The sequence below is a fragment of the Streptomyces sp. NBC_00057 genome, from assembly GCF_045041165.1.
Classification (GTDB): Bacteria; Actinomycetota; Actinomycetes; order Streptomycetales; family Streptomycetaceae; genus Streptomyces.
In genome coordinates this window covers 7960010-8017680 of record NZ_CP108256.1, presented here as the reverse complement: position 1 = coordinate 8017680, position 57671 = coordinate 7960010, and the positions used below count along the sequence as shown (strand labels likewise).

Here is a 57671-nt window from a genome sequence, read left to right as displayed (position 1 = left end):
GCGCCAGCCTGCCGTTGAGCGAGAACGTGACCGCGTGGATCCGGTCCCGCAGCGGCAGTTCGAATCCGGGCGGCAGCGAATCACGCGAAAACCCGATGATGCCGCCGCCACACGTCTTGTAGCGGGGCAGTTCCGCCTTCTCGAGGAGCAGTACCCGTCGGCCGGCGACCGCCGCCGCGTATGCCGCGGAGGCTCCGGCCGGTCCGCCACCGACTACGACGACGTCCCACACGGTCGACTCTTCGTGCTCATGTACGGCGTCTGCGTTCTCGCTGCTCACGATGTGCTTCTGCTCCCGATCCCACCAGTGGCCCATGCTGCTCACGGCATCCTACGGCGCGCCCGACCCGGCACCCGCTGTGGGAGGATCGACCGTGAGTTCGTCCTACATGCAACGCCGCACACTCGGTGCACATGTACCCGGATTCGTATACATAACGTCGCACCCACGAGGAGCGTGCCCATGACCGCCCGTCCGATCTCCGAGACCATTGCCTCGCTGATGCCCCGTGCCAAGGCGGAGCTGACCGAGCTCGTGGCCTTCCAGTCGGTGGCGGATCCCGCGCAGTTCCCGAAGAGTGAGTGCGAGGCGGCTGCCAACTGGGTCGCCGACGCGCTGCGCGCCGAGGACTTCCAGGATGTCGCCCTGCTCGACACCCCCGACGGCACCCAGTCGGTGTACGGCTTCCTGCCCGGCCCGGCCGACGCCCCGACCGTACTGCTCTACGCGCACTACGACGTACAGCCGCCGCTCGACGAGTCCGCCTGGCTCTCCCCGCCGTTCGAGCTGACGGAGCGCGACGGCCGCTGGTTCGGCCGCGGCGCGGCCGACTGCAAGGGCGGCTTCATCATGCATCTCCTCGCCCTGCGCGCCCTCAAGGCGAACGGCGGCGTCCCGGTCTCCGTCAAGGTGATCGCCGAGGGTTCCGAGGAGCAGGGCACCGGCGGCCTGGAGCGGTACGCCGAGGCGCACCCCGAACTGCTGACCGCCGACACGATCGTCATCGGCGACACCGGCAACTTCCGGGTCGGTCTGCCGACGGTGACCGCGACGCTGCGCGGTATGACGATGCTGCGGGTCACGCTCGACACCCTCGAAGGAAACCTGCATTCGGGACAGTTCGGCGGCGCCGCCCCGGATGCGCTGGCAGCGATGATCCAGCTGCTCTCGTCGCTGCGCGCCGAGGACGGCACCACGACCGTCGACGGGCTCGCCACGGACGCCGAATGGGACGGACTGCAGTATGCGGAGGCCGAGTTCCGCAAGGACGCGAAGGTCCTCGGCGGCGTCGGACTGATCGGCACGGGTACGGTCGCCGACCGGATCTGGGCGCGGCCCGCCGTCACTGTCATCGGTATCGACTGCCCGCCGGTGGTCGGCGCGACACCGTCGCTGCAGGCGAGCGCGCGGGCGCAGGTCAGCCTGCGGGTGCCGCCGGGCCAGGACGCCGCGAAGGCGACCGAGTTGCTGACCGCTCACCTCAAGGCGCACGCCCCGTGGGGGGCCAGGGTGTCGGTGGAACAGGTCGGCCAGGGCCAGCCGTTCCGTGCGGACACCTCCAGCCCGGCGTACACGTCCATGGCGCAGGCGATGGAGGCCGCGTACCCCGGCGAGAAGATGCAGACGTCCGGGATGGGCGGCTCGATCCCGCTCTGCAACACCCTCGCCGCCCTCTACCCACAGGCCGAGATCCTCTTGATCGGCCTGAGCGAGCCGGAGGCACAGATCCACGCGGTGAACGAGAGCGTGTCACCCGAGGAGCTGGAGCGGCTTTCGCTCGCCGAGGCCCTGTTCCTGCGGAACTACGCGGAGTCCAAGCGGGCCTGACTTCGCGTCACTGATCCCGCCGTGTTCCTGCGGATCTCCTGTTCGCAGGGCTCGACCGGTCCGCCGATCCGTCCGCAGCGGGCCGGGGCCGGACGTGCTCCTCAAGACGGCCCGGACCACCCGCCATGGGTCGGTCCGGGCCCGGTTTCATAGGATCGGCCCGTGACAACGGGGACAGGGATCGGCTGGGCGCCGCCGACGGTCGCGTACGGCTTGGCCATCGGCGCCCATCTCGCCGTGCACAACGGCCTCGTCTGGAACCAGCTCGGCGCCGCCTACGCGGATTACGAGACGGACATCGCATGGCTGCGCAGTCCATGGGGGATCGAAAACCGCGCCGACCACCAAAGGACGCTCGACGCACTGATGGCCACGCGCCTCATCGGCCGCACCCATGAGTCGGTGCTACGGATCCGGCGTACTCTGGCCGATCGCCTGGAGCGGACGCCCTCCCGCCAGGAGTGGTCCGAAAGCGTCACCGAAACGTTGGGCCGGCGCCGCACGGCCGCCGCCGACCTGGCGGAGGCGGACGAGTCGCTTCGGTGCATCGCGCGGTACGAGGCGCGGTTCCGCGCCGACGGCGTCCTCGCTCCCGAAGGCCGGATCGACACGCTGTCCGCCTTCGACCACGGCCGTGCCGTCAATGTCGTACGGATGGCACTGGGTGCGCGCTACTGCGACCCGCAGCAGGCCGAGCAGGCCGTACTGCGGATCGGCGAACTGGCACGGCGGACGTACAGCTCCTGGGAGGAATTCCCCCTCGGCTACGCCCTGACCCGGTTGATCCTTTTCGACGGCGAGGTCCGTGCCGAGGAGAAGTACGCGGAGTCGCTCGCCCAGCACCGCATCCTCACCCAGGATCCGACGAGCCCTTACCGGAACATCCCGTGGTCATGAACCCACACCCGCTCCCCCGCTTCCCCGGCAACCCTGCGTACGGGGCTCCTTGGGCCTCTCCCACCATGACCGAGCATCTGCTGTACGAGGCCGGGATGCGCGGCGACGTGGAGGCGCAGCTGCGGGTACTGGCCGGTGCGGACCTCTACATCTGGGCGCTGAAGGCGGAGGTCGACGCGGATCCCGACATGATTGTCTGGCGCTCGCACCGGGACGAGGCGGGGCGTTACGGGCGCCAGGTGCTCACTCAGGGCATGCTGCCACCCTGGCATCCGGAGTGGGTGTTCCACCGGGTCTCCCTCAAGTGGATCGCCGAGTTCGGCTGGCGCGACCCGCAGCAGTTACTGTCGGTCAACACCGGCAGCCCGGCCCAGATCCTTCTCCCCACCACTCCGCAGCACCGGGCGATGTGGCTCCGGTACTACGCGGAGAACGACCGTTCGCACGGGGACCGGCTGATCGCGCTGCGGCACGGCGCGTTGCACGGGCCGCTCGCCTACGGTCTGGCCTGCGGCGCGCATCTGGCTATCGGGAACGGTGTGCCGTGGAACGGGGTCGGCACGGCGTACCACGGATACGTCGAGGAGCTCGAACTCCTTCGCGACATGTGGGGGATCACCGAACGCAACGGTTGGCAAAGGCAGTTGACCGTCCTGCTGGACGGTCGGAACAGTCCGCCGGAACCCGATTTCGCCCTCCGGGTTCGGGAGCGGTTGCGGGCCGCTCTCGGCGGGCCACCGCCCGCCGACCTGTGGCGCGAGACCGCTGCCGGACATGCCCAGGACATCGGGCTGGGCCATGACACGGTCACGCACATCGAGGAGCTGGTGCGGCGCATCGTCCGGTACGAGGCCCGGTTCCGCGCCGACGGGCTGCTGCCGCCGGACGGAGTGGTCACCACCACGGTCGCCTACGACTACGGGCGTGCCGTGAACCTGGCCCGCTGGGGGCTGTCGGCCCGGTTCTGCCATCCGCACGAGGCCGAGCAGGCGATCGTGCACGCGGGGGCGCTGAGCAAGTCGGCCTATGACTCGTGGGAGAGCTTCTCCGCGGCGTACGCGCTGGGCAGGGTGCTTCGTTTCGACGACGAGCAGTACGGCACGTTCTACGAGCAGAACGTCGCCGCTCACCGTCTCCTGACGGAGAACGAGGGCAGCCCGTGGCGGAACATCCCTTGGCGCTGACTCCGGTTCATGCCCGGCCCCGCAGGTTCCGGGCCGTCCGTGCAGCCGCACTACGCGCTGAGTGAAGCTCGCCCAGAGCGTAGATCCGGGCGGCGGGCGGGTACGTCCGCATACGTTCGCCGTATGGATCCCGTCGAGGTACTTCCCCAGCTGCACATGTTCCGCTTCCCCATCGGCCAGGCGTATCTGTGGCGCGACGGAGCGGACCTGACTCTGATCGACGCGGGCGACATCGATGTGGCGCCCGCGATCGAGGCCGCGGTGCGCGGCCTCGGCCTGGACCCCGACGGCATCAGCCGGATCGTCCTCACTCATGGGCATCGCGACCACTACGGTTCCGCCCAGGTGCTCGCCGATCGACACAGCGCCGAGATCCTGGCCCATCGGCTGGACGCCCCGGCGATCCGTGGCGAGGAGGCGATTGCCGACCCCGCCCTGCTGGACTGGGAACGCCCGTTGTACGAGCATGCGCTGACCGTGCCCCCGGCCCCGCCGACCCGTGTCGACCGCGAGCTGGCCGACGGCGACGAGATCCGCTTCGGATCCGGGGCCCGTGTGGTCCACGCGCCGGGCCACACCCCCGGCTCCATCGGTATCCATCTGCCGCACCACGGAGTGCTGTTCACCGGCGACTGCGTGGCCGGGGTCGGTCAGGTGATGCTGGGCGTCTTCAACATCGACCGGGCGCAGGCCGTGGCCTCGTTCCGACGGCTGGCCGCGCTGGAACCGGCCACGGTCTGCTTCGGGCACGGCGATCCCCTCACCGTCGACGCCGCCGCGGTGCTGCGTGCCTCAGCCGACCGGGACTCCGGCCTCCAGGTTGAGCACGGTTGACCGCTCCCGGGCGCGCAGTGCCCAGCGCAGCCGTTCGTACCGGGTCGGAGGAAGCATGGTGGCCGCCTCCTCCTCGGTGACGAACCGCCAGCCGCGCAGTTCGGAGTCGGGCAGCAGCAGCCGTTCGGCGTCCGCACCGGGCAGCAGGCCGCCGTCGAAGAGCATCCGCAGCCCTCCGTAGCCGGGTGGTTCGGGCGCCTCCCAGTCGATGACGAGCAGTTTCGGCACCCGCTCGAGATGGATGCCTATCTCCTCGGCCACTTCACGGATCCCGGCCTGTGCCGGTGCCTCGCCGGCCTCGACCACTCCGCCCGGGAACTCCCAGCCGGGCTTGTACGTCGGGTCGACGAGCAGCACCCGGTCATGTTCGTCAAAGAGCAGCACGCCGGCCGCGACGGTCTCCGCAGTCGGCTCGGGCGTCTGCACGATCTCGCATGCGGTGGCCGTCCCGGTGCGGACCGCCTCGGCTATCCGCTCGGCCGTCTCGTACGGAGTGAGCGCGCTGGTGTCGATGGTGTGGGCGTCCCGGGTGAGCCAGCAGAGCGCCGCCCGGTAGGGCTCGATGTGCTCGTAGGCCCACTGCCGGATGCGCTCGCCGTGCTCCGGGTCGTCGGCGAACTCCACCCGGTCGGCGATCCGTTTGCGCAGGATCGTTTCCTCAGGTGAGAGCAGAACATGGTGCACCGGTATGCGCCGGGAGGCGAGCCCTCCGAAGATCTCGTCGCGGTACTCCTGTCGCAGCAGTGTCATCGGCACCACCAGCACCCCGGACACCTCGGCGAGCAGGGCCGCGGCGGTGTCCACCACCAGACGCCGCCAGATCGGCAGGTCCTGGAAGTCCGTCACCTCGGCAAGTCTCTTCTGGGGCAGCAGGTACCGCAGCCCTGTGCCGATCAGCTCAGGGTCGTAGAACGTGCTGTTCGGGATCAGATCGACCAGCTCGCGCGCGGCGCTCGTCTTGCCCGCGCTGAACGCACCGTTGATCCAGACGATCATTCGTACTCCAGGACTGGTAGGCCGCTGAACAGGGGCGGAGCAGCATCGTGCAGGCCATCTGGGAGCGGCATGGGAAAAAGAGGCGTCCACAACCCCGCACCCACTACTTCTTTCTCCCACACACGCTGAAGGTACTCCCCAATCCTCTCCTCCATCCCGACCGTCACCTCGCTGTACACACCCTCCACACCCGGAAGCTCATGCCCCATTCGGGCTTCCACCGCCACGCGCGGAATGTCCCCCGGCTCATCCAGCTTCGCCTTGTGCCAGTGGCGCAGTCGGTAGATGTCCTGCCCGGCCATCTCCGGGACCGCCGGCATCGCGGGCCGCGCCCACCGCGCATACCGCGGCCCGGAGTCCCGTTTCTCGGCGCCGTCCCGCATCGGGTACCAGTAGTCCCGATCGAAATCCGTCCCCAGAAGCGGCTTCCCCGTGACAGACAGAAACGTCCACGGCTTCTCATGAGACGCCAGCAGAGCCTCATGCATCTCATGGAGGAAGGGCGGCATCACCAGTGTTCTCCAGGAGTCGTACTTCGGAGCTGCCAGCACGTGCTGCTTGTCCGCGACGTACGTCTGATACTGCACCCGCATCGCGTGCAGTGCCTCGTACCGCTGCTCGGCCTCCTCGCGCACTTCGTCATCAGGCTCGGAGGCGGGCCAGTAGGGCGACGAGTAGCCCCGAGCATGGAGCCCTGGTTGTTGGTGTTCGCGGTCCGCCCGTCGGTGCTGCCGTCTCCCTGAGGATCCGAGGTGAGATAGAGCTGGATAGTCCTGTCCTGGGCGTTTCCAAAGACACGTGGCGGCGCGTCGAGGAAGGGCGCGGGCGACCCGCCGGACGGCGACACCGTACCGCCGAGGACGGCGACGGAGCGTGCCCTGTGGGAGATCTGGGCGGATGCCCTGCGCGTGCGGTCCTTCGGGGTGCACGACAGCTTCTTCCTCATCGGCGGTCACTCGCTGCTGGCCTCGGTGGTGCGCACCTCGGTCCGCGAACGACTCGGGGTTGCCCTGCCGTTGCGCACTCTGTTCGACGTGCCGACCCTGGCCGGCCTCGCCGTCGAGGTCGAGCGGGCCGCCGACGAGGCGGCGGCCGTACCAGTGTCCGCGCGACCGGACGACGGCTCGGAACAACTCGACGGCCTGGTGGCCGAACTGGAGCGGCTCGCCGAGTCCCGGCGCGCCGAGGGACGAGCGGGGGGATCCGCATGACACACACCACGAAGACGGCCGACGCGATCGACGCGGATCTGCGGGGCAGGATCGAACGCCTCCCCGCCGGGCAGCGGGCCCTGCTGCGCCAGCGTCTGTGGGAGCAGGGCGCCCCGACCGGGCTGCCCGCCCTGGACGACGACGGGGAGGCTCCCGCGTCCTTCACCCAGCGCCGGATGGCGTTCCTGTCCGGGCTGGATCCGGACAGCCCGGCCTACCACAGCCCCGTCGTGCACCGCCTCACCGGACCGCTGGACGACACCGCCCTCGAAGCCGCCCTCAACGACCTGCTGCGCCACCATGCCGTCCTGCGCACGGTCCTTCCGGTCCGGGACGGCCGTACCGTGCAGCGGGTCCTGCCGCACCGGCATCGCGCGCTGCCCGTCGTCGACCTGTCCGCGCTGCCCGGGCACGACCGGCAGGCGGAGGCCGAGCGACTCGCGCGGGCGGACGCCGAGGAGCGGTTCGACCTGGCCGAGGGACCGCTGATGCGGTTCCGGCTGCTCCGCCTCGCCGCCGACGACGCGGTCCTGGTGCTCACCTTCCACCACGCGGTCGTCGACGGCTGGTCGCTGGGCGTCCTCCTGAGCGATCTGGGCACCGCGTACGGGGCGCGCCTGGGCGGGCAGGCGCCCGAACCGCCCGCCCACACGGTGCAGTACGCCGAGTACGCCCGCTGGCAGCACGAGTGGGCCGAAGGTGCCGAGGCCGCCGGCCAGTTGGACTACTGGGAACGCCGGCTGGCCGGTGCCCCGGACCCGATGCCGCTGCCCGCCGACCGACCCCGGCCCGAGCGCCCCGAGGGGCGCGCCGAGTCCACGGTGTTCACCGTTCCCGCGCCTGTGACCGACGTGTTGCGGAAGGTCTCCGCGCGCACCGGCAGCACCCTGTTCATGGTGCTGCTCGCGGCGTTCCAGATCGTGCTCGCCCGGTACGGCGGCCACGACGACGTGGTGGTCGGCACCCCCGTCGCCAACCGGCGCTACCGCGGCTTCCACGATCTGGTCGGCCTGGTCCCGGTGCCGGGCTGGCGTCTTGCGCCGCGCTTCAGGAACGCGGGGGCTGGGACGCCCGGACGTTCCAGCGCCCAGGGTGAGCAAGGTCAAGACGATCTCCGCGCTCGGGGCAAAAGAGCGCTGGGGCGGAGCGGGATGGTGGGACCGCGGGGGCCGGCCGCGGGGGCCGGCCCCGTGGAAGCGGCCGGGCGTTCCATCCGGATGCGGGACATGGCCCGGCGCCTGCCACAGTTGGTGCGTCGCTCGCTGGCTCTGGCCTGGCAGGTCGACCGACGGGCGACCATCGGTCTCCTGCTGTGCCAGGCCGTCGCCGGAGTGATGCAGGCCCTGGGTCTGGTCGCCATCGCCGGCACTTTAACGGCGCTGCTGAGCAGCGGGGACGTCTACCACCGGCTTCTTCAGGCGTGGCCGTCGGTGGCCCTGCTGGCGGGTGCGTCCGGTGTGCGTGCGCTTCTGGGGATCACTGTCAGCTGGCTGTCCTCCCGGCTGGGCCCGTTGATGTCGCGGGAGGCCGAGCAGATGCTGCTCACCGGCTGTGCCGGTGTGGAGCTGTGCGCCTACGACGAGCCCGACTTCAATCGCGACCGCGAGGCCGCCGACCGCGGGGCTCAGGTCACCGGGGATCTGATCGATGAGGGCCAGGACCTGATCGCGTCGAGTGCCAGTTTCCTCGCCGGGGCCGTCGTGCTGGCCGGTGTGCACTGGGTCCTCCTCCCGCTCTTGGTGGCGGCCAGTCTTCCGCAGGCCCTGGCCCAGGTCAGTGCCGCCCGGGTGCGGTACCTGGCGAATCTGCGCAGCAATGGTGACAACCGGATGCTGTCGGTGCTGCGTTGGCACATTTTCACGAGGGAGGCTGCGGATCAGATCCGTGCCGGCACCATGGCTGAGTTCTTGTCCGGCCGGTACCGGCAGACGGTTGCCCGGATCAACTGTGAGGACCGGGCCGCGGCCGACACGGGTGCCCGTATGTCTTTGGTCGTTGCGTTGTACGGTGGCGTGGGGTCCGCGGTGGTGTGGTCGGCGGTCGTGTGGTTGCTGGCCAACGGCCGTATCAGTGTCGGGCACGCGGGGACGGCTGTCTTCGCTCTTCAGACGGTCGGGCAGTCGGTCCGGGGGCTTGTAGCCGTCGGGGCGCGCGCCGTGCGTACGGGCCTGTACATGGATGACTGGAGCGGTTTTCTGGACAAGGCCGGCGGGTTCCGCCTGCGTCGGGGTTCGCACCGTCCGGAGGCGCCGCAGGAGATCGTGATCAAATCGGCAACCCACCGCTACTCGGGCAAGGACGACAACGCGCTGTCCGACGTGTCGCTGACCTTGCGCCGCGGTGAGGTCACCGCCCTGGTCGGTTTCAACGGCTCGGGAAAGTCGACGTTGTCGAAGCTGGTCAGCGGCCTGTACCTGCCCACCGACGGGCAGGTGCTGTGGGACGGCACACCTACCGGCGAAGCCGACCCCCAGGCGCTGTGGGAGCAGGTGGCCCTGGTCCCGCAGGACTACGCCCACTGGCCGCTGACCGTGCGCGAGAACGTGACCCTGGGACAGCCCACGGCTCGCGGTGACGTGGCAGTGCGTGAGGCGTGCGAGGCTGCCGGCGCCGATGAGGTCGTCGACAGGCTCGGCGCCGGGCTGGACACGCTCCTCGCCCGTGAATGGCTCAACGGGGAGGAGCTAAGCGGCGGTCAGTGGCAGCGCATCGCCCTGGCAAGGGCGTTCTTCCGGGAGGCCGGGCTGCTGGTTCTTGACGAGCCGACCGCGAATCTCGATCCCCGCGCGGAGTACCGGATCTTCCAGCGGCTGCGGGACCTGGCCCGGGACCGGGTGGTGTTGTTGGTGACCCACCGCATCACCAACGTTGCCGTGGCCGACCGGATCGTCGTCCTCGACGAAGGCAGGGTTGTTCAGGAGGGCACCTACCAGCCGCTCGCCCAACAGCCCGGACTGTTCCAGCAGTTGCTGTCCTATCAGGTCACTTCCGAGCCGGACGGCGAGAGGGACGGGACGCGCACATGAGCGGCCCCGGTGCCCTTGCAGATGCCCGAGCCGGCAGGAACTCGTCCACCACCCCGCGCTTCTTCGACCACCCCACCCTCTTTCGAGGTGATGACGTGCCGCCCACCCGTTCCCACATTCGTACGACCGCCGAGGCGTATCTGGACCGGCATCCGGATGAGCGGGAGGCACTGGCCGGGTTGCTGTCCGTCCTGGACAGTATCGACAACCCGTGCAGTCGTGCCACGCTGCCCGGCCACGTCACCTGCAGCACGGTCATCATCGACCGTGATCGACGCGTGCTGCACATCGGCCACAGGGGCACGGGGCTGCTCCTCGTCCCCGGCGGCCATATCGAGGACGACCGGACGCTTCTGGCGGCAGCTCTGCGGGAAGGGTGCGAGGAGACCGGGATCCGCCCCGTGGATCTGTGCCTGACCCCGCAGTTCCTCGGAGCGCCGGTCGATATCGACGTCCACGACATCGCCGCCAACCCGGACAAGGGCGAACCCGCCCACCAGCACTTCGACTTCCGGTTCGTCTTCTACCTCGCGGCCGGGCAGCCGCCTCCGCTCGTGCTCCAGGATGAGGAAGTCTCCGGCGCCCAGTGGCTTGCGTTCGCCGACGTCAAGTCCCCGACGCTGCGCGCCAAGCTCCTGGACGCCGGGGCCGCCCATGGGCTCGACGGGCAGCCGGAACCCGTCAACGCATCCGTTCTGGTCCATGACGGGCACGGTCGCTATCTGCTGCATCTGCGGGATCAGCGTGACGGCATTTGGCAGCCAGGGGTATTCGCGCTCATGGGCGGCGGCCGCGAGATGGGTGACCACTGCCTGGAGGCGACGATTCGGCGGGAGCTCGGCGAGGAAGCACCCGGCCTGAAAGTCGCGGACCTGGCGCCGTATGCCGTGGAGGAGGCGACGAGCGTCGACGGCCTCTCCGTCCCCATCCGGGTCTACACGGGCCTCTGGGGCGGTGATCCCGACGTCGTTGGCCTGCAGGAAGGCGTGTTGCTGCGGTGGTTCACCCCCGCATGCTGGACCGGCTGCGTCTGAGCCCCGGCCTCGGCGACCTGATCCGCCGGCACGCGGCCGAACACCCTCCAGCGGGCGACCCGCCGGGCGGGGTGCGTCTGCTGCGAGACGAGGCACCGGAGGGAACCGAACTCCACATCGTGGGTGTCCACCTCCACCTCCAGGACGAGCAGGGCCGGATCCTCCTCGGCCGGCGCCACCCCAACTCGAAGTACGCACCGAACCAATGGCACTTCTTGGCCGGGCACTGCGAGCGGAAAGAAGCGGTCAGCTGTCTGGCACGGGAAGCCGAGGAGGAAGCCGGGCTGATCATCAAGCCCGGGGACGTCGAGCTCGTTCACCTGGTCCACGTGGTCGACTCACCGTCCGCGCGGCCTCGGATCGGGCTCGTTTTCCGGGCCCGCACCTGGTCCGGCACCCAGCAGGTCCTGAAGCCCGACCGGTGCGTGGAGTGGCGGTGGTGGAGCCCGGAGGATCTCCCCACCGAGGTCGTTCCCTACACCCAAGCCGCCATCGACGGCATCGGCCATGGCCGCCTCTACACCGCGACGGGATGGTGAGCACCGATGACAGCTCCGCAGCCGAAGCCCACGTCTTGGCCCGAACAGTGCCCTGCCCCTCCGCCGTCGGCACGGCATGCATCTTGGACGGCGGACTGTGCCGCCGCGCGGCAGGAGATGGTGGCACGCCTTGAGGCATCGGGTGATCTCCGGCCCGGTCTCGTGCGCGAGGCGCTGCTGGCTCTGCGCCGTGAGGTGCTGATGCCGCAGGCCTATGTGCGACGTTCCGCGGACGGCGAGAAGCCGCGGCGCTGGGACTTGCTGGACTGGGCGGCGCCGCAGGACCGTGAAGAACTCCAGAAGGTGCTGTACGGCGGGGCCAGTGTGCTCGTCCAGCGCGACGGGGAGCCGCTTCTCGGCCGGGCGCGCGGACCGCGGTCGGGGGCGTCGATCACGTCCATGTCCACGGTGATGGGCGTGACCGCCTCGCTGCTGGACGAGCTGGATCTCCGGCCCCGTCAGCGGGTGCTGGATGTCGGCACGGGCGCGGGAGTGACGGCCGCGGCGGCCTGCCAGGTCTGCGGCGACCAGGGGGTGGTCACCCTTGACCGGGACCGGCACCTCACGCAGGCGGCCGCGGCACGGCTGGCCGACCTCGGATTCCGGCCGGAAGCGGTGTGCGGGGCGGGGGATGAAGGCTGTCCGGCCCGTGCACCGTTCGACCGGATCTTCGTGTCGTACGCGGTGGCAAGTGTGCCGCCCGCCCTCGTCGAGCAGCTGGCGCCCGGGGGCCGGATGCTGGCGCATGTCACCTCCGTCTCGCCCTCGTGGCCGGCCCTTGCCGTCGTCGAGCGCACCTTTGATGGTCATGTCCGGGCCGAGCTGCGGGCCGTGGAGTTCGCCCACCAGGCAGGTCACGGCCTGGAACGGATCTGGCTCCCCGAGGAGTTCCGGCAGCGCATCACGGCCGAGCCGGGCACGTGGACGCAGCGGAGCATGCTGCCTCCGCCCGCGGACACCGACCGGGGCCTGTGGCTGGCGGCCGATCATCTCCTCGGTGGCCTGGTGCGGGACTTCGGCGCCGAGCACCTGGTGATCGGCGCCCCCGGCTGCGGTTCGTGGCTACGCGCGGAGCCGCTGACCCGGCGGCGCTGGAATGTCATCACGCACGGTCCGCGTGACATCTGGAAAGAGATCCAGGACCTCGCCGCCCTGTGGCGGGCAGCAGGCTCCCCCGACCGATACCGCCTGGTCTTCGAGCCCGGCGGCGGGCAGCGGGCCGCCTCCGAATGCGGCCGCCTGACCTGGCACTTGCCTGTCCCCCGTGCATCCGATGAGAGAACCGCCTCGTGACACATTCGAGCATTCCGGCCCCGTCGCCGGACCAGGAAAGCCTGTTCGCGGCAGCGGCCGCCGACTACGCCCGCTACCGGCCAGGCGTCCCGGAGGCCGCGGTACGGCTGCTGGCCGAAGCCCTCCACGGCCGCCCGGGGGGCTCCGAGCGCCGGGCGGGCACCCGCGCCACCTACACCGAGCCCCGGCGCTCGTACCAGGAGGACCTCGCCGCCTCGGCGTTCACCGACGTGAGCGAGTACCGCTACCCCGTGGCCCGTACCTGGACGCCCGCCGCGGTCGTCGGCTATCTCCGCAGCACCTCCTTTGCCCACCCGGACCTTTTCCAGGACCGGCACGAGGCATTTGAGGCCGAAGCCCGCCAGCTGCTCGGCACATGCGCAAAGGACGGGACGTTGCAGGAAGAAGCGGTGTTCACCGTCCTTCTGGCACGCAGGCCCTGGACCGCGTCATGAACGGACAGCAGCAGCGGCACCAGGAGCCGGTCGACGTCCATCTGATCCTGCGCCGCGACGGCGCGGCGGGCCCGGAGGTCCTGCTGTCCCGCAGGGCCGGAAGCGTGTACGCGGCGGGACTCTGGCACTTCCCGTCCGGGCAGGGACGATGCCGGATGTGTCTGTACGCCCTTGCTCACATCGGAGAGCAGACTTTGACGTCCGGCGTCCAGTTGTGGATGGATGGGGCCGGGCTGCGTCCGCGCTGGCGCGGGTATCGACTCGTCACCGGGCAGGACGGCATCCGGCGTCCAGTCGCCGCTGAAGGGACCGCGGACCGCCGACAGCCCTTGGTATCTCCCGCGATTGCTACTGCCAGTCAGCTCGCTCTGTTCGCCGCACCGCCGCGGCACTGGGAGGTTCTGCATCAGCGAGAGCTGCCCGCGCTCAGCGACCGGGCTGAGGCACTTCGCCGTGAGCTCGCCCAGGTCGCCGCCCGTCAGCAGTGGCGCCCACGGGTCGCCAGCGCCCATCAACGGACACTGACCGTGATCACGGCGTGGCTGGGCGTGGACGCGCCGATCGAGGAGGCCGACCTGTGGGCGATCGCTCGTCTGGGAAACTCCTACAACGCCCGTCGGCTCATCCCCTTTCTCACTGAGCGCGGTCTGCTCATCGCTGACCACGTACGGCACGCTGACCCCCACCGGGCCGGTGTCGCCCGCCTACGCCGACGGATTCCTGGCCATCTGCTCCCCGAGGTCGACGTATGGATTGCGGTGCTGCGCGGGGAGGGCAGGCGGCCATCGCGCCCGTTCAGCTGGAAGACGGTGAACGGCTATCTCGGCTATGCGACGCCCTTGTTGGAATCGTGGGGCCCGTCGGTCACCTCCTTACGCGAGATCACCACAGTTCATGTCCAAGAAGCCGTCGACAACGCTTCCGGTGTTGGTGGTGTCTTCACGGCCTTGCGGTCCCTGTTTAAGGCACTCAAGCGGGAGCGGGTCATCTTTCATGATCCGGCCCGCTCAGCCACCTTCGCGTTCCGCGTAGCCGTCCGCAGGCCCGTGTCCTCGGACCGGCTCGTCGGGCTCATTGACCGTGTTCCCACCGCGTCAGGCAGGGTCGCAGTCGCGCTGACAGCCATCCACGCGCTGCGGGCGCACACCATCCGCGGGACCCTGCTGTCCGATCTGAACCGGTCGAAGGGGACCCTCGGTGTGCGAGGTACCTCCGGTAGACAGACGCGGCTCGTCTACCTGGACGACTTCACGCTGTCCCTGATCGCCACGATACTCAAGGAACGTGCCGCGCGCCGGCCGCACTCAACCAACCCACACCTGCTGGTCACGCGGGTGACGGCGCATGATCCTGAGGGTCCTCAAATGAGCCACAAGGCATTCCAGTACTTCTTTCGGCGCCTCGGAATCAACGCAGAGCAGGTGCGCATCGACAGGATCTTGGACGAGGCCCGGGCGACCGCCGATCCGGTTCACCTGATGACGGTCTTCGGGATCACGGAGGACACGGCCATGGACTACCTCAGGTCAGCCCACCCCGAGAGGTTCCCCACCGACCCCATCGCACCATAGGTCCGCTCCGCCCGGCAGTTGGCCTCCGAGGTCACGATGGCTCCTACTCAGCGCTGCCAGCTTGAACGCCGCCAGCCACTCCAGGGTTGTGACGTTGGTGGACCGGAAGCCGACGGCCACAGCGTCGGCGCCGATGAGAACCACGCTCCTGCGTCCGGTGGACTACCGCGTCATCCGGTCGATCAGGCGGGCGAGTTCGGTAACGTACGGTGGCTCGAACAGGGTTAGGTGGTCTCCTTCCAGGACGTGGTGGGTCAGCCGGGCGGGGGCACAGACACAGGACCAGGAGCGGATCGCGGTGCGCCGGAAGTCCGCATCCTGTTTGTCGGCCTGGACGAGTGCGACCGGGCCGGCGTAACGCGACGGGCGGTAGGCCCGGGCGGCCCGCAGATGGGCGCGGTTGGTGCGCCGTCGGAGGTCCAGCCGGAGCAACTCGGCGGCGCTCATGTCCTCCTCCACCGCTACGGAACCCGGCTTCTCCCGCTCGTCGTCCTCGTCGAACTCCGGGAGCTGTGCGGAGAGGTAGCTCTCGACGAGGAAGACCATCTCCGCGCGCTCACCCTGCAGTTCGAGCAGCCGGGCCATTTCGAAGGCCACCAGCCCGCCCATGGACCAGCCCAGCAGCAGATACGGGCCGGTCGGCGCCACCGCGCGTACGGCCGCCAGATAGCGGGCGGCCAGTGCCTCGACGCTCCGGTCCTCGTGGTCGGCATCGTCCGCCGATGTCTGGAGGGCGTACAGCGGGCCGCGCAGCTCGGGGCAGGCGGCGAGATGGCGGAAGCCGGTGGCCTCGCCGCCTGCCGGGTGGACGCAGAACAGAGGGGTGCCCTCGCCCCGGGGCCTCAGTGCCACGATGTCGTCCGGAAGGGCGTGCGGGACGGCGTTGCGCGCCTTGAGCAGCCGGGCCAGGTGCTTCGGCGTGGCCGCCCTTGAGGGCCGCCCCACCTCATGATCCGGCCCCGGCCCCGTCTCCGGTTCTGAGAAGAGCACGGGGACCGGGAGCTCGGCGTGGAACTCCCCGTTGAGCCGTGCGATCAGCCGTACGGCCAGCAGGGAGTGGCCGCCGAGCGTGAAGAAGTCGTCGTCCGCGCCGACGGGGGCGACGCCGAGCAGCTCCTCGAAGACCCGGGCCACGGCGGCCTCCACCAGGTCGGCCGGTGGTGTGCTGGCCCCGCCCGCCGACGAGACTGGGGACCCGGTGCTGCCGGCCTGGACGAGGGATCGCACCGCGGCCTGGTCCACCTTGCCGTTCGATGTGAGGGGTATCGCCTCGGTCCTGGCATACGTGGTCGGCACCAGTTGGGCCGGCAGCCGCTCGGCCAGGTGGGCGTGCAGGGCCTGCGTCGTCGTGGTGTGGACGTCGTCGGCGACGACACAGGCGGCCAGGTGGTCGCCGTACTCCTCGTCCGCGACCAGGACGACGGCGGCGTCCCGCACGCCAGGGTGCCGCAGCAGCGCGGCCCGGATCTCCTCGGGCTCCGCCCGTACCCCGTTGACCTTGATCTGGTCGTCCACCCGCCCCAGGTACCGGATCAGGCCGTCCGGGCCGACGCAGGCGAGGTCGCCCGAGCGGTACAAACGGCGGCCGGGTTCCGGTGAGAAGGGGTGCGGTACGAACCGTTCGGCGGTGGCGGCCGGGGCGCCCAGATATCCGCGGGCGAGGCTTGTGCCGCCGATGTAGATCTCACCCGGCACGCCCACCGGCACGGGGGTGAGGTCCTCGTCCAGGACGAGGACCTCGGCGTGGTCCATGGGCCGGCCGATGGGGACGGGGCCGGGGCCGTCGTGGGCGCCCACCTCGTGCACGCACACGCCGACGGCGGTCTCGGTCGGCCCGTACTCGTTGAAGATCCTCGTCCCCGGGGCGTGTGTCGTCCAGGTGTCGACCGCACTCCTGTCGAGGGCCTCACCGCCGAGGACGAGGGAGCCGGTGGTGCCGGTGAAGTCCCCTGGTTCCACGGACTGGTTGACGACCTTCAGGTGCGACGGGGTCAGCTTGAGCAGGTCCAGGCCGGTCCGGTCGGCCAGGTCCGCGGAGAGGGCGAGGGCGTCCCGCCAGGCGGGGTCGAGGAGGACGGGACGACCTGTGATCAGCGGCAGGAACAGACTCGTCACGGTGAGGTCGAAGCCGATCGAGGAGTGCGCCATCGCTCCGCCCCGGCCGTCCGCGCCGTCGCCCTGGTTGTCGTCCTCTCCGTCGTCGCGAACGGCGCCTGCAGCGACGTACGTTCGAGCGCTCCACAGCAGGTAGTCGCACACAGCCCGGTGCGGCAGCATCACCCCCTTCGGTGTCCCGGAGGAGCCGGAAGTGAACATGATGTACGCGAGGTGGTCCGGGCCTGCCTCGCACGACCGTCCGGGTTCGGCTCCCGCGCCCGTACCGGCGGGTGGCAGGTTGCGCAGGTCGACGCACGCGACGCCCTCGGCCGCCACCGCCTCGTCCGGGCGGTCGGTGAGCAGCATGCGGCATCCGGCCCGCTCCAGCAGTTCCCGGGTCCGCAGGGGCGGGAGCAGCGGATCGAGCGGCACATACGTCCCTCCGGCCTTGAGCACGGCCAGCAGGGCGACGACCAGCGCGGCCGAGGGGGCCGCCCGCACCGCCACCGGGGTTTCAACGCGGACGCCCCGGGCGCGCAGCACGCCGCTCCACCGGTCCGCCTGCGTGTCGAGTTCCCGGAAGGTCAGCCGATCGGTTCCGGCCACGACGGCGAGGGCGTCCGGGGACCGTCGGGCCTGCCGCTCGACGAGGCCGTGCAGACACCGGCCGTCCGCCGGCTCCGGGAGGCGGGCCCGCAGCTGGGCGGCGCCGGCCGCGGGAGGCAAGCTCGCCTCGCGCACGGGGGTGGCGGGCGCGGCCAGCAGCTCGGCGAGAAGTATGGCGTACTGGTCGGCGAGCACCCGGACATAGGCGTCGTCGAACTGCCGGCCGTCGTAGTGCCAGGTCGTGCGGCCTTCCGTCGCGCCCAGGGCGCAGGTCAGCCGTAGGGCGTGGGACTCGGTCTCGACGTCGTCCCAGGCCACGGCGAAGGCGACGCCGCCGGCGCACCGTGGTGCCGGGGTGTCCGCGCAGAGGAAGCCGATGTCGCGCCCCGTCTGCTCCGCGGCACCGGATGACGGGGTGTCCTGCTGGGCCTCCTCGGCGTCGGACAGGGCGCGTTCCGCGCGGGCGGCGAGGGCGTCGAGGACCAGACCGGGGTCGATCCGCGCGGGGATCTCCGCCCACTGGGCGAAGTGGCCGAGGACGGTGGCCGTCTCCTCGAACTCCCGGCCGCTGAGCAGCGCGTCGACGGTGATGTCACGCTGTCCGGCGATCCTGGCCAGCAGCGTCTGCCAGCAGGCGAGCAACACAGCCCCCGGCCGCACGCGCCGCCGCCGCGCGTAGTCGTGGACGGCCGTCGTGACGGCGTCCGGCAGGGGCGCGGTGACGGTACGGCGCTCCGGCCGGCCGGAGCCGGGAGGCCGACGCAGCGGCAAGGACAACCATGAGGTGGGTCCGCCCAGTGCATGGTGTGGTGGTTCCTCGCTGAATTCCTGGTGCTGCCACTCGGCGAACTGGCTGTACTGCAGCACCTCGTCGGTGGGCGGTGTGCCCGCGTACCGCTCGGCCAGCTCGTCGACGAGCAGCCTCAGCGTGTGACCGTCTGCGGCCAGGGCGGTAGTGGTGAGCAGCAGCGCGTGGCGGCGGGGGCCGAGGGCGAAGAGGGCGGCCCGCAGCACCGGGTCGTCCGGCCCGCCGTGCGGCTGCTTCCGCCGGGCGCGGACCTCCTCGTCGATCCTGCGGCGGCGCGCCGTCTCGTCCAGGTGGCCCAGCTCGGCGTGGGACCAGCGTGGGCCCGGACGGTCCGCGTCGTGGACGACGAGCAGCGCGTTGCGGGCGCCCGGCACCCGCCGGTAGACCGAGCGGAGAATCTCGTGCCGGGCCACCGTGTCGTGCAGCGCGGCCGTGAGCCGGTCCGTGTCCAGCTCGCCGTCGACGGTGACGAGCACCTGCGCCCAGGACAGCACGCCGCGTTCTGCGAGCTCCCACAGCCGCCGCTGCCGGAACGACAGCCGGAACCCCTCCACCCGCCGCACCTGCTCCGCCTCCGCCGTCACTGGTACCTCACCATGTCGCCCATGGCGACGAGGAGTTCACGCTCGCCGCGGAAGGGGTTACGGGCATGGGCGGTGAGGATGTTGTCCAGCAGCATCACGTCACCGCGTTCCCAGGGGAAGGAGACCTCCAGCTCCCGGTAGACCCGCAGGATCTCGTGCATCGCCTCGTCGGGTATCTCAGTGCCGTCGCCGAACCGGCAGCTGCGCGGGAGTTCCTCCGGGGCCATGGTGGACAGCAGCGACTCCCGTACCTCCGCGGAGAGGCAGGCGGTGTGCCAGTGCTGTGCTTGGTTGAACCAGGACCACTCGCCGGTGCGCGGATGGCGCAGCATCGCGGGCCGTACGGCGGTGGTGCGCAACCGGTCGCTGTGCCACTCGTAGCGCAGTCCCTGTCGGGCGCAGCGGGCCTCGGCCTCGGCCCGGTCCCCGGTCCGGAAGACGTCCCGCCAGTCGAGGCCGAGTCCGGTGCCGTAGTTGCGGACGTACATGACCCCCTTGGCGGTGAACTCCTCGCGCACCGCCGGGTCCAGCCTTCGGTGGACGGCGCGGCTGTCGACCAGGGGGGTCTCGCCGCCGGAGTCGGCCGGGCGGGCGCAGCAGAACCAGATGCGGGTCGGGCCCTCGTCGTTGAAGGAGTTCTCGTTGTGCCAGAGCAGCTTCTCCTCCGGCGGGAAGAACACCGGCGTGTAGACGTTGCCGCCGAGTGCGGCGCGCGGGTGCTCGCCGTTCTCACCGAAGAGGTCGTCGACGAACACGGAGGCGAAGCGTTCCAGGGCGTCCGGGTCGGTGACGGCGAAGCCCCGGAACAGCAGGGCGCCGTGCCGTTCCAGATCGGTGTCGAGCCGGGTGCGGTGCGAGCGGGCCCAGGCCACCAGGTCGACGTCTGGGCGGGCCGGGCGCAGCACGAGCGGCAGGTCGGCGCCGTCCCGCAGCGGCTCCCGTACGACCACGTCGTCCGAGGCCACGGCGACCTTGGTGGGCTTGATCCCGCGCAGGGCCCCGGGGCTGCGCCGCCTGGCCCTGCCCGGCGCGGAACGGGCCGTGGGAGCCGTAGTGGGCAGGGGTGCTTCGGCGATCGAGGCGTCCGGTCGGGCGGCCATGTCCGCGACCAGCGCGACGTACTGCTCGCGCAGTTCCTCCATGGTCGACGCGTCGAAGAGGTCGGGGTCGTAGTTGAGGAACCCGGCGACCCCGTCGTCGTCCTCTTCCAGGACGAGGGTGACGTCGAAGCGGCTGGTGTCGATGAGGTCCAGCGTGAACGGGCTCAGCCGCAGGCCGGCCATGGCGTCGGCGGCCCGCCGGTTGTTGTTGAGCACCAGCTTGATCTGGAAAAGCGGGCTCTGGTTGCGGGTGCGGGGCGGGCTGAGGGCCTTGACGACCTCCTCGAACGGCAGGTCCTGGTGCGCGTAGGCGTCCAGCGCCACGTCCTTGGTGCGGCCCAGCAGTTCGCGCCAGGTCGGGGCGCCGGTGAGGTCGGCGCGCAGCACGATCTGGTTGACGAAGAAGCCGATCAGCGGTTCGGTCCTGCTGTCGGAGCGGCCGGCGACGTCCGAGCCCACCACGAGATCGGTCTCCCCGGTCCGCCGGTTCACCACCGCGTACAGGGCGGCGAGCAGCGCCATGAACAGGGTGCTGTCCTCCTCCCGGCACAGCGCGCGCATCCCGTCCGTGGTCGGGGCCGGGATCCGGAAGCGCAGGCTCTCGCCCCGGTTTTCGGGGTACGCCGGGCGCGGCCGGTCCAAGGGCAACCCCGGCAGGTCGAGGATGCCCCTCAGGCGTGCCGTCCAGTGATCCACCAGACGGTCGAAGTGGCCGGCCTCGGCGAGCCGGCGCTGCCAGACCGCGTAGTCCGCGTACTGCACGGGCAGTTCGGGCAGGCGGGGCGCTCGGTGCTCGCGGCCCGCCGTGTACAGCTCGGCCAGTTCGTCCAGCAGGACGGCGGCGGACCAGCCGTCCACCGTCACATGATGGACCGTCAGCAGCAGAACATGGTCCGCCGTGCCCAGCCGGAGCAGCCCGGCCCGCAGTACGGGCCCGGTGGCCAGGTCAAAGGGCTCGGCGTACTGCTCCCTGGCCAGCCGTCGCGCCTCCGGTTCCCGTCGCTCCGGCGGGTAGGAGGTCAGGTCGGTGAGCGGGAGCGCGGGTGGCTCGGCGGGCAGTACGGTCTGGAACGGCTGCCCTTCACGAGCGGTGATCACGGTCCTGAGCACCTCGTGCCGCCGTACGATCTCCGCCACCGCCCGGCGCAGCAGGCCGACTTCGAGTTCGCCCGTCAGCCGGACGAGGACCGGGAAGTTGTACTGGGCGGTGCCCGGGTTCATCTGGTGGAGGAACCACAGGCGTTCCTGGGCGAAGGAGGCCGGTACGGTCCCGTCCCGTTCGGCGGGGGCCAGCGCGGGCAGCACGGGCCGGTTCTTCTCGGTGACCAGGCCGTCGACGAGGGCGGCCAGTGCGCCGAGTGTCGAGGCGTCGAACGGCCCGCGGATCGGCACCTCCACCTCGAACTCCTCCCGCAGCCGGAACACGAGCCGGAAGGTGAGCAGGGAGTGCCCGCCGAGGTCGAAGAAGTCGTCCTCGGCACGGATACCGTCGCGGCCGAGCAGTTCGCTCCAGATGGCGGCCATCCGCCCTTGCGTGGACGTGAGTTCGACCTCCGGCCGCACCCCGTAGCCCCCGGTGTCGTCCTCGTCCTCGGTTGTCAGGGGCAGGTCCGTGAGCGTGGCGCGGTCGACCTTGCCGTTGGCGTTGAGCGGTATCCGGCGCAGCACGACGTAGCGGGCGGGGAGAAGGGGACCGGGCAGGCGTTCGGCGAGCCGGGACTCGATCCCGGGCAGTGCGGCGAGAGCCGCGGGGCGCCACAGCGGTGCGGTGGCGAGCCGGTGCGGCTCCGTGGCGGTGACGACCGGCGGCAGCGCCGTCGGCGGCGTTCCCCGGCGGTGCAGCAGCAGGTCGTAGGAGCCGTCGGGCCGTCCCTCGGCCCAGCTCGGTTCGGCTTCGTACCCGTGGCGCCCGGCCAGGCGGCACAGCTCCTCCGGGTCGGCACCCGGCCGTACCGTGTCCGGCGCCGCGCCGGAGAGCCGGGCCAGCAGCCGCAGGTCCCCCGCCAGCCGGGCGTTGGGGATGCCGCGCAGCATGAGCCGGTCGGGGCGTTCGGCGCCGAGCAGCGCGTCCAGGCCGTCGGCGTCCAGGCCCTCCGCCTGCCAGTCCCGCTCCGGCGGTGACCCGGCCGACCCGACCTCGGGGCCTTCGTCCGCCGTGCGCTCGCCGGTGACGGTGAGCACGACGTCGTAGCGGTACCGGGTCAGTTCGTTGTCGGCCGTTCCCCGCTTCGGCAGAACCTTTACCGAGCCGACCCGCGGCCACCGTGCGGTCAGTCCGCCGAAGAACCGGGGGTCTAAGCAGAGTTCGTTCTCGGTCTCCACGCGCCAGGTGGTCTCGGCACGCAGGACGGCGTCGGCCGTGCCCGGCTTCGCACGGTGGGCGGCGACGGAGGCGTGGAAGGCGTCCAGGAGGGCGAGGTTGCGCAGGTCGCCGAGGAACACCCGGCCGCCGACGGGCAGCGCGTCGATCGCCCGCTCCAGGACCGCCAACAGGTAGTCCACGGACGGGAAGTACTGGACCACGGAGTTCAGGATCACGGTGTCGTACGTCTCGCCCGGGCGGATCGCGAGATGGGCGGGGCCGGCCCGCAGCCCGATCCGCTCGGGAGCGATGGTGGTGCCGATCTCACGCCGCAGCCGTTCGACGACCTGCTCGGACAGGTCGACGCCCTGGTAGAAGTCGCAGTCGGGGGCGACCCGGGCGAGGATCAGGCCGGTGCCGCAGCCGATCTCCAGGGCCCGGTTCGGCCGCAGCGCGCGTATGCGGTCGACCGTGGCGTCGAGCCACTCGCGCATCGCGTCCGCCTTGATCGGCTCGCCGGTGTAGCTGCTGTTCCAGCCGGCCAGGTCGAATGACGGGTCGGCGGGGCGCTCCGCGCAGCCGTAGGTGTCCTCGTACAGCGTCTGCCAGCGGCTCACCCAGTCCGTCTCGGCCGCCGCGTCCGACGGTGCGCCGACGTTGGTGTCGGGGCTGACGAAGGCGACCAGCTGCCGGGACTCGGGGGTGGGGCCGTGCGCGATCACGGCGGCCTCCCGGACCGCCGGATCCCGGGCCAGCTCGGCGGCCACTTCCTGCGGTTCGACCCGGTGACCGCGTATCTTCACCTGGTCGTCGAGGCGGCCCAGGTATTCGAGGTCTCCGCCGGCCGTCCGGCGCACCCGGTCACTGGTCCGGTACAGACGTCCGCCTGGCTCGCCGCCGAAAGGGTCGGGGACGAAGCGCTCCGCCGTCAGGCCGGGGCGGTTCCAGTAGCCGTGACAGACGCCCGCCCCGCCGACGTACAGCTCTCCGGGCGCTCCTGGTGGCACCGGGTTCATCGCCTCGTCGAGCACGTACAGCCGCGCGTGGTGCACCGGCCTGCCGATCGGCACGCGGCCGAAGCCGCCGGCCGGGTGCGCGCTGTCGTACGCGGCGCAGGCCACGGCGGTCTCCGTCGGGCCGTACTCGTTGACGATCCGGGGCGCTCCGGCACCCGTGCGCCAGGCCGCGAGCTGCTCCTCGTGCAGCTCCTCGCCGCCGACGACCAGGGTGCGGGTCCACGCCCCGGCACGGGCGGGGGCCGTGGAGCCCTCCAGCATCTTCAGGTGCGAGGGGGTGAGCTTGACGAAGGCGAGGCCGGTGTCCGCCTCGGCCGAGGCGCGCAGGGCCTCGCCGGGTGTGCCGGAGTCGTCGGCGAGGAGCAGGCGCCGGCCGGCCAGCAGCGGGGCGAAGAGGCTCGTCACGGTCAGATCGAAGGAGAGCGAGGAGTGCACGGGGACAGCGCCGTCCGCCCCGGGCGGCAGGTACGTCTCCACCGCCCACAGCAGGTAGTTGGCGACCTGACGGTGGGAGAGCATGGCGCCCTTGGGCCCGCCGGTCGAGCCGGAGGTGTACATCAGGTACATCAGGTCGTCGGGCCCGCCGTCACCTTCCGGCGGGGCCCCGGTCGCCTCCTCGGCCACCCGGTCCGGGTCCACCACGACGGTCGGGATGTCCGGGACGGCAGGGACCGCCGGGTCCCCCGGTCGTGCGTCGGTGACCAGCAGGACGGCCCCGCTGTCGTGCAGCATGTGATCGCGCCGGGCCTTCGGATAGGCCGGGTCGAGCGCCACGTACGCGGCGCCGCTCTTCAGCACGGCGAGCAGCACGACCAGCGCCTCGGGCGTGCGGGGCAGCAGCACCGCGACCACGCGGCCGGGACCGGCGCCGAGGCCACGCAGCCGGTGGGCGAGGCCGTTGGCGCGGCGGTCGAGGTCTCGGAAGGTCAGGTCGGTGCGGCCCGGCGCCGACACGGCCACTGCGTCGGGGGCGGTGCGCGCCCACTCGGCGAAGAGCCGGTCCACGCGCGTGTCCTCGGGGCGGTCGGCAGGCGCGCCATGGCCCTCGCGCAGGACCTGCTCGCTCTCCACGGCCGTCAGCAGCGGCAGCTCACCGATCCGTGTGTCAGGGGTGGCGGCCACGGCGTCGAGCAGGACACCCAGCGATCGGGCGAGCCGTTCACCGGTCGCCGTGTCGAACAGGTCCGTGGCGTGGATGAGCCGGCCCTCCAGTCCGGTGTCGGTCTCCCAGACGTTCAGGTCGAGGTCGAAGCGGGCGGCGTCGTGGTCCAGGTGGTCCAGTGGAATGAGACCGATCCCGCCCGGCAGGGTGCGAACCGGACGCGGTGGCGTGTTGTGCAGGGTGAAGTTGACCTGGTAGATCGGGTTCCTGCCGGGGCTGCGCTCCGGGTGCAGCCGCCGGGCGACCAGGTCGAGGGGCACGTCCTGGTTCTCGTACGCCTCCAGGCACGTCGTACGGACCTCGGCGAGGAAGTCCTCGAAGGACGCCTCCGGTGCGACCCGCGAGCGCAGCGGGACCGAGTTGGCGAAGAAGCCGACCAGATCGTGGAAGCCGCGGTAGCGCCGGTTGGCGACGGGGGTGCCGACCACCACGTCGTCGTGGCCGCCGTACCGGGCGAGCACGATCTGGAACGCCGCGAGCAGCACCATGAACAGGGTGCTGCCGGTGCGCGCGGAGACCTTCCGCAACACGTCGGTCACAGGCGCGGGAACGGTGAACACCGTGGACTCGGCGCGCCCCTCGGGGCGCTCGGGCCGGGGTCGGTCGGCGGGCAGCGGCATCGGGTCCGGGGCACCGGCCAGCCGGCGTTCCCAGTAGTCCAACTGGCCGGCGGCCTCGGCACCTTCGGCCCACTCGTGCTGCCAGCGGGCGTACTCGGCGTACTGCACCGTGTGGGCGGGCGGTTCGGGCGCCTGCCCGCCCAGGCGCGCCCCGTACGCGGTGCCCAGATCGCTCAGGAGGACGCCCAGCGACCAGCCGTCGACGACCGCGTGGTGGAAGGTGAGCACCAGGACCGCGTCGTCGGCGGCGAGGCGGAGCAGCCGGAACCGCATCAGCGGTCCCTCGGCCAGGTCGAACCGCTCCTCGGCGTCCGCCCGCGCGAGTCGCTCGGCCTCCGCCTGCCGGTCGTGCCCGGGCAGCGCGGACAGGTCGACGACGGGCAGCGCGCGATGCCGGTGCGGCAGGACCCGCTGCACGGTACGGCCGTCCCGGACCGGAAGGACCGTGCGCAGGACGGCATGGTGGCGCAGCAGGTCGTTGAGGGCGGCTTCGAGGGCGGTGTCGTCCAGCGGTCCGGTGAGGCGGTGCACGACGGGGCTGTGGTAGGCCGGGCTGTCCGGATCCAGCCCGGACAGGAACGCCATCCGGCGCTGGGTGAAGGACGCGGGAGCCTCCCCGTCGTCGTCCAGGGCGGGCAGCCCGGTCGGGGCGCCCTGCTCCCACAGACGCTGGCGCAGCAGGGCCCGCTGCCCGGCGGGGAGGCGTTCGATCCTGCCCCGCAGATCCGCGTCGATCGCGTCGGCCGTCTTCGTGGTGTGTGTCATGCGGATCCCCCCGCTCGTCCCTCGGCGCGCCGGGACTCGGCGAGCCGCTCCAGTTCGGCCACCAGGCCGTCGAGTTGTTCCGAGCCGTCGTCCGGTCGCGCGGACACTGGTACGGCCGCCGCCTCGTCGGCGGCCCGCTCGACCTCGACGGCGAGGCCGGCCAGGGTCGGCACGTCGAACAGAGTGCGCAACGGCAGGGCAACCCCGAGTCGTTCGCGGACCGAGGTGCGCACCACCGAGGCCAGCAGCGAGTGACCGCCGATGAGGAAGAAGCTGTCGTGCACCCCGAAGGACCGCACGCGCAGGGCATCCGCCCAGATCTCCCACAGGGCACGCTCCGTCGCCGTCCTCGGCGGTACGGTGTCGCCGTCCGGCGGGTCGCCCGCGCCCTCGGCGATGCCGGGCAGCGCCTGTCCGTCGATCTTCCCGCTGGGCGTCGTGGGCAGCTCGTCGAGCATGACGACATGGCCGGGCACCATGTGCGACGGCAGCCGGTCCCGCAGCCCGCCCAGCAGCTCCGGCGGGGACGGCCGGCGCCCCGGCCCGGGGACGACGTAGGCGACGAGCCGCCGGTCCCCGGCGACGTCGACCGCCCGCACGACGCATTCGCGCACGTCGTCGCGGTCCAGCAGCGCCGCCTCGACCTCCCCCGGCTCGATGCGGTAGCCACGGATCTTCACCTGCTGGTCGGCCCGGCCGAGGAAGTCCAACGCCCCGTCCGGGAGCCTTCGCACCAGGTCTCCGGTGCGGTACATCAGCGCCCCTGGCCCGGAGGCGAACGGATCCGGCAGGAAGCGCTCCGCGGTGTGGCCCGGGCGACCCAGGTAACCCCGGGCGACCCCCAGCCCACCGACGTACAACTCGCCGGTCACCCCGATCGGCACGGGGCACAGCTCCTGGTCCAGCACGTGCAGCGTGGTGTTGGTGAGGGCGGAGCCGATGGGCACGCTCGGGGTGTCCTCGGGCAGCCGGTCCACCAGGTGGGTCGTGGAGAACGTCGCGTTCTCGCTCGGGCCGTACCCGTTGTGCAGGTGCTCGGGCGGCGCGCCGCCGCGCAGCACCGCGCGTGTGCGACGGGGGTCCATCACCTCTCCGACGACGAACAGGTGGCGCAGCCCGCCGAAGGCCCTCGGGTCGATGTCGGCCACCCGGTTGAAGAGGGTGCCGGTGAGGGCGACGATCGTCGGCCGCAGCTCACGCAGTGCGGCCAGCACCTCGTCGGGTCCGAGGGGTTCGTCGCCGGGCAGCACGTCCACGCGGGCGCCGTTGCACAGCGCCCCCCACACCTCGAAGGCGGTGATGTCGAAGGCCGGGTCGCCAAGGTGCAGGAGGACGTCGCCGGGGCCGATGGACACGTAGTCGGTCGCGGTGATCAGCCGCACGACGGCCCGATGGGGTATCCCGACAGCCTTGGGCCGCCCGGTCGACCCGGAGGTGTGCACCACCGCGGCCAGCCCGACGGGGTGGGAGCGGGACCGCGGAAGCGGGCCGACGGGGCAATGCCTGACGTGCTCCGGGCCAGCCGCCACAGGCCTGTCGTGTGCCGGCCCGGCTGCCAAGGGCCCCTGCCGCTGCGGGCCGGTGGCGAGGGCCTGGGCGGGTGCGGGCTCAGGAGCAGCAGGAGTGTCGGGTTCCCGGTCGGCTGGCGCAGGCCCTTGCCGCTGCGGGGCGGACGTATCGGCGCTGTCGTGTTCCGCGTCGGTGAGTCGCAGTACGGGTACGCCCAGGCCGTGCAGCCAGGCGGGGGTTTCGGCGCGGCTGAGGACGGCCGAGATCTCAGCGTCGTCGGCCATGAACCGCAGTCGTTCCTCGGGGTGGCCGGGGTCGAGGACGAGGGGGGCGCCGCCGGCCAGGAGCACGCCGAGCATGCCCGTGACCAGGTCGGCGGAGCGTCGCATGTGCAGGGCGACGACGGAGTCCGGGGTGACGCCAGCCGCGATCAGGGTCCGTCCGACACGGTCGGCCCGCCCCCGCAGCCGCGCGTACGTCCAGGTTCCGGTGCGGTCGGTGAGGGCGAGAGCTTGCGGGGTGCGTTCCGCCCACGCGAGGAACAGGCCGTCCACGGTGGCCGGTTCGGGCAGGGGACGGTCGGTGGCGTTCCAGGCGTCGACCCGGGCCCGGTCCTCGGGCGACAGCACCGAAATTTCCCCGATCCGCCGGTCGGGGGTCTCGGCGAGGGCGGTGAGCAGTGTGCGGAAGGCGGTCGCCATGCGGTCGGCCGACTCCGGCACCCACAGGTCGGACGCGAGGCGCAACTCGGCCCCGAGGTCGCCCCGCCCGTCGTCATCAGTCACCGTGCACTGCAGGTCGTAGGGGACAGTCGCGTCGTCCAGGGTGAGTTCAGACGTGGTGAGCCCCGCCGCGGTGAAGCCCGTACGCCGCGCCCCCGTCACGGCGAAGACCGCCTGGCAGAGCGGGTGTCGGCTCAAGTCCCGCTCCTGATCGAAGAGTTGAACGAGCCGTCCGAAGGCGACGTCGGCGTGCCGCTCCGCCTCATCCCGGGTGCGTGCGACGCGACGCACCGCTTCCCGTAAGGAGGGACGGCGCGTCAGATCGACCCGCAACAGGAGCAGATCCTCGTAAGGCCCGAACGCTGTCCTCGCGGACGCCGGCGGACGACGGTCCATGGGGGTGCCGAACACCACGTCGTGCCGACCCGTCCAGCGCGCCAGCAGTACGGCGAAGGCGACCGCCGGCACCGTCGACGCCGGTACGCCTTCCTCGCGGGCGAGCCGTCGCAGGGCCTCGGCGTGCCGGGCGTCGAGGAGCAGCTCTCGGCCCGTCGCCCGGCGGGTCGGTGTCCTCGGCCGGGTCCGGTCGAGCGGCAGGTCGAGCGGCGGGAGACCCGCCAACCGCCGCTTCCAGTACGGCAGCCCCTCGTCCCGGGTTTCCCGCTCCAGGACCGCCCGGTCCAGGGTCGGCCGGTCCGCGTGCGAGAGCGGGAGCTGCGCCAGGCCCTCGCTCAATGCCGCGTAACGGCAGGCCAGTTCATGCTCCAGCACAGTGAGCGAGGCCCGGTCGGCGACGATGCGGTGCGCTGTGAGCAGCAGCACGTGCCGCTCCTCGGTGGTGCGCACCAGGGTGGCGCGCAGCGCGGGCCCGCGGTCGAGGGCGAAGGGCCGGGCGCTCTCCTCGGCGAGTACACCGCGCAGCTCCGCCTCGGGCACGGATCCGCCCCGGGCGTCCGTCCCCGGCGCGGATCCTCCCTTGAGGTCCAGTCGCCGCAGCGGCACCTCGGCCGTCGCACGGACGGTGCGGCGCGGCCCGTCCCCGCGATCGTCGAAGGTACTGCGGAGCAGCTCGTGGCGGGAGACACAGTCCCGCAGGGCGGACGCCAGTCGACCGGCGTCCAGCGGGCCCTCGATGAGAGTGGCGGCGGACACATGGTGGACCGGGGCAGCGACGGCGATCTGCTCCAGGTACCAAAGTCTTTTCTGGCCGTGGGAGAGCGGCAGCCGGGGCGCCCCCGCCGAGCGGGGCGTCGGTCGTTTTTCCAGGTCGTCGTGCACGATGGCCTTCCCTGGTTCGCGGTACGGCGGGTGCGGTGACGGACCGGGAGTCGGCCCGCCCGGTCGGCGCCCTCCGCCACCGGTGCGTCCTATCCGTTCCGACCGTCCTGTTCGCCCGCCCGCAGGCGACGACGCAGGCTCAGCGGACGCATGTCGGTCCACACGTCCTCGATATGAGCGAGACAGTCGGACTTCGGGCCGGTCCTGCCCGCGTCCGACCACCCGGCCGGGTTGCCCCGGTCGGCGGGCCAGACGGAGTACTGCTCCTCATGGTTGACCACGACCTTGTACTGCCGGTCGTCATCGTCGGGCTTCGGCGTCATCCCCGTGACTCTCCTCTTGTGGTAGCGGCGCATCAGTGGGCCGCGTCTGCGGGAGCGGTACGGCGGTCTGCTCCGGCTGGCGCTGTCGAATGGGAGTAAAGGCGGCGGCCACCACCACGGCCAGGAAGACGACCGCCACCGCGGTCAGCGGCCCACGTGTCCCCAGCCGGCCGACCAGGGCGGTGAGCAGAGCCGCGCCGAGGGGCGCGAGGCTGCCGTGGATCGTCCAGAACGCGGAGGTGACCCGGCCGAGCAGATGGTCCGGCGTGACCTGCTGCCGCAGGGACATCGAGCAGACGCCCGCCAGTGCCATGCCGAAGGAGTACAGACAGATCGTCACGGCCGCCACGGACACTTGCCCGGTGCCGCCCAGCACCAGCACCGACACCGAGCACAGACTCATCGCGCCGAGCCAGCAGGGGCCGAACCCCCAGGAGCGGCGCAGCCAGGCGGTCGCGGCGGCGGCCACGCAGGTGCCGAGCCCGGCCAGCGCGAGGACGTAGCCCACCGTGCGTTCGTCCTGCCCAAGACCGTGCCGCAGGTGGTAGATGAAGACGTCGGTCATGCCCAGGCTGAGGAAGGTGGTGACGGTCAGCAGCAAGGTGAGCGCCCGCAACACCGGCGTGCGCCACAGGAACGCGGCGCCGACCCGGAAGCCGGAGCGCAGGTCCTGGGCCCGGGCCGCCTTGTTCTCGGCCTCGTCGGCCGACGACCGCACGGTGGGCCTGAGCCTGATGAAGGCCAAGCCCACGAGAGAGATCCCGAAGCTGCCCGCGTTGATGGCGACAGCGGCCGTAGGCCCGAAGAACCCGGCCACCACACCGGCCAGGGCCGGTCCGGCGATGTAGGCGATCGCGTTGGTCGCCTCCAGCCGGCCGTTCGCCGCGACGATCTGCTCCTTGTCGACGAGGTTCGCCACGGCGGTGACATAGGTGATCCGGAACAACGTCTCGAAGACCGAGGCCAGTGCCATGACCACGTACAGCAGCCAGATCTGCGGGTTCAGGGCCCAGCAGACCGGGATCGCGCCGTAGAGCACCAGCCGGGCGGCGTCGCACAGCATCAGCAGACGCCGCCGGTCGAAGCGGTCGGCCCAGGAGCCGCCCACCAGACCGGTGAGGAGCGCGGTGGCGCCCGCGACGGCCGTGAGCAGCCCCATCTGTGCCGCCGACCCGGTGGTGTGCAGCACCAGCAGCGGAAGCGCCACCAGTGAGAAGGCGTTGCCGACCTCGGACAGTGCCTGGACCGCCCAGAAGACGGAGAAGTCCCGGTTGGACCAGAGCGAACGCGCGAACATACGAGGGTCTTCCGTCCTGGGGCTAGCGGTCGGGCGTGTACGGCTCCGCCATGGCGACCGCGATCCGGCGGGGCCCCGTGAATGGCTCTCGGCCGTGCGAGACCAGCATGTTGTCGATCACCAGGACGTCGTCCGCACGGTAGTCGAAGCGGGTCGCCGCGGCTCGGTAGCAGGCCCGGAGATGGTCCACAACGGCGTCCGGGATCGGTCCGCCGTCGCCGTAGTAGGTCTGGCTGGGGAGGTTCTCCTCGCCCAGCATCTCCAGCAACCCGAGCCGGACTGACTCCGGCAGCGTGGTGACGTGGAAGACCGTCGCGTGGTTGAACCACACCAGCTCGCCGGTCACCGGATGCCGGTGCACGACCTCCCGTACCGCCCGGGTGCGCAGCCCGCCGCCGGGCAGCCACTGTGCCTCGATGTCCCGCTCCCGGCAGTACCGCTCGACCTCCGCGCGGTCCTCGGTGGCGAACGCCTCCTGCCACGGCAGGCCGACCAGGTCGCCGTAGTTGCGTACGACCGTCCAGCCGCGCCGGGCGAACTCCCGGCGCACCTCGTCGTCGATGGCGGCCAGCACCCGCCTGGTGTCGGCCAGCGGGGTGGCGCCCCGGTTCAGCGGCGGGCGCACACAGTGAAAGTACAGGGTCAGCGGCCAACTCGCTTGGTACGAGTTCTCGTTGTGCAGGAAGATCTCTTCGCCGGGCGGGTAGTCGGTGGACGTGTAGACGTTCCCCTTGATCACGCTCCGGGGGGAGGAACGCTCGGTGTACGGCAGCGGCTCGCCGGAGAGCGTGCGGACGATGTCCGCGAAGCCGTCGGCGCCCCCGACGTCGAAGCCGCGCAGCAGCAGCGCACCGCGTTCGCGCAGCGCGGTCCGGAGTTCTTCCCGCCGGGCGCGCAGCCGTTCGACGGCCGACTCGCCGTGCCCCTCGACGACCAGCGGGAGCATCGGGGTGGTCTCGACCGTCATCGCGGTGCTTCCGACAACAGCGGCAGCAGCAGCCGGGCGCCGACCGTGGCGGGCTCTTCCCGGGCGGGTTCCTCGATCTCGCCGTCCGCTCCGGTCAGCACCAGGCTCATCACCCGGCCGTTCTCCGCGAAGAGGAACCGCTGTTCGGTGAGCGTGTCCAGGCGTTGCTGCAGGTCGTCCGGCCCCTCCGGCCAGTCCCGGGCCAGCTGCTCGGGCTTGGCCGGCGAGGACAACCGGCGCAGCAGCCGGCCGGTCACCGCGTCGACCGGGTGCGTCCGGAGAGCCCCGGAACGGGAGTCACGGACCGTGAGCCGGCCGTCGTCATCGGCGACCAGCCGCAGCTCGCGACGGGCTGCTCCGTCCTCCCCGTACCAGGCTGCACGCCACTGGGTGACCAGCCCGCTCAACTCGTCGTGCCACTCGACCGCGTCGAGCATGTACGGCGCCAGGTTCTGGTCGGCGAAGAAGTACGCGAGATCGGCCAGCGCTGACTCGTCGAAGGGATACGTGAGGGAGTAGTAGTCCACTGGCTTCAGGACGAGCCCGTACTCGTCGCTCCGCTTGAAGTAGGGACTGAAGCGGTCGAAGCGCACCATGTACACGCCGTGCGGCGGCACCAGGTGGACAAAGTCGCGCAGTTCCTCGGCGTACTTGCGGTAGACCGTCGGGTCCTCGCCGGGGAAGCCGATCAGCAGGTTCCACTCGGGCTTGATCCCGAACTCCTCGCAGTTCTTGAGGAACTGCAGGTTCTGGAACGCGGTCGTGCCCTTGCCCATCAGTTTGAGCGTCGAGGAGGACAGAGCCTCGATGCCGGGCTGGACGACGGTGACGCCCGCGTCCGTCATGGCGCGCAGGTCCTGACGGCTCAGTGGGAGCTTGACCTCGTAGAAGATCTCGGCCCCCGGCGGCGGGTCGAGTCGAGGGAAGACCTCACGCGAGTAATTGCGTGGCATGACATTGTCCGTGCAGAAGAGCGAGGTGTAGGTGGGCGCAAAGCCGAATAGCCACTCGAACTGCTGGACTGCCAGGTCCGGAGCCATGGCCCGAAAGGCCATGCTTTCGCCGTTCAGCCCGCAGAAGGTGCAGTGCGAACGCTGTCCCCACCAGCAGCCGCGGGACGTCTCGAAGAACAGCATGGGTTTGCTGGTACCCGTGCGCCGCAGTTCCGGATGGCCCTCCAGCGCCTCGAAGAAACTATCGTAGTCGGGCAGGAAGAAGTCGTCGATATCGCGTTCCGCACCGATGGCCTTGCGGAAGCGCGGGTCTCGGCAGTTCCGCTCGGAAAGGATTCCCGGAACGGCATCGGCGCGCTCCAGATCCTCGTCGAGGACACACCGTAGGAACTCACCGAAGGTGTTCAGCGCGGGCCCGGAGAAGACGAAGTCGACGGCCGGCACATGCTCGGCGACTACCGAGCCCATGGGTGCCTCGCAGTTCGCCCCGCCGAGCACGACGAGCGTCTGCGGGCTGCGCTCCTTGATCAGCCGCGCCAGGGCGATACTCGGCACATGCTGGGCGAACATCGAGCTGAACCCCACGATGTCTGCCTCGTCAAGCCGGTAGCGGTCAATCAGTTCCTCGCAGAACTCCCGCAGTCCGTCCCGCGCCGACAGGATCTGCTCACGGAAGTCGGCCCACCGGGCACCCCGGTAGTAGCGCTGAAAGTACTCGGCGGCAGTGTCGGCCTCGCCGGGAAAGGCGATGTGCCGGAACAGCCAGTCCCCGATCCCTGTGTCCACATGATCGTGACTCACGGAGAGGGCCTCGTACAGACGTGTCCCGAAGAACTCGGCCATGTCCTGGTTGAGATAGCACACGTGCGCTCGCGCCCGGTCGTCGAACTCCCGGTGAACGAGAGTCGACAACTGTCCCAGGGCGAATGACGGACGATTCCAGTCGGCAAATGGCATGTTCACTAAAGCGACATGCAACAACTGCGGCCTCCCCGTGATCATTCGTTCTGAGTCTAGTGCGCCATGGCTTGAGTCGGCAGCGATGTTCAGGCCAACGGTGATTCCGACGGGCGCGGGGTGGTCCGGTTGGGCTCGGGTTCTTTTCCTGCTGCCGCACAGGTGCGTTCGCAGTGGTCCGACGTGTGTTGGCCGAAAATTTCGCGGGCGTGGCGGCCGATCCTCACGCGGGACGACGCGGTCGGGGCGGGGGGATGATCCGGCCAAGTGGCAACAAGCGCTTGCGTCAGCGGACGGGAGGCCCGACCGCTGGACGTACGCCTCGTCATCGCGCCCAGTGGACGATGTTGCGGAAGCGGGCCTCTTGAAGTAGGAGGTGCAGGGCCTCGGTAGTCGACCGTCGAGGCGGGGGGGGCCTCGTGCGGGCCGCGTACGCCGACAAAGCCCAGGATCCCGTGGTACGCGTTCACCGAAGGTCCGACTTCTCCGCCCTGAGGGGCTCAACCGGCACGGCGTTGACCAACGTGGCACGGGCAGTTTCTGCGAGTCGCAACTTGAACCGTCACGATCCCGTGATCCAGCAGCGAACCCGCATGTCTGAAGCGATAATTGCCTGGATGTCCCTTGGGTTCCCGCAACTTCCCCCTCGAGATTCCACGAACCCGTCGGCTTCCAGGGTCCGGTGGCTACAACGCCGAGCTGCTGGCCCACGTCACCGGCCCCATGGGACGAGTCGTCACCGGCGATATCGACCCGTATGTCGTCCACCGCACCCGCCGGTTCACCGCGGAGGCGGGCAGCGGACGTGTCACAGCCTTCCAGGGCGACGGCGCCCTCGGTGCACCGGACCGCCTCGTGCCTCGCGGCGGATTCGACGGGAGCGTGATCACGTACAACGTGTGGGACATCGCCCCGGCCTGGCGCGACCAGCTGGCCGAGGGCGGGCGCCTGGTCCTGCCGCTCGAGGTGGGTGGCTACACCCGGGCCATCACGTTCCGGCGCGCCGGGGACGTCCTGCACGCGGAGCGGTTCACGCACTGCGGGTTCATCCGCGCCCAGGGCGAGCAAGCACGTGCCGTCCCGGTCGTCGACCTTCTCGGCGGTGAGCTGCGGCTCCGGTTCGAGGACGGCACCCCCGCCCCCACCGAGGGTTTGGAGGAGGCGCTGCGCGGGCCGCGGCACGAAGTCGCCACCGGGGTGAGGATGGGCAGCGGCTTCTACTTCGGCTCGCTCCAGCTCTACGCGGCCACGACGTTGCCCGGCTTCTGCCGCCTGTCCTCCCACCGGGAGAAGGGCACCGGCGTCACCGTGATCGCGGAGGACTGTGACGCCCCGGCGGTCCTAGGCGACGCCTCACTGGCCTACCTCGTCCATGTCCAGATCAGGCACGGCGACAGCCCGGCCGACAGGGAATGGGAGTGGGTGGTCCACGCCTTCGGAGAGCAGGGGCCGCAGCTCACCGAGCAGTTGGCGGCCACGGTGCTGGCCTGGGACCGTGACGTACGTGACGGCGACGGCCCGGCCCTGACCATCCACCCGGCCGGCACCCCCGATCGTCTGCTGCCCACCGGGGACACGGTGGACAGAACGTTTTCGCGCATAGTGTTCCGGTGGCCGGGCCGTGACGTGCTCCTCCAGGCCGCCGTTGAGCACGGCGGGACACCCGCCGCAGCCGTGGAGGGCACGTGATCATCTGGCTCAACGGCCCTGTCTGTGGCGGCAAGAGGACCCTCGCCGCCAACCTGCGCGAAGCGATACCCGGCGCGGTCGTCGCCGACCCGGAGGCCGTCGGCGATGCCCTGCGTACCGCGCTCGCCGGGCACGCTCTTCACCCGCAGGACTACCAGGACCTGCCGCTCTGGCGGACCCTGACCACTGAGCTGGTCACCGGCCTGGCCCGGTCATCGTGCCCATGACCGTCCTCAACCCCGCACACGCGGCCGAGATGTTCACCACGCTGCGCCGGAGCGGCACCGTTGTCCACCACCTCGTTCTGCACACCGCCCCGCCGGTCCTGCTGGAGCGGATCGACTCCAGCTGGGAGTACCCCGGGGATGCCGGGCGCAGTGAAGCGGTGAGGGTTCACCAACGTCGGCGTGCTGTCGGCTACCACGAAGCCGCCGCCTGGCTTCATACGGACGGGCACGTCATCGACACCACCATGTACACCACCGACCAGACCCTGCAGGCGGCCCTTGCCCTCCTGCACACCATCAACTGACCCAGCAACCGTCCCCCTGAAAGCCGACCATCACCGTGATCAGCACCATCACCGCCCGGCCTGTACGGCTGGGAACCCGGCCCAGCCCCATGGCCATGGAACAGACCGGACGTTTCGCCGACCTCTTCCGCGACCGCTACCCCAAGACCCCTCTGGACATCGTCACGATCACGTCCGAGGGCGACCGGCACCGCGGACCGCTCTCCCCGATCGGTGGGAAGGACGCCTTCACCCGGTCCGCCGACGCTCGCCTTCTCGACGGCCAAGTCGAGGCGACCATCGCGTGCGCCAAGGACCTGCCCGGCCCGCACGACCGCGCCCCTGGCATCACCGTCGGTGCGGTCCTGCCCCGCGAGGACGCCCGCGATGTCCTCGTCCTGTCCGCCGGCCACCCGCCGGCCACACTCGCCGACCTTCCGCCCGGCACCAGGGTCGGCACCAGCGCACCCCGTCGGGCGGCCCTCCTGCGCGCCCTCTACCCCGAACTGGTGCCGGTTCCGATCAGAGGCAACGCCGACACCCGTCTGTCCGGCCTCGATACCGGAACCCTCGGTGTGGACGTCATGATTGCCGCGCTGGCCGGCCTGCGCCGCCTGGGGCTTGCCGAGCGTGCCTCGCAGATCCTCGATCCGGCCCATTGGCTGCCCGCATCGGGGGCGGGAATCGTCGTCATCGAGCACCGCGCCGACGACCCGGTCACGGGGCATCTGCTGGCCCCTGTCACCCACGGTCCGACCCGCATCATGCTGGACGCCGAGCGCGCTGCCCTGGCCACCTTGCGCGGCAACTGCCTGACCGCCGCGTCCGTCCACGCCATCCACGACCCAGTGACCGAAAGCGTGACCGTGCACGCCGTCGTTCTCGACCCGGCCGGCGGCACCCCGATCCGAACGACCACCTCGGGCCCCGCCACCCACGCAACCCGCACCGGGCGACACGCGGGCCGGCAACTCCTCGACGCGGGCGCAACCGCCCTCCTGCGCGGCCCGTCATGACAGGACACACAGTCCCGCGGGAGCGCCCGGCGGTGTTCGCGCCACCCCAGGATCCGGCCGAGCAGGAGCGGATGCGCCGGGCTCACACTGCCGCGGCCGGCTCATCGGCCCTGCCGTCGATGACCAGCGCGTCGATCCCACCGCCGGCCAGGTCCAAGACCTCGTCCACCAGGGCCGAGTGCGCCTGGTCGGTCACTACACACACGGCACCCGCGTCGGCCAACAGACCCGCGCTACGGGCCGGCGGGGCCTCAGGGTCCAGCGGCAGATACACCGCGCCGGCCGTGCCGATACCGAGGAACGCCTCGATCACGTTGGCATTCCGTTCGGCGAGTACGGCCACGACCTGGCCGCGTCGCACACCCGTGTCCGTCAGACGGCGGGCGATCCGGCTCGCCCGGCCGGCCAGCAGTCCGTAGGAGGTCGAGCCGTGATCGTCCACGACGGCGACCGCGTCGGGCTGCCGCGTAGCCCATTCACGGACCCGCTCCACCAGACCGACCTCCGCGCCGGGCTGGATCGGGCGCGCGTCGCACTCGATCAGCATCTCCCGTTCCTGCCCGCTCAGGAGCGCCACGGCACCGACCCGGCGGTCCGGATGAGCTGCGACCTCCGCCAGCAGCCGTTCCAGACCGAGGACCACCTCTTCGACGGTCTCCCGGTCGAACAGGTCCTTCGCGTAACCGAGTTCACCAGCAAGCAGCGGCCTTCCGGTCGCATCAACCGTCTCCGTGAAGGTGAACGCCAAGTCGGACTTGACCGTTTCCTGCACCAACTCGTAGCCCGCACAGCGCACACTCGCCAGCGACAGACCCTCGTCCCCGCCCGCGTGCACCTCGACAGCGACCTGATAGAGCGGGTTGCGTGCCAGACTTCGGACGGGGTTGAGGCGCTCGACCACCCGGTCGAACGGCACGTCCTGGTGGGCATACGCGTCGATGCAGGTTCGCCGTACACGCTGCACCAGTGTGCGGAAGTCCGGATCACCCGCTACGTCGGTGCGGAGCACGAGAGTGTTCACGAAGAACCCCACCAGGCCGTCCAGTGCCTCGTCCACGCGACCGGCGACGGAGGTGCCCACCGCGATGTCCGTGCCGCAGCCCAGCCGGGACAACAGGCCCGCGACGGCGGCCTGCAGGACCATGAAGAGTGTCGCGCCCTCCTCGCGGGCCGTGCGCGCCAGGCCGGCACACACCTGGGCCGGGACCTCGAAGGGGACTCGGCCGCCCTGGTTGCCCGCCACCGGCGGACGAACCCGGTCCGCGGGAAAGTCGACCTCGTCCGGCAGGCCCGCCAGCTCCTCCTCCCAGTAGGAGAGCTGTCGCGCCATCAGCGAGCTTGGATCACTCTCATGCCCCAGGAGTTCGCGCTGCCAGAGCGTGTAGTCGCCGTACTGAACCGGCAGCGGGTCCCACTGCCGAGCAGCGTCCTCGCTTCGGGCACGGTAGGCGGTGGACAGATCGTCGAGCAGCGGTCGCAGCGACCAGCCGTCACAGACCAGGTGATGCAGCACCAGCAGGAGCACGCGTTCTTCCGGGCCGCTGCGGAACAACCAGGCGGTGACCGGCAGTTCGCTCTCCAGGTCGAACGGGTGCCTGGACGCCTCGTGCACCGTCTGCGCAAGCTCCCCGTCGCGGCAGGCGACGACGCGCAGGGGCAGCCGCTCGGCCGGCACTTGCTCGACGTGCTGGTGCACCAGTCCGTCGTGCTCGCGGCAGACCGTGCGCAGGATTTCGTGCCGCTCCAGCAGGTCGCCGAACGCGGCTGCGAACGCCGACTCGTTCAGGGGGCCGGTCAGCCGGAACGCCACGGGGACGTTGTACGTGGAATTCGGCCCGTCCAGACGATTAAGAAACCACAGACGCTGTTGCGCATAGGACAAAGGAATCAACGAACTCTCCATTCCCACTGAATCGCGAGGCAGCCGGCCCGCTGAGGAATTCGCGGCCGCCCGCCGCTGCGAGGGCATGGCGGCCGAGGTGGTGATGGATCTGGAACAGGACGCGTTCCTGGTGGTCGTACCGCAGCAGTCGACGGACCGGGCCCACCGAGACCTGGACTACCCCTTGCTGGAGCCCAGGGTGAGGCCCGCGATGAAGTGGCGCTGGAGCAGCAGGAATACCACGAGCGTCGGCAGAGCGACGATCACCGAGCCTGCGGCGAGCAGGTTGTAGTCCGTGAAGAACTGGCCCCTGAGATTGTTCAGCGCCGAGGTGATGGGGAGCTTGTCGCCGTCGGAGATGAAGACCAGTGCCCACAGGAAATCGTTGTACATCCAGGTGAACTGGAGCGTGCCGAGCGCGGCCAGGGCCGGGCGGCACAGGGGCAGGGTGATCCGCCAGTACCGGGTCCAGACGCCCGCGCCGTCGACGATCGCGGCCTCCAGGATCTCCTGCGGCAGGGTGCGCATGAAGTTGGCCAGGACGAAGACGCAGAAGCCCAGCTGGAAGCCGATCTGCACGGTGATGACGGCCCAGTAGGAGTCGAACATCGTCATCGAGTCGGACATCCAGTAAGGCAGTGGGATGCGGTTGAAGACGACGTACAGGGGCGTGACGATCACCTGCTGCGGCAACAGGTTCCCGGCGGTGAAAAGCATGAGCAGGAGGAGCCCGCCGCGCATCTTCAGACGGGCCAGCGCGAAGGCCACGAAGGAGGCGAGGAAGAGGGTGACGAGTACCCCCGGGACCGCGATGATCAAGGTGTTGACGAAGTACTTCGTCATGCCGGAGTCGGAGAACGCCTGGCGGTAGTAGTCCAGGGAGAGGTGGCGCGGCAGCGAGAAGTAGCCGTGTGTCGAGGTCTCGTCGTACGGCCGCAGCGAGGCGTACACCGCGAGCAGCAGCGGGGCGAGGAAGGTGAGGGAGACCGCCATCAGGAAGGCGTGGACGCCGATCCTGCCGGGGCGGATCCGGCGCCGGACGGCGGGGGCCGGTGGCGCAGGCGGTGCGGTGGGGCGGGCGGGGGCGATGTGGACGGTCAACGGTTCTTCTCCCCTCGGAGCTCCTGGACCAGGTACGTCACGACGAATCCCAGGGAGACGGCCAGCAGGACGACAGCGATGGCGGAGCCGAATCCGATGCGGCTGGCCTCACCGATGATGTTGTCGGTGACGAGCACCGAGAGGAGTTCGAGTCCGTTGCGGCCATGGTTGACGGCATACACGATGTCGAAGGCGCGCAAGGACTCGATGACGGTGATGACGCCGACGATGACATTGACCGGCCGCAGCGTCGGGAAGACGATACGGAAGAAGGTCTGGGCCTCGCCCGCCCCGTCGATCGCTGCGGCCTCCTTCAGCGAGGGGTCGACAGCCTTGAGCCCGGCAAGGTAGAGGATCATCACGTAGCCGGTGTGCCGCCAGGCCGCGGCCAGCAGGACCATCCAGATGTTGAGGTTCGGATCGCCGAGCCAGTCGGTCGGCGACTTCGTGTCCCCGATGACCGCGTTGAGGGCTCCCTGGTCACGGGAGAAGATCAGCTGGGCTATGAAACCGACCACGGCGAGCGACAGCACGACGGGCATGTACAGCGTCGACTGGTAGAAGCGGCTGAAGCGCACGCCCCTGTCGATGAGTACGGCGAGCAGCAGCCCGAACGGTGCGGCGACCAGGCCCAGGAAGGCGAGCCAGAGCAGGTTGTGCCGTGCGGCGGGCCAGAACTGCGGGTAGTTGGTGAAGAGATTCTCGTAGTTCTGCGTACCGACCCACTTGATGTCACCGATGCCGTCCCAGCTGGTGAAGGAGAGCACGACGGAGGCGAGGGTCGGTCCCCACACGATGGCGATGTCGAGCAGGACAGGTATGCCGAGCAGCACACCGAGTACGGCGAGGTCGCGGCCGGTGAACCGCCGCGAGACCCGCCGTCCGGTGCGCCGCGCCGAGATGAACGACACGGTCGGTACTCCAGGTTCAGTCGGATTCCATCGGGGTCGTCCGGGGTCAGTCGGCGGCGAAGATGGTCTTCTTCTGCCGTTCGATGTCGTTGACCAGGCCGTCCACGTCGTTCGGGTTGCTGATGAACCTCTGGATCGCCGGGATCATGACCGTGGAGGAGAAGTCCGGCCGGGTGTCGCGGTCCAGGAACTGGGAGATCTGCTTCGCCCCGGAGACCAGTTCCACGGCCTTCTTCTGGAGCGGTGAGTACGCGGAGATGTCCGCCTGGTCGCTGACTGCGATGTTGTTCGGGTCGCTCTTCAGGTAGATGTCCTCGGCCTTGCCGGTGGCCAGCCACTTGAGCAGGTCCTTGGCGCTCTCCAGGGTCTTCTTGTTCTTGAGGTTCTTCGACTTCTTCGCCAGCAGGAACCCGTCGATGGGTGCCTCGACCGCGTCCTGCCCGTGCTCCGGATTGATGACGGGGAAGGGGAAGAAGTCGATGTCACCCTGTTCGCCCTTGGGGAACTGTGCGCCCGGGTGCGGCAGGCCGAACACGGCCATGCCGGCCTCCTTCTTCTGGAGGCTGGTGGCGGCCTCCTGCCAGGTACGGCCGTTGGCGCCCTGCTGGCAGTACGGGAGGAGCCGGCGCCAGGTGTCGAAGACTTCCTTGACCCGCTTGTCGGTCCAGGCGACTTCACCCGCCATCAGGCTCTTGTGGAACTCATAGCCGTTGGTCCGCATGTTGATGTAGTCGAAGGTGCCCATGGCGGGCCAGCCGTCCTTGTCGCAGAAGGCGATGGGGTCCAGCTTGTCCTTCTGCATCTGCTTGGCGAGCGCCACGTACTCGTCGAGTGTCTTCGGTGCCTGATAGCCGCGCTCGTCGAACAGGCTCTTACGGTGGAAGACGGCCCACGGATAGTAGTAGTACGGCGTGAGGTACTGCTTGCCGTCCGCGGCGGTGGACTGGGCTTTCAGCGCGGCCGAGAAGCCCTTGTAGTCCTTCCAATTGTCACTGATTTCGTGCAGCAGGCCTTTCTCGGCGAAGAACTGCATCCGGTAGCCGGCGAACCACATGAAGACATCGTCCGGCTTGCCCTGCAGATACCGGCTGATGTTCTCCTGAAAGGTGTTGTGGTCGACGGTGTTGACCTTCACCTTCCGGCCGCCCGACTGCGCCTCGTACGCCGTGAAAGCGTCGGCGAAGGCCTTCTTCGGAATGGGGTCGGACGAATTCGAGCCCATGGTGATCGTCTTGCCGTCCCCGCCGGGGCCGCTCCCGCAGGCGGTGAGCAAGGAGGGGAGCGTCACGGCTCCCGCACCGACTGCCGCACCACGCAACAGACTCCGCCGGGACATCCGATGTCCTGCGACGCTGCCCGGCACACCTGACCTGTCGTAATCAGACTGCGTCATGCCCAACTCCTTTGGGATGCAACCCAACACAACCGAACGTGCGATTGGATCCCACCCCCAAGCGATGGAGCCGTCAAGGGTTTTGACGAGATGCCGAACAACCGATGCCGCTCCCCTTCCAACAGACTTCAACACGCTCTAACGTAATCGCACGCTTTGGCGTGCACATGCTGTGACCGATCCGGCACGAGTATGGAGGAACGTAACGATGCGTCATCTTCCAACCCGTACAACCCGAACCAGCCACCGCGGAGTCATCGGAGCGCTGCTGGCCGGGCTGCTCTGCGCCGCGGGGGCGACCGTTCCCGCCGTCGCGGACTCGCCCGCTCCCGCGCCCGCGCCCGCTCCGCAGGCCGGCAACGGCCTTGCGCTCACCCCTCCGATGGGGTTCAACAATTGGAACTCGACCCACTGTCGTGCCGAGTTCAACGAGGCGATGGTCAAGGGCATCGCCGACATCTTTGTCGAGAAGGGCCTCAAGGACGCGGGCTATCAGTACGTCAATCTCGACGACTGCTGGGCAAAGCCGCAGCGCAATGCGGACGGAAAGCTGGAGGCCGATCCGCAGCGCTTCCCGAACGGCATCAAGTCCGTCGCTGACTATGTCCACTCCAAGGGCCTGAAAATCGGCATCTACACCAGCGCCGGCACCAAGACCTGCGACAGCGTGGGGCTTCCGGGCGCGCTCGGCCATGAGTACAGCGATGCGCAGCAGTTCGCGGACTGGGGCATCGACTACCTCAAGTACGACAACTGCAACAACCAGGGCGTCGACGCGAAACAGCGCTATACGACGATGCGGGACGCGCTGGCGGCGACCGGCCGCCCCATCGTCTACAGCATCTGCGAATGGGGCGAGAACAAGCCCTGGGGGTGGGCCGGCGAAATCGGCAACCTCTGGCGCACGACCGGCGACATCGACGACAGCTGGGGCAGCATGCTGTCGATCATGAAGCGGAATCTGCCCCTCGCCGCCGCAGCGGGCCCGGGGCACTGGAACGACCCCGACATGCTGGAGGTCGGCAACGGCGGCATGACGGACACGGAGTACCGCACCCACTTCTCCATGTGGTCCGTGATGGCGGCGCCGCTGCTCATCGGTTCCGATCTGCGCAAGGCGGGCCCGGAGACCTTCGAGATCCTCTCCAACCACGAGGTCATCGCGGTTGATCAGGACCCGCTGGGCAAGCAGGGCACCGTGCTCTCCTCCACCGGCGGGCGCTGGGTCGTCACCAAGGAGATGCAGGACGGCAGCCGCGTCGTGGCCCTCTTCAACGAGACCGGCAGCGCACAGCGCATCTCGACGACGGCCGAGGCGGCGGGGCTGCCGAAGGCTACCGGGTACACGATGCGTGACCTGTGGGAGCACACGACGTACAACACGGCGGGCAGCGTCTCGGCGACCGTCCCGGCGCACGGGACCGTACTGCTGCGCATCGCCGCCGACCGCAAGTGGGCCGCGCATCCGCCTGCCGTGGAACTCGGGCTGAACGGAAGCCCGTTGGTCGAGGCCGGGCGCACGGCCGCACTGACGACGACGGTGACCGACCTCGGCCGGACCTCCGCCACGAAGGTCTCCGCGGCGGTCACCGGCCCCTCGGGCTGGCGGGTGAAGGCGGCATCTCCGACCGGATCACCGGCTCTGCCGACCGGCCGGGCCCTCACCACCCGCTGGCAGGTGACCGCCCCTGCGGGCACAGCCACCGGTACATACGATCTGACGCTCACCGCCCAGTACCGCTCACCGGCCGGGACACGGGTGAGGTCCACGGTCCCGTTCCAGGCCCATGTGGTGGTCGCGCCGCCTGAGGGCGCCGGCTACCTGAGCGATCTGCCCCGGCTCTCCGCCGCCAACGGATGGGGCCCGGTCGAGAAGGACACCAGCAACGGAGAGAACAAGTCGGGTGACGGAAATCCGCTCACCATCGGCGGCGCGGTCTTCGCCAAGGGCCTCGGTGTGCACGCCGACAGTGTCGTCGAGTTCTACACCGGCGAGGCATGCAGCGCCGTGACGGCGCAGGTCGGGGTCGACGACGAGACGGGCACCAGGGGAACGGTCACCTTCGAGGTCTGGGCCGACGGTACGAAGGTGGCGTCGACCGGCGTACTGGCCAGTGCGATGCCCGCGCAGCCGCTCTCCGCGGATGTGAGCGGTGCACAGGTGGTACGTCTGGTGGTCACCGACGGCGGGGACGGTACCGATTCCGACCACGCGGACTGGGCGGACCTGCGGATCACCTGCTGACGGGAGAGCTGACGGGGAATCGCGGTCGCGGCCATGTCGCGCCTTCGATCGCCGGACGGGCCCCAGGACACCGGTCCTGCCCGTCCGGCGCTTCTCGCCCCGCCCGACAGCAGGCCCTAAACGGCCACCGCCCCGCCCGAGCCCACCCGCACCGCCGCGGCCGCCGCGCCCACCAGCCCCGCGTCGGTGCCCATCACCGCCGGAGCCACCGTGAGCTGCTGGACGAAGGAGAGCGTGGCGTACTGGTGCAGGGCGCGGCGCAGCGGAGCGAAGAGGATGTCGCCCGCTCCGGCCACTCCCCCGCCGATCACCGCGATGTCGATCTCGACGAGCGTGGCGGTGGCGGCGATTCCGGCGGCCAGTGCCTGAGCGGCGCGCTCGAACGAGGCGATGGCGACCGGGTCCCCGGCGCGCGCGGCGGCGGCCACGGCGGCGGCCGAGACATCGCCGTCCGGTCCGGGCCGCCAGCCGGCCTCCAGCGCCCGGCGGGCGATGTTCGGTCCGCTGGCGATGCGCTCGACACAGCCGCGCGAACCACACGGGCACGAGTCACCGTCCAGGTCGACGCTGACATGGCCGATGTGCCCGGCGTTGCCCGTGGGGCCGGGGTGCAGTTTTCCGCCGAGGACGAGCCCGCCGCCTACACCGGTCGACACGACCATGCACAGAGCGTTGTCGTAGCCGCGGGCCGCGCCCAGCCAGTGCTCGGCCGCCGTCATCGCGACGCCGTCGCCGACCAGTTCGACGGGCAGTCCGCCGACCGCCTTACCGACCCGTTCCACCAGCGGGAAGTCGCGCCAGCCGGGGACATTGACGGGGCTGACCGTACCGGCCGAGGCGTCCACCGGGCCCGCGCTGCCGATACCGACGGCCGTCGCCCGCTCCCACAGCGGCGATCCTGACAGCTCGGCCAGGACCTCCGTCACGGCCCCCATCACCGTCTCGGCGCTCTCCCGGGCGGGCGTCGGCCGCTGCGCCCGCACGAGGAGCGCGCCGCTGCCGTCCACCAGCGCGGCGGCGATCTTGGTGCCGCCGATGTCCAGCGCGGCGGCGAGGTCGGTATGCATCGGTGTGGCTCCGTGAGTTGATGGCGAGGACCTGCGGCTTCGGTAAACAGTCTGCCCAGTCTCCATTCAGCTGACAACGTTGTCCAGGGCCTATGCTCGACGGCACAGTCTCCGGCCCCTCCGCGGCACCGCTCGCGGGCCCGCCGGACCACCCGCACGCGACGACAGGACAGCGCACCGTGGCCGAGACCGCCCGTCACTCCGAGACCCGTTACGGCACCCGGCCGACCATGAAGGATGTGGCCGCCCGCGCCGGAGTGGGCCTCAAGACGGTCTCCCGTGTGGTCAACAGCGAGCCGGGGGTCACGCCCGACACTGAACGCCGGGTCCAGGAGGCCATCGAGGCGCTCGGCTTCCGCCGCAACGACAGCGCGCGCGTCCTGCGCAAGGGCCGCACCGCTTCCATCGGCCTGGTCCTGGAGGATCTCGCCGACCCGTTCTACGGACCTCTGAGCCGCGCGGTGGAGGAGGTCGCCCGGGCACACGGCGCCCTGCTCATCAACGGGTCGAGCGCCGAGGACCCGGAGCGCGAGCAGGAGCTCGTACTCGCCCTGTGTGCGCGCCGGGTGGATGGGCTCATCGTGATTCCGGCCGGCGACGACCACCGCTATCTGGAGCCGGAGATAAAGGCCGGCATCGCCACCGTCTTCGTGGACCGCCCGGCGGGCCGGATCGACGCCGACATCGTCCTCTCCGACAGTTTCGGCGGCGCCCGGCAGGGTGTCGCCCATCTGATCGCGCACGGACACCGCAGGATCGGCTTCATCGGTGACCAGCCGCGTATCCACACGGCCACCGAGCGTCTGCGCGGGTATCACGCCGCGATGACGGACGCCGGGATCACCGTCGAGGACTCCTGGGTCTCCCTCGGCTCCACCGACCCGGCGCGGGTCAGGGCGGCAGCCGAGGCGATGCTGTCGGGCCCCGAACCGGTCACCGCACTCTTCGCGGGCAACAACCGGGTGACGGTCACTGCGGTGCGCGTGCTGGCGGAGCGGGAGCCTCCGGTCGCCCTGGTCGGCTTCGACGACATCGAACTGGCCGACCTACTGGGCATCACGGTCATCTCCCAGGACGCCGCGGCCGTGGGCCGGACGGCGGCCGAGCACCTCTTCCGCCGGCTGGACGGCGCGGACCACGCCCCGGCCCGCGTGGAGCTCCCCACGACGCTCATCCAGCGCGGCTCGGGCGAACTGCCGCCCGCCTGAGCCGCCGCACCAGCACGGTCACCATGACACGGCGGCCGGCGCGATCACCCGTTACGGCGCGATCACCGTGCGCCCGCCCCGCCGCGGCGACACGAACGCGTCCAGGTCCACGCGCGTCAGCCCGGTCAGGCGGGCGACCTCGGCGGTGTCCAGGGCGCCGCAGTCGATGCCGCGCAGGAGGTACCCGCTGAGCGCCTTGGCGGTGGCGGGTTCGTCCATGACGTCGCCGCCGGCCTTGGCCACATACGCGGCGAGGCGGGCGGCGGCCTGCTCCAGGCCCTCGCGGTAGAAGGTGTAGACGGCTGCGTAACGGGTCGGCAGGTGGCCCGGGTGCATGTCCCAGCCCTGGTAGTAGGCGCGGGCCAGGGCACGGCGGGTGAGGCCGTAGTGGAGCCGCCAGGCCTCGTGGACCTGGTGGGTCGGGCCGACCGGAAGGACGTTGGTGGAGCCGTCGGAGAGCCGTACGCCGGTGCCTGCGGCGGCGACCTGCATGACGGCTTTGGCGTGGTCGGCGGCCGGGTGGTCGCCGGCCTGGTAGGCGGGGCTGACGCCGACGCAGGCGCTGTAGTCGAAAGTGCCGTAGTGCAGACCGGTGGCGCGGCCCTGCGCGGCGTCGATCATGCGAGCCACGGCGGCGGTGCCGTCGGCGGCGAGGATGGACTGGCTGGTCTCGATCTGGATCTCGAAGCCGAGGTGGCCCGACGGCAGCGCGTGCGCCTGCTCGAACGCTTCGAGGAGCCGGACGAAGGCGGTGACCTGCTCGGGGTACGTCACCTTGGGGAGAGTGAGGACAAGCCCGTCGGGGAGGCCGCCCGCCTGCATCAGGCCGGTGAGGAAGATGTCCGTGGTGCGGATGCCGCGGTCGCGTACGGCGGCCTCCATGCACTTCATCCGGATGCCCATGTACGGGGCCGCCGTGCCGTTCCCGTACGCCTCCGAGACCAGCCGGGCGGCGCGGGCGGCGGCCTCGTCCTCCTCGGCATCGGGGCGGGAGCCGTAGCCGTCCTCGAAGTCGATGCGCAGGTCTTCGACCGGCTCGCGCACCAGCTTGGCGCGTACCCGGTCGTGGACGGGTGTGGCGAGTTCGTCAGGGATGCCGAGGACTGCGGCGAACGAGGCCGCGTCGGGGGCGTGCTCGTCCAGGGCCTTCAGCGCCTGGTCGCCCCAGGAGCGGATGGTGCCGGAGGTGAACGTGTCGCCGGGGACGTAGACCGTGTGGACCGGCTGACGCGTCCCCGGGTCGCCCGGGTAACGGTGGGCGAGCTCGGCGTCGACCGCAGTGAGGGAGGCGCTGATCTCCTCGCTGACCGCACCGGCGAGGCTCGTTGCCACCTTCTCCTGCTGACCCATTTCCACACCCTCCACAGTCACGCCGTTTCCACTTCCCGGAATCAACAATCCGTATAGTGAAGTTATAAGGCTGCCGGATCTGCGTCAATGGTGACCGGAAACGGTCCGGGGCCGCGCGGTGAGTTCACACCGCGCGGCCCCGGACCGTCGGAAAAGGGGTACAGCTGGACGGCGGGTCAGCCCTTGCGGGACGTGACCTCGTCGGTGAGCTGGGGGACGACCTGGAAGAGGTCGCCGACGACGCCGTAGTCGACGAGGTCGAAGATCGGGGCCTCGGCGTCCTTGTTGATCGCGACGATCGTCTTCGAGGTCTGCATGCCGGCGCGGTGCTGGATCGCGCCGGAGATGCCGGAGGCGATGTACAGCTGCGGGGAGACCGACTTGCCGGTCTGGCCGACCTGGCTGGAGTGCGGGTACCAGCCGGCGTCGACCGCGGCACGCGAGGCACCGACGGCCGCACCGAGGGAGTCGGCGAGGGCCTCGATGATCGCGAAGTTCTCCGCACCGTTGACGCCACGGCCGCCGGAGACGACGATCGCGGCCTCGGTCAGCTCCGGACGGCCCGTCGACTCGCGCGGCGTGCGGGACAGCACCCTCGTGCCGGTGGCCTGCGCGGAGAACGACACCGCCAGGGTCTCGACCGCACCCGCCGCCGGAGCGGCCTCGACCGGAGCCGAGTTCGGCTTGACCGTGATGACCGGGGTCCCCCTGGAGACACGGGACTTGGTGGTGAACGACGCGGCGAACGCGGACTGCGTGGCAACGGGGCCCTGCTCACCAACCTCCAGGTCGACGGCGTCGGTGATGACGCCCGACCCGATCCGCACCGCGAGACGGGCCGCGATCTCCTTGCCCTCAGCGGAGGACGGAACCAGCACCGCCACCGGGGAGAGGGCGGCATGGGCGGCCTGCAGCGCGTCGACCTTCGGCACGACCAGGTAGTCGGCGAACTCCGGCGCATCGGCGGTCAGGACCCTCACCGCACCATGCTCCGCCAGCACCCCCGCGGTGCCGGCGGCACCACTGCCCAGCGCGACCGCGACCGGCTCACCGACACGACGGGCCAGCGTCAAAAGCTCCAGGGTGGGCTTGCGGACGGCACCGTCCACGTGATCGACATAGACGAGAACTTCAGCCATGGGACTTCAATCTCCTGCGAGTAGCGAAGAAACAACGGGGAACGAACAGGGGGGTCAGATGAACTTCTGGCCGGCCAGGAACTCGGCCAGCTGCCTGCCGCCCTCGCCCTCGTCCTTCACGATCGTGCCCGCCGTACGGGCCGGACGCTGCGCCGCGGAATCCACCACGGTCCAGGCACCCGCCAGACCGACCTCGTCCGCCCCGATCTCCAGGTCCTCCAGGTCCAGCGACTGAACCGGCTTCTTCTTCGCCGCCATGATCCCCTTGAACGACGGGTAACGCGCCTCACCCGACTGGTCCGTCACCGACACCACCGCCGGCAACGACGCCTCCAGCTGCTCCGAGGCCGTGTCGCCGTCCCGGCGGCCCGTCACCGTGCCGCCCTCGACCGACACCTCGGACAGCAGCGTGACCTGCGGAACACCCAGACGCTCCGCCAGCACCGCGGGCAGCACACCCATCGCGCCGTCCGTCGACGCCATGCCACAGATCACCAGGTCGTAACCCGTCTTCTCGATCGCCTTCGCCAGCACCAGCGACGTGCCCATCACATCACTGCCGTGCAGATCGTCGTCCTCGACGTGAACAGCCTTGTCCGCACCCATCGACAACGCCTTGCGCAACGCGTCCTTGGCATCCTCCGGACCCACCGTCAGCACGGTGATCTCCGCATCGTCCGCATCGTCCGCGATCTGCAGCGCCTGCTCCACCGCGTACTCGTCCAGCTCCGACAGCAGACCGTCGACATCCTCACGGTCCAACGTCAGGTCATCGGCGAAGTGCCGGTCGCCAGTGGCGTCGGGCACGTACTTCACACAGACAACGATCCTCAAGCTCACGCCGGCTCTCCTACTGCATCGTCATTTCTGGGCTGCCTTGTTGCACGCAGCATAGGCGCCTGATGGGGCGGTTTCCGGTCGGGGCGACCGATACTCCGAAGGAAATATTACTAGTCAGTACACCCAGTGTTTCACCCATGAGCAAGCGCTTGGAACTGTGATCTGGCCAACGTGCGGCGCCCTTGTGCCACTTGGGAGTTCTCAGTCCCGCAGAGCGGTGAAACGGCCCTGGTGATACAGCAGCGGGCGACCACCTCCGGCCGGGTCGCCGACCACGGCCTCCGCGATCACGATCCGGTGGTCCCCCGCCGGAACCCGGGCCACCACGCGGCAGACCAGCCACGCCAGCACACCATCGAGCACCGGCACACCTTCGGGCCCACTGCGCCAATAGGTGGACGGGCCGAACCGGTCGGCGCCGCTGCGGGCAAAGGTGGCGGCCAGCTCCTGCTGGTGCTCACCGAGTATGTGGACGCCGATGTGTTCGGCCTCGGCCACGACCGGCCAACTGGAGGACGAGGTCCCCACACCGAAGGAGATCAGCGGCGGCTCGGCGGCGACGGAGTTGAGAGAGGTTGCGGTGAAGCCGACCGGCCGGTCACCTGCGGCGGTGATCACTGCCACACCGGCGGCGTGCTGCCGGAACACCGAGCGGAGGAGTTCGGGGGATGCCGTGCGGGAGGTGCCGAGCTCGGGCGAAGCCGTCATGGAGGTGTCCTTCTGCGGGGGAGGCGTACGGGGCCGTGGTTGCTCAGGCACCCGGGCAGCGCGCACTCGCGTTGCGGGCGAGATCCACATGGACCCGGCCGTAGAGAAGGAGTTTTGGCGGCATAGCGTCAGAGTGACGATGCGTGGTGGGGGTAGTCAAGAGCGTTCCGCAATGTGGGAGATGTGTCACGGTGCGTCACATCGCGTGTCCCAATGCGGCGACGACCTCGACGGTGCGCGGCTGCCCGACGGCCCGGCGGACGATCCGGCCAACGGCGTCGAGGATCAGTACGGTCGGCGTCCGGCTGATCCCCAGCTCGCGCACGAGAGTGAGATGCGCCTCGGCATCGATCTCGACATGGGCGACGCCGTCCACCATTCGCGCCACCTCGACGAGAGTGCGGCGGGTGGCCCTGCAGGGCTGACAGAACGCACTGGAGAACTGTACAAGGGTTGCCCGCTCCCCCAATTCCGCGCCGAGTTGGGCCGCGTCCAGCGTTCCCGCGTGTGTCTGCCCGTCCACCTTCGGCCTCCTGTCAGAACTCTTCGCAAGAGGTCAGCGCCAACGGGTACCAAGACATTCCCGGCGGTTCCACGTGACGAGAATCTCGCGGCCCACGCCCTCGGAGACTGGCCACCGCGTCGCGCATGGGGCACGATCGGCGCAATGCCGCAAACCTACGGCTGCGTAACTTCCGCCGGGAGAACCCTCCTCAGGCGCTGAAGAAGGGTCTTCCCCAGATGGCAGAACTCGTCTATCGGCCGGTCGTCGGCGCCGCACGTACGCTTTTCAAGGCGCTTGACCTGAAGATCGACACTCAGGGTTCCGAGCACATCCCGAAGACCGGTGGCGCGGTACTGGTCAGCAACCACATCAGCTATCTGGACTTCATCTTCACCGGGCTCGCGGCGCTGCCGCAGAAGCGTCTTGTCCGCTTCATGGCGAAGGAATCGGTCTTCCGGCACAAGGTCTCGGGCCCGCTGATGCGCGGAATGAAGCACATCCCCGTCGACCGCAAGCAGGGCGAGGACGCATATGCGCACGCCCTTGCCTCGCTGCGTTCCGGCGAGATCGTCGGCGTGTTCCCCGAGGCCACGATCTCGGAGTCGTTCACGCTGAAGAGCTTCAAGTCCGGCGCCGCCCGGCTGGCCCAGGAGGCCGGCGTGCCGCTGATCCCGATGGCGCTGTGGGGGACGCAGCGTTTGTGGACCAAGGGCCGGCCGCGCAATTTCAAGCGCCACCACATTCCGGTGACGATCCGGGTCGGCGAGCCGGTGGAGGCACCCGCCGACCAGTACGCGGGCGCGATCACCCGGCGGCTGCGGGAGCGGGCCCAGGAGCTCCTCGAAGCGGCTCAGCGCGCCTATCCCGTGCGTCCGAAGGACGCGAGCGACACCTGGTGGGTGCCCTCGCACCTCGGCGGTACGGCTCCGACGCCCGCCGAGGTGCGCGAGAAGAGCTGAGCGGCCGGCTCACGGCCACGACCGAAATATCACTCCGGGGTGCCGACGGTGATCCGCGCCCCGGGGCTCAGCTTCTCCAGCCGTTCGGCGAGCTCGGCGCCTGCGGCTTCGAGTTCGTCGATCGTCATGGGCGCGAGGGTGCGTGCGTCGTCGGAGACGGTGAACGTCGGGGGCATCGGCTGCCTTGCCTCGGGACGGGAACTCAGAGCGCTGTGGGGAGAGTGCGCCACAGCTGCGGGCGGTCCTCGGCGGACCGGAGGCCGCGCAGTACCGCCGGATGCGGTGCCGCATAGAGCACTGGATAGTCCACTTCATTGAACTCCGGGCGGACGGGCCATGCCAGCCGCTCCTCGTCGAGCGAGAAGTGTGCGTCGACGTCCGGCTTGTTACCCCGGGGGTCCTGACGGTCCCAGCGGTCGCGACCGGGCAACCGAACCGCGATCAGCCCGTGCACGGGGCCCGGATCCGCGTTCCGCTCGCCGAGCCCCTGGTAGCAGAGGGCGGTCGGGATACCCGCCGCACGGAGGAGGGCGGCCAGAGCGTGGGACTTGGAGTGGCAGATACCGTTGCGCGTCGCGAGGACGTCGGAGGCGCGCCAGGCGACCCGCATGTCGCCCGAATCGGCGGAGTGCGGAATGGCGTCACGCACGAAAGCGTAGGCGGCGGCCGCGTATGTGTATGCGTCGGTGGTATTGCTGCGGAGATCGGCGACCGTATCCCGTACCAGCGGATGCTCGTGATCGATGGCCTCATCGGCGGCCAGATAGGCGGAAAGTTCCGGTACTTGCTGGATCAGCTCCATGACCACCGAGCGTAGGTAAACGGCCGACCGAGTGTCAATGACTTTCCGGTCGACCGCATACCTATTCAGCTATGGCTACTTCGCCATCTCTTCCTTCAGGGCAAGGACGAATGCGTCGACATCGTCCTCCGTGGTGTCGAAGGAGCACATCCAGCGCACATCGCCGGCGGCCTCGTCCCAGAAGTAGAAGCGGAAGCGCTTCTGCAGTCGCTCGCTCACCTCATGCGGCAGCCGGGCGAAGACGGCATTGGCCTGGACGGGGTGGAGGATCTCCACGCCGTCCAGCGCACGCACGCCCTCCGCGAGCCGCTGGGCCATGGCGTTGGCGTGCCGGGCGTTGCGCAGCCAGAGGTTTCCGGCGAGCAGTGCCTCCAGCTGTACGGAGACGAAGCGCATCTTCGAGGCGAGCTGCATCGACAGCTTGCGCAGGTGCTTCATGGCACGAACGGCGTCCGGGTTCAGGACGACCACGGCCTCGCCGAAGATCGCCCCGTTCTTCGTGCCACCGAAGGAGAGGACGTCGACGCCGACGGTGTTGGTGAACGTACGCATCGGTACGTCCAGCGACGCCGCAGCGTTGGCTATCCGGGCCCCGTCCAGGTGGACCTTCATGCCGTGGCCGTGGGCGTGGTCGCAGATGGCGCGGATCTCGTCGGGTGTGTAGACCGTGCCCAGTTCGGTGTTCTGGGTGATCGACACGACCTGTGGCATGGCGCGGTGCTCGTCGTCCCAGCCGTACGCCTGCCGGTCGATGAGCTCGGGCGTGAGCTTGCCGTCCGGGGTGGGCACGGTGAGCAGCTTGAGGCCGCCCACCCGCTCCGGGGCGCCGCCCTCGTCGACGTTGATGTGGGCCGACTCGGCGCAGATCACCGCGCCCCAGCGGTCGGTCATCGCCTGGAGGGAGACGACGTTGGCGCCGGTTCCGTTGAAGACCGGAAAGGCTTCGGCGGTCGGGCCGAAGTGACTGTGCATGACGCGCTGGAGATGCTCGGTGTAGTCGTCCTCGCCGTAGGCGATCTGGTGACCGCCGTTGGCAAGGGCGATGGCCGCGAGGATCTCCGGGTGCGTACCGGCGTAGTTGTCACTGGCGAAGCCGCGTATCTGCGGGTCGTGGTGGCGTCGCGCGTCGGTCCTTACGGTTGTGGGGTCAGCCACAGGCGCTTTCCGTTCACTTCCGGGGCGGGCCGGTCCCAGACGCCGGCGATGGCATCGGCCAGCTCCTTGACGTCGGTGAAGCCCGCGAATTTCGCATTGGGGCGCTCGGCGCGCATCGCGTCGTGCACCAGTGCCTTGACGATCAGGATCGCAGCCGCGGTCCTCGGCCCTTCGTCGCCCCCCGCTTTGCGGAAGGAGTCCGCGAGCGCAAGCGTCCAGGCCTCGGCCGCCGCCTTCGACGCGGCATAGGCTGCGTTTCCCGCGGTGGGCTTGCTCGCCCCGGCCGCGCTGATCAGCACATAGCGACCCCGGTCGCTGCGCTGCAGACCCTCCTGGAAGGCCAGCGAGGTGTGCTGGACCGTGCGGATCAGCAACTTCTCCAGCAGGTTCCAGTCGGCGAGGTCGGTCTCGGCGAAGGTGGCGCTGCCGCGCCAGCCGCCGACGAGGTGGACCAGGCCGTCGATCCGGCCGAATTCCTTCTCCGTCTTGTCCGCCCATTCGCGGGCGGCAGCGAGGTCCAGCAGATCGACGGTGTCACCGGTGACCGTGGCGCCGCCGTGGGCGTAGCGGGCGGCGTCGACCGCCTCGGCCAGGCGGGTGGCATCGGCGTCGGAGGCGACGACGGTCGCACCGGCCTCGGCGAGCCTCAGCAGGGTGGCCCGGCCGGCCGGGCCCGCGGCCCCGGCGACCGCGACCACGGCGCCTTCGAGAGCACCGCTCCCGTTGCCCTTGCCGTTTCCGTTCATGGCCACCGCCTCCTTAAGCCCGGCGCTCACGCGGCTGCCTGCTCGGCATCCGCGGCGGTGATCCCCTTGGTCGAGGCGATCACGTTCTTCAGCTTCTTGGAGAGCGCCTCATAGAACATGCTCAGGGGAAACTCGTCCGGAAGCACGTCGTCGACGAGCTTCCGCGGCGGCTGGGAAAGATCCAGCGCGTCCGGGCCCTTGGCCCAGCGGGAGCCCGGGTGCGGGGCGAGGTAGGTCGAGACCAAGTCGTACGCGGCGAACCAGTGGACGAGCTTGGGGCGGTCGATGCCGTCGCGGTAGAGCGTCTCGATCTCGACGCAGAGCTGGTTGGTGACCTGCGGGGCACGGTCCCAGTCGATCCTCAGCGTGTTGTCGGTCCAGCGGATCACATCGTGCTTGTGGAGGTAGGCGAAGAGCAGCTGGCCGCCGAGGCCGTCGTAGTTGCGGACGCGCTCGCCGGTGACGGGGAAGCGGAACATCCGGTCGAACAGCACGGCGTACTGCACATCGCGGCCCTGCGGGAAGCCGTCGGCCTCCAGCTTCACGGCCTCCTTGAAGGCGGTGAGGTCGCAGCGCAGCTCTTCGAGCCCGTACATCCAGAACGGCTGGCGCTGCTTGATCATGAAGGGGTCGAACGGCAGGTCGCCGTGGCTGTGCGTCCGGTCGTGGACCATGTCCCAGAGCACGAAGGCCTGCTCGCAGCGCTGCTGGTCACCGACCATCTCGCGGATGTCGTCGGGCAGCTCGACGCCGAGCAGATCGACCGACGCCTCGGTGACCCGGCGGAAGCGGGCGGCCTCGCGGTCGCAGAAGATTCCGCCCCAGCTGAAGCGCTCGGGGGCCTCGCGCACGGCGACGGTCTCCGGGAAGAGCACCGCGGAGTTGGTGTCGTATCCCGAGGTGAAGCCCTCGAAGGTGATGCCGCAGAACAACGGGTTGTCGTAGCGGGTGGCTTCGAGCTCGGCCAGCCACTCGGGCCAGACCATTCGCAGCACGACCGCTTCGAGGTTGCGGTCCGGGTTGCCGTTCTGTGTGTACATCGCGAAGACGACCAGGTGCTGGAGCCCGTCGGTGCGGTCCTTGGCCGGCTGGAAGGCGAGCAGCGAGTCGAGGAAGTCCGGCACGCCGAAGCCGTCCGTGGCCCAGCGACGCAGATCCATGACAAGGGCGCGATGGTAGGCGTCGTCGTGCGGAAGCAGCGGGGAGAGCTCCTCGACCGCGGCGATCACGCGATCCAGCGTCGCCCGGGCAGCCGCCCGGGACGGCGCGCCCTCGGCGTCGAAGTCGATGGAACCGTCCTTCGACTGCCAGGGGCGGATCTCCTCCACGGCATTCTTGAGCGCGGGCCAGGCGGGGTGATCGACCACCCGCTGGTCCGTAGGTATGTCACCTGCGGCAACGTCGTGCACAAGAATTTCCGTCATAACACTTCCTCCACAGGAGAACCTCGCGTCAAGCAACCGTATCCATCCACGGTTCCTTCGGACAAGTGGGCCCCAGAAGATTATCCTGCCGACCCCCTATGGTCACCGCGATTCTTCCTGCCCAGAACCTTCCCCGCGAACGCTTCCGTCGACCGGACCCATTGTGGAGGCTCCGCTTCCGCCGGCCTCGCACACATGAGCGGTCAGGCCGTGCAGGGCGCGCCCACGCATGAGTGACACAGCTCGCCCGGCACGGCCGTCTGCCGGTAGGACGGACGACGACATCCGCCCATCGCGCCACCTCTGGAGATGCGCCGCGTGAGTATCCGTGCCGTTCTTGTCGCAGCCGTCATCACCGGGTTCCTGCTCGGTGCCGCCGACGTCCAAGGACACGGCGCCACTCCCCCTCGTCCGAGCGGCTCTCTCTCGGGGGTGGGCCATTAGGCTGCCGAATTGCCGTAATGCCGTAGTGCCTCGTGGGTAGGAGCCGCACGCGGGAAGACGCCGTCGACGGAAGCGAGTTGCCTTGTCTTTTCTCACCATCGGTCATCGCGGAGTGATGGGTGTCGAGCCGGAGAACACCCTGCGGTCGTTCGTCCATGCGGAGCAGGCCGGCATGGACGCCATCGAACTGGACCTTCATCTGAGCAAGGACGGCGCGCTGGCCGTCATGCACGACGCCGATGTGGACCGTACGACGGACGGCAGCGGTCCTATCGCCGAGAAGACCCTGTCCGAGCTGCGCGAACTCGATGCCGGGCAGGGCGAGCGGGTACCGGTCTTCGAGGAGGTACTCGACGCCGTACGGTCCCCGGTGCAGGCCGAGATCAAGGATGTGGCCGCGGCCCGCGCCCTGGCCGAAGTGATACTGCGACGCCGTCTCGTCGACCGGGTCGAGGTGTCGTCGTTCCACGACGAGGCGGTCGCCGAGATCGCCCAACTGGTGCCGGGAGTAAGGACCGTGCTCATCGCGAGCCGCTGGCGCAGCGATGTGGTGGACCGGGCGAAGGCGGTGGGTGCGGCGACGCTGGCGCTGAACATCCGCCGCCTCACCCTGGAGGTGGTCGAGCAGGCGCACGCCGAAGG

The 57671-nt window shown here is 70.1% G+C and carries 43 protein-coding genes and 3 pseudogenes (2 of these 46 running past the window's edge); 20 read left to right on the top strand and 26 right to left on the bottom strand.

Translation table 11 applies throughout. The features are described from left to right. On the bottom strand, window positions 1–280 hold the beginning of the coding sequence (locus OG953_RS37885) for a geranylgeranyl reductase family protein (RefSeq protein ID WP_405690071.1). Its footprint begins 935 nt before the window's first position; the window shows 280 of its 1215 coding nt (coding positions 1–280); its start codon is at window positions 278–280; the stop codon falls past the left edge of the window. A gap of 183 nt (window positions 281–463) precedes the next feature. Between OG953_RS37885 and OG953_RS37880 the strand changes: the two genes are divergently transcribed. From OG953_RS37880 to OG953_RS37865, 4 genes and pseudogenes are all read left to right on the top strand, one after another. Further along, complete coding sequence (locus OG953_RS37880; RefSeq protein WP_405690069.1) at window positions 464–1828, top strand: dipeptidase; 1365 nt, start codon at window positions 464–466, stop codon at window positions 1826–1828. A 201-nt stretch (window positions 1829–2029) separates the two neighbouring features. After that, window positions 2030–2725, top strand: a pseudogene (locus OG953_RS37875) (DUF1266 domain-containing protein); the annotation flags it as partial. Further along, window positions 2722–3909: a DUF1266 domain-containing protein gene (locus OG953_RS37870; RefSeq protein ID WP_405690068.1), complete on the top strand. Its 1188-nt coding sequence runs from the start codon at window positions 2722–2724 to the stop codon at window positions 3907–3909. The pseudogene OG953_RS37875 and the gene OG953_RS37870, both read left to right, overlap by 4 nt. A 123-nt stretch (window positions 3910–4032) precedes the next feature. Then, window positions 4033–4743 (top strand): MBL fold metallo-hydrolase, encoded by a 711-nt coding sequence (locus OG953_RS37865; RefSeq protein WP_405690066.1) that lies wholly within the window; start codon window positions 4033–4035, stop codon window positions 4741–4743. On the opposite strand, the gene OG953_RS37860 is transcribed toward OG953_RS37865, so the two are convergent. Next, window positions 4702–5739, bottom strand: coding sequence for an NUDIX domain-containing protein (locus OG953_RS37860; protein WP_405690063.1), 1038 nt, complete (start codon window positions 5737–5739; stop codon window positions 4702–4704). The genes OG953_RS37865 and OG953_RS37860 overlap by 42 nt on opposite strands. Further along, a complete protein-coding gene (locus OG953_RS37855; RefSeq protein ID WP_405690062.1) occupies window positions 5736–6374 on the bottom strand; it encodes a hypothetical protein in 639 nt (212 codons plus the stop codon). The genes OG953_RS37860 and OG953_RS37855 overlap by 4 nt, the downstream gene beginning before the upstream one ends. 132 nt (window positions 6375–6506) lie before the next feature. On the opposite strand from OG953_RS37855, the gene OG953_RS37850 reads away from it, so the two are divergent. The 8 genes and pseudogenes from OG953_RS37850 (at window position 6507) to OG953_RS37815 (ending at window position 14868) form a co-directional block, all read left to right on the top strand. Continuing rightward, on the top strand, window positions 6507–6950 hold the full coding sequence (locus tag OG953_RS37850; RefSeq protein ID WP_405692294.1) for a phosphopantetheine-binding protein: 444 nt from the start codon (window positions 6507–6509) through the stop codon (window positions 6948–6950). Continuing rightward, window positions 6947–7951, top strand: a pseudogene (locus OG953_RS37845) (condensation domain-containing protein); the annotation flags it as partial. The gene OG953_RS37850 and the pseudogene OG953_RS37845, both read left to right, overlap by 4 nt. 225 nt (window positions 7952–8176) lie before the next feature. Then, a complete protein-coding gene (locus tag OG953_RS37840) occupies window positions 8177–9976 on the top strand; it encodes an ABC transporter ATP-binding protein (RefSeq protein WP_405692292.1) in 1800 nt (599 codons plus the stop codon). Window positions 9977–10071: 95 nt separating this feature from the next. Next, window positions 10072–11010, top strand: a complete 939-nt coding sequence (locus OG953_RS37835) for an NUDIX hydrolase (RefSeq protein WP_405690060.1) — start codon at window positions 10072–10074, stop codon at window positions 11008–11010. Further along, window positions 10974–11549, top strand: coding sequence for an NUDIX domain-containing protein (locus tag OG953_RS37830; RefSeq protein ID WP_405690058.1), 576 nt, complete (start codon window positions 10974–10976; stop codon window positions 11547–11549). The genes OG953_RS37835 and OG953_RS37830 overlap by 37 nt, the downstream gene beginning before the upstream one ends. A gap of 117 nt (window positions 11550–11666) precedes the next feature. Beyond that, window positions 11667–12842 (top strand): protein-L-isoaspartate O-methyltransferase family protein, encoded by a 1176-nt coding sequence (locus OG953_RS37825; protein WP_405690056.1) that lies wholly within the window; start codon window positions 11667–11669, stop codon window positions 12840–12842. After that, window positions 12839–13297: a hypothetical protein gene (locus OG953_RS37820; protein ID WP_405690054.1), complete on the top strand. Its 459-nt coding sequence runs from the start codon at window positions 12839–12841 to the stop codon at window positions 13295–13297. The genes OG953_RS37825 and OG953_RS37820 overlap by 4 nt, the downstream gene beginning before the upstream one ends. After that, window positions 13294–14868, top strand: a complete 1575-nt coding sequence (locus tag OG953_RS37815; protein WP_405690052.1) for a hypothetical protein — start codon at window positions 13294–13296, stop codon at window positions 14866–14868. Before OG953_RS37820 ends, OG953_RS37815 begins: the two co-directional genes overlap by 4 nt. A gap of 48 nt (window positions 14869–14916) precedes the next feature. Here OG953_RS37815 and OG953_RS37810 read toward each other — a convergent pair. The 8 genes and pseudogenes from OG953_RS37810 to OG953_RS37775 all read right to left on the bottom strand — a co-directional run. Then, window positions 14917–15015: pseudogene (locus OG953_RS37810) on the bottom strand (ABC transporter permease); the annotation flags it as partial. Between the two features lie 15 nt (window positions 15016–15030). Further along, window positions 15031–18963 carry a non-ribosomal peptide synthetase gene (locus tag OG953_RS37805; RefSeq protein ID WP_405690051.1) on the bottom strand — a complete coding sequence of 1311 codons (3933 nt, stop codon included), beginning with the start codon at window positions 18961–18963 and terminating at the stop codon, window positions 15031–15033. Continuing rightward, window positions 18960–25928, bottom strand: a complete 6969-nt coding sequence (locus OG953_RS37800; protein WP_405690049.1) for an amino acid adenylation domain-containing protein — start codon at window positions 25926–25928, stop codon at window positions 18960–18962. The genes OG953_RS37805 and OG953_RS37800 overlap by 4 nt, the downstream gene beginning before the upstream one ends. Further along, complete coding sequence (locus tag OG953_RS37795) at window positions 25925–29437, bottom strand: non-ribosomal peptide synthetase (RefSeq protein WP_405690047.1); 3513 nt, start codon at window positions 29435–29437, stop codon at window positions 25925–25927. Before OG953_RS37795 ends, OG953_RS37800 begins: the two co-directional genes overlap by 4 nt. A gap of 89 nt (window positions 29438–29526) precedes the next feature. Next, window positions 29527–29760, bottom strand: a complete 234-nt coding sequence (locus OG953_RS37790; RefSeq protein ID WP_405690045.1) for an MbtH family protein — start codon at window positions 29758–29760, stop codon at window positions 29527–29529. Further along, on the bottom strand, window positions 29738–31057 hold the full coding sequence (locus OG953_RS37785; RefSeq protein WP_328390332.1) for an MFS transporter: 1320 nt from the start codon (window positions 31055–31057) through the stop codon (window positions 29738–29740). The genes OG953_RS37790 and OG953_RS37785 overlap by 23 nt, the downstream gene beginning before the upstream one ends. Before the next feature lie 22 nt (window positions 31058–31079). Next, entirely contained in the window at window positions 31080–32024 is a 945-nt protein-coding gene (locus OG953_RS37780) for a TauD/TfdA family dioxygenase (RefSeq protein ID WP_405690044.1), read from the bottom strand. Beyond that, the gene (locus OG953_RS37775; protein WP_405690042.1) at window positions 32021–33979 is read right to left on the bottom strand and encodes a RiPP maturation radical SAM C-methyltransferase; all 1959 of its coding nucleotides are present in this window, start codon (window positions 33977–33979) and stop codon (window positions 32021–32023) included. Before OG953_RS37775 ends, OG953_RS37780 begins: the two co-directional genes overlap by 4 nt. Window positions 33980–34558: 579 nt before the next feature. Between OG953_RS37775 and OG953_RS37770 the strand changes: the two genes are divergently transcribed. The 4 genes from OG953_RS37770 to hemC are packed head-to-tail and all read left to right on the top strand — an operon-like array spanning window position 34559 to window position 37150. Continuing rightward, on the top strand, window positions 34559–35623 hold the full coding sequence (locus tag OG953_RS37770) for a hypothetical protein (RefSeq protein WP_405690040.1): 1065 nt from the start codon (window positions 34559–34561) through the stop codon (window positions 35621–35623). Further along, on the top strand, window positions 35620–35850 hold the full coding sequence (locus OG953_RS37765) for a hypothetical protein (protein ID WP_405690038.1): 231 nt from the start codon (window positions 35620–35622) through the stop codon (window positions 35848–35850). Before OG953_RS37770 ends, OG953_RS37765 begins: the two co-directional genes overlap by 4 nt. Then, window positions 35847–36155 (top strand): hypothetical protein, encoded by a 309-nt coding sequence (locus OG953_RS37760; protein ID WP_405690036.1) that lies wholly within the window; start codon window positions 35847–35849, stop codon window positions 36153–36155. Before OG953_RS37765 ends, OG953_RS37760 begins: the two co-directional genes overlap by 4 nt. Before the next feature lie 35 nt (window positions 36156–36190). Further along, a complete protein-coding gene (hemC, locus tag OG953_RS37755; RefSeq protein WP_405690033.1) occupies window positions 36191–37150 on the top strand; it encodes a hydroxymethylbilane synthase in 960 nt (319 codons plus the stop codon). Window positions 37151–37232: 82 nt separating this feature from the next. Here hemC and OG953_RS37750 read toward each other — a convergent pair whose 3' ends face one another. The 4 genes from OG953_RS37750 to OG953_RS37735 all read right to left on the bottom strand — a co-directional run bounded on the left by OG953_RS37750 (window position 37233) and on the right by OG953_RS37735 (window position 42380). Next, window positions 37233–39053, bottom strand: a complete 1821-nt coding sequence (locus OG953_RS37750) for a condensation domain-containing protein (RefSeq protein ID WP_405690031.1) — start codon at window positions 39051–39053, stop codon at window positions 37233–37235. A gap of 156 nt (window positions 39054–39209) precedes the next feature. Further along, window positions 39210–40121, bottom strand: coding sequence for a carbohydrate ABC transporter permease (locus tag OG953_RS37745; RefSeq protein ID WP_405692290.1), 912 nt, complete (start codon window positions 40119–40121; stop codon window positions 39210–39212). Between the two features lie 8 nt (window positions 40122–40129). Beyond that, entirely contained in the window at window positions 40130–41044 is a 915-nt protein-coding gene (locus OG953_RS37740; RefSeq protein ID WP_114243146.1) for a carbohydrate ABC transporter permease, read from the bottom strand. A gap of 46 nt (window positions 41045–41090) precedes the next feature. Continuing rightward, window positions 41091–42380 (bottom strand): ABC transporter substrate-binding protein, encoded by a 1290-nt coding sequence (locus OG953_RS37735; RefSeq protein ID WP_405692288.1) that lies wholly within the window; start codon window positions 42378–42380, stop codon window positions 41091–41093. Between the two features lie 265 nt (window positions 42381–42645). Here OG953_RS37735 and OG953_RS37730 point away from each other — a divergent pair, with 265 nt between their 5' ends. Then, on the top strand, window positions 42646–44682 hold the full coding sequence (locus tag OG953_RS37730; RefSeq protein WP_405690029.1) for an NPCBM/NEW2 domain-containing protein: 2037 nt from the start codon (window positions 42646–42648) through the stop codon (window positions 44680–44682). Between the two features lie 116 nt (window positions 44683–44798). On the opposite strand, the gene OG953_RS37725 is transcribed toward OG953_RS37730, so the two are convergent. Next, on the bottom strand, window positions 44799–45749 hold the full coding sequence (locus OG953_RS37725; RefSeq protein ID WP_405690027.1) for an ROK family protein: 951 nt from the start codon (window positions 45747–45749) through the stop codon (window positions 44799–44801). A 179-nt stretch (window positions 45750–45928) separates the two neighbouring features. On the opposite strand from OG953_RS37725, the gene OG953_RS37720 reads away from it, so the two are divergent. After that, complete coding sequence (locus OG953_RS37720; RefSeq protein ID WP_405692286.1) at window positions 45929–46957, top strand: LacI family DNA-binding transcriptional regulator; 1029 nt, start codon at window positions 45929–45931, stop codon at window positions 46955–46957. Between the two features lie 51 nt (window positions 46958–47008). On the opposite strand, the gene OG953_RS37715 is transcribed toward OG953_RS37720, so the two are convergent. The 5 genes from OG953_RS37715 to OG953_RS37695 form a co-directional block, all read right to left on the bottom strand. Then, on the bottom strand, window positions 47009–48307 hold the full coding sequence (locus OG953_RS37715; protein WP_405692284.1) for a DUF6986 family protein: 1299 nt from the start codon (window positions 48305–48307) through the stop codon (window positions 47009–47011). 176 nt (window positions 48308–48483) lie between these two features. Further along, window positions 48484–49446: an electron transfer flavoprotein subunit alpha/FixB family protein gene (locus tag OG953_RS37710; protein ID WP_405683279.1), complete on the bottom strand. Its 963-nt coding sequence runs from the start codon at window positions 49444–49446 to the stop codon at window positions 48484–48486. 54 nt (window positions 49447–49500) lie between these two features. Beyond that, complete coding sequence (locus OG953_RS37705; protein ID WP_405683278.1) at window positions 49501–50286, bottom strand: electron transfer flavoprotein subunit beta/FixA family protein; 786 nt, start codon at window positions 50284–50286, stop codon at window positions 49501–49503. A gap of 201 nt (window positions 50287–50487) precedes the next feature. Next, window positions 50488–50994, bottom strand: a complete 507-nt coding sequence (locus tag OG953_RS37700; protein ID WP_093894813.1) for a flavin reductase family protein — start codon at window positions 50992–50994, stop codon at window positions 50488–50490. 196 nt (window positions 50995–51190) lie between these two features. Beyond that, window positions 51191–51517, bottom strand: a complete 327-nt coding sequence (locus OG953_RS37695) for a TlpA family protein disulfide reductase (RefSeq protein ID WP_405690025.1) — start codon at window positions 51515–51517, stop codon at window positions 51191–51193. Between the two features lie 218 nt (window positions 51518–51735). Here OG953_RS37695 and OG953_RS37690 point away from each other — a divergent pair, with 218 nt between their 5' ends. Continuing rightward, entirely contained in the window at window positions 51736–52458 is a 723-nt protein-coding gene (locus OG953_RS37690; protein ID WP_405690023.1) for a lysophospholipid acyltransferase family protein, read from the top strand. Between the two features lie 29 nt (window positions 52459–52487). On the opposite strand, the gene OG953_RS37685 is transcribed toward OG953_RS37690, so the two are convergent. The 5 genes from OG953_RS37685 to OG953_RS37665 all read right to left on the bottom strand — a co-directional run bounded on the left by OG953_RS37685 (window position 52488) and on the right by OG953_RS37665 (window position 56585). Further along, complete coding sequence (locus OG953_RS37685; protein WP_405690021.1) at window positions 52488–52634, bottom strand: hypothetical protein; 147 nt, start codon at window positions 52632–52634, stop codon at window positions 52488–52490. A gap of 26 nt (window positions 52635–52660) precedes the next feature. Next, on the bottom strand, window positions 52661–53260 hold the full coding sequence (locus OG953_RS37680) for a transglutaminase domain-containing protein (RefSeq protein ID WP_405690018.1): 600 nt from the start codon (window positions 53258–53260) through the stop codon (window positions 52661–52663). A gap of 75 nt (window positions 53261–53335) precedes the next feature. Next, window positions 53336–54415 (bottom strand): threonine aldolase family protein, encoded by a 1080-nt coding sequence (locus tag OG953_RS37675; protein WP_405690015.1) that lies wholly within the window; start codon window positions 54413–54415, stop codon window positions 53336–53338. Further along, complete coding sequence (locus OG953_RS37670) at window positions 54394–55161, bottom strand: SDR family NAD(P)-dependent oxidoreductase (protein ID WP_093894808.1); 768 nt, start codon at window positions 55159–55161, stop codon at window positions 54394–54396. Before OG953_RS37670 ends, OG953_RS37675 begins: the two co-directional genes overlap by 22 nt. A 26-nt stretch (window positions 55162–55187) precedes the next feature. Then, window positions 55188–56585, bottom strand: coding sequence for a DUF6421 family protein (locus tag OG953_RS37665; RefSeq protein ID WP_405690012.1), 1398 nt, complete (start codon window positions 56583–56585; stop codon window positions 55188–55190). Between the two features lie 559 nt (window positions 56586–57144). Between OG953_RS37665 and OG953_RS37660 the strand changes: the two genes are divergently transcribed. Continuing rightward, window positions 57145–57671 carry the 5' portion of a glycerophosphodiester phosphodiesterase gene (locus OG953_RS37660; protein WP_405692282.1) on the top strand. 124 nt of this gene lie beyond the right edge of the window, so 527 of the gene's 651 nt are visible here — the first part of the coding sequence; the start codon lies at window positions 57145–57147; the stop codon falls past the right edge of the window.

Excerpts from the sequence above, each read along its gene's own strand:
- OG953_RS37730 (WP_405690029.1), top strand. The coding sequence starts at position 42,646 with ATGCGTCATCTTCCAACCCGTACAACCCGAACCAGCCACCGCGGAGTC.
- OG953_RS37865 (WP_405690066.1), top strand. The coding sequence starts at position 4,033 with ATGGATCCCGTCGAGGTACTTCCCCAGCTGCACATGTTCCGCTTCCCC.
- OG953_RS37815 (WP_405690052.1), top strand. The coding sequence starts at position 13,294 with ATGAACGGACAGCAGCAGCGGCACCAGGAGCCGGTCGACGTCCATCTG.
- OG953_RS37775 (WP_405690042.1), bottom strand. The coding sequence starts at position 33,979 with ATGATCACGGGGAGGCCGCAGTTGTTGCATGTCGCTTTAGTGAACATG.
- OG953_RS37670 (WP_093894808.1), bottom strand. The coding sequence starts at position 55,161 with ATGAACGGAAACGGCAAGGGCAACGGGAGCGGTGCTCTCGAAGGCGCC.
- OG953_RS37870 (WP_405690068.1), top strand. The coding sequence starts at position 2,722 with ATGAACCCACACCCGCTCCCCCGCTTCCCCGGCAACCCTGCGTACGGG.
- OG953_RS37825 (WP_405690056.1), top strand. The coding sequence starts at position 11,667 with ATGGTGGCACGCCTTGAGGCATCGGGTGATCTCCGGCCCGGTCTCGTG.
- OG953_RS37800 (WP_405690049.1), bottom strand. The coding sequence starts at position 25,928 with ATGACACACACCACGAAGACGGCCGACGCGATCGACGCGGATCTGCGG.
- OG953_RS37710 (WP_405683279.1), bottom strand. The coding sequence starts at position 49,446 with ATGGCTGAAGTTCTCGTCTATGTCGATCACGTGGACGGTGCCGTCCGC.
- OG953_RS37715 (WP_405692284.1), bottom strand. The coding sequence starts at position 48,307 with ATGGGTCAGCAGGAGAAGGTGGCAACGAGCCTCGCCGGTGCGGTCAGC.
- OG953_RS37665 (WP_405690012.1), bottom strand. The coding sequence starts at position 56,585 with ATGACGGAAATTCTTGTGCACGACGTTGCCGCAGGTGACATACCTACG.
- OG953_RS37880 (WP_405690069.1), top strand. The coding sequence starts at position 464 with ATGACCGCCCGTCCGATCTCCGAGACCATTGCCTCGCTGATGCCCCGT.
- OG953_RS37760 (WP_405690036.1), top strand. The coding sequence starts at position 35,847 with ATGACCGTCCTCAACCCCGCACACGCGGCCGAGATGTTCACCACGCTG.
- OG953_RS37860 (WP_405690063.1), bottom strand. The coding sequence starts at position 5,739 with ATGATCGTCTGGATCAACGGTGCGTTCAGCGCGGGCAAGACGAGCGCC.
- OG953_RS37780 (WP_405690044.1), bottom strand. The coding sequence starts at position 32,024 with ATGACGGTCGAGACCACCCCGATGCTCCCGCTGGTCGTCGAGGGGCAC.
- OG953_RS37840 (WP_405692292.1), top strand. The coding sequence starts at position 8,177 with ATGGCCCGGCGCCTGCCACAGTTGGTGCGTCGCTCGCTGGCTCTGGCC.
- OG953_RS37680 (WP_405690018.1), bottom strand. The coding sequence starts at position 53,260 with ATGGAGCTGATCCAGCAAGTACCGGAACTTTCCGCCTATCTGGCCGCC.
- OG953_RS37700 (WP_093894813.1), bottom strand. The coding sequence starts at position 50,994 with ATGACGGCTTCGCCCGAGCTCGGCACCTCCCGCACGGCATCCCCCGAA.
- OG953_RS37750 (WP_405690031.1), bottom strand. The coding sequence starts at position 39,053 with ATGGAGAGTTCGTTGATTCCTTTGTCCTATGCGCAACAGCGTCTGTGG.
- OG953_RS37725 (WP_405690027.1), bottom strand. The coding sequence starts at position 45,749 with ATGCATACCGACCTCGCCGCCGCGCTGGACATCGGCGGCACCAAGATC.
- OG953_RS37790 (WP_405690045.1), bottom strand. The coding sequence starts at position 29,760 with ATGACGCCGAAGCCCGACGATGACGACCGGCAGTACAAGGTCGTGGTC.
- OG953_RS37685 (WP_405690021.1), bottom strand. The coding sequence starts at position 52,634 with ATGCCCCCGACGTTCACCGTCTCCGACGACGCACGCACCCTCGCGCCC.
- OG953_RS37785 (WP_328390332.1), bottom strand. The coding sequence starts at position 31,057 with ATGTTCGCGCGTTCGCTCTGGTCCAACCGGGACTTCTCCGTCTTCTGG.
- OG953_RS37735 (WP_405692288.1), bottom strand. The coding sequence starts at position 42,380 with ATGTCCCGGCGGAGTCTGTTGCGTGGTGCGGCAGTCGGTGCGGGAGCC.
- OG953_RS37690 (WP_405690023.1), top strand. The coding sequence starts at position 51,736 with ATGGCAGAACTCGTCTATCGGCCGGTCGTCGGCGCCGCACGTACGCTT.